The sequence below is a fragment of the Corynebacterium sp. HMSC077D03 genome (assembly GCF_001808545.1).
In the GTDB taxonomy this organism is placed as follows: Bacteria; Actinomycetota; Actinomycetes; order Mycobacteriales; family Mycobacteriaceae; genus Corynebacterium; species Corynebacterium simulans.
Map to the genome: position 1 here is coordinate 84,288 of NZ_KV793657.1, position 56,092 is coordinate 140,379.

Here is a 56,092-nt window from a genome sequence, read left to right on the forward strand (position 1 = left end):
GTCGCCGCCGGTCCGGGGGGAATTTTCAGTGAACTGCAGGAAAGCGCAGTGCTTGAGAAATCGATTAGGAAATCTTTTTCAGCGCTGCAAGGCATTCGCTGACGATTTGCTTCTTTTCTTCAATGCTCAAAGCATGGCCTTCCTTTTCTGCGGCATTGATTTCCATCAGGGCAAGGCGTGCGGCCGCGCCATGGGCAGTCAAAATGACGCGCATTTCTCTTTCGGAAAAGTCGGCCATTCGCGTGCTGAAGGACTTCAGGATGTCTTCGGCACAAGACTCGTAGCGTTGACGCTCTTCGGCAGTGTGGCTAAGCCCTTCGAGACTCTCGCCGATGGCCACCAAGGTAGCAATCGAATGCAGGTTTTCGTCCTCGGATTCCAGAATATCCGAGACTAGGTGCTCAAAGAACTCGTTGATGTCAGCCTCGGGATAGAGCTCGTCGATATTTTCCGAGAAGGACTCAAGGACGCTTGCGGTGAAAAACAAAAGCGCATCGGAAGCAGAGGTGAAGTAGTTGTGGAAGGTACGTGGGGAGACCCCGGCGACCTCCGCAATGCGCGCCACGGTGAGTTTTTCCGCTCCTTCAGCGAGCACCAGGCGTGCGGCAGAATCTGCGATGGCGTGGCGCGTGGCCCGTTTTTTTGCTTCCCGCAAGCTCGCCATTTTTATGCTCCTTTTCCGGTGGACTTTGCTTCTACCTTATCGCGCTGGAATTGTTGGAGTTCTTCACGCTGTGCGCTCAGGGCTTCTCCTTCTACATCGAGGTTGGGCAGAATCTTCTCCAGCCACTTCGGCATCCACCACGCCTTGTCATCGAGCAGGAACATGGTGGCCGGAATCAGCATCATGCGCACGACGAAGGCATCCATGAAGACGCCGACTGCCAGCGCGAAGCCCATGGTCTTAATGAAGGGGAGGTCGATGAGCATGAAGGCCGCGAACACGGAGATCATGATCAACGCCGCCGCGGTCACGGTGCGAGCGCCATGCTTGAATCCGTTGGAGGTGGCGTTGCCGGCCGTCTTGCCGTGGACAAATCCCTCACGCATGCGGGTAACCAGGAAGACCTGGTAGTCCATCGCCAAGCCAAAGGTCAGGCCGATGAGCATGATCGGCAGGAAGGAAAGAAGTGGCTGTGGGTCATCGATGATGCCGAACATGCCTTCCTGGAAGATAGCGACGGTGATGCCGAACGTGGCGGCCATTGATAGGCCGAAGCCGGCCGCGGCAATCAGCGGTACCCAGATGGAGCGGAATACCAATAGCAGCACCAGGAAGGCGAGGCCCAGGACGATGGCGATGTAGGGGACCAGGACGTCGGAAAGCTTCTGCGAAATGTCATCGAAGATTGGGGTAATGCCGGTGATGCCGTAGCTACCGCCGGTGTTTTCGCTGAACTCGCCCTGGTAATCACGCAGACGCTCCAAGGTCTGGGTGGTTTCCTCATCGGTCGCGCCGGTGGACGGGGTGATCATGATCTGCGCGGCATCTTGGGAGTCGGTGGTTGCCACGATCTGGGCATTGACGACGCCTTCGGTGTCATTGAATTCCTGCAGAATCTGCTGGAATGCAGGCAGGCGGTCTTGCTCGGCGACGTTCGCGACGTCGACGAAAGCGATCATCGGAGCATTGCGTCCCGGGCCGAATGCCTCCTCGGTCATCTCGTAGGCATCGCGCTGGGGGGTGCCTAGCTTGGAGGTGCCATCTGTCGGCATCGCAAGGCGCAAGTTGGCAGCCGGAAGTGCGAGGATGCCCAGCAGCACAACGCCGGCAACCAGGTGCAGGAATGGATGCGCACGCACGCGGCGTACCCACTTTAGGCCCATCGTTGGCTTTTCATCTTCTGGATCCGGAACCTTAGGGCCGGGAACGCGGCCTGCGAAGATCTTGGTGCCCAACAGGCCGAGGAGGGCCGGTAGGAAGGAAAGTGCTACGCAGACCGCGATGACCACGGTGGCTGCGGCTGCGATGGCCATGGTGGAAAGGAACGGAATGCCGATGATAGTCAGCGTGGTGAGGGCGATGACCACGGTGATGCCGGCGAAAATGACGGAGGAACCGGCAGTTCCCAGCGCCATGCCCATTGCATGCGCGCGGGTAGCCTTGTCCATCTTCTTAAGTTCTGCGGCCAGCTCCTTGGGGTTCAAGTCATTGAGACCAGAGGAGGTAATCAGCTCGTTGCGGAAGCGAGCGACGATGAACAGGGCATAGTCGATGCCCACTGCGAGACCAATCATGGACGCCAGCATCGGGGTCTGATCGGAGACAGAGTCCGTGAAGATGGTGGCGAGCTGGACGCCTAGCAGGCCGACGCCCACGCCAATGACGGCGGAGATAAGCGGCATGCCTGCGGCTACGAACGAGCCGAAGGTAATAAGCAGCACGACGGCCGCGACGATGAGGCCGATGACCTCGGAGACCATGTTCATCTCGGTGGCGCCGTTGAAGGCGTTGCCGCCGTATTTCACGGTGAGGTCGCCCTCGTCGTAGTCGCGCAGAATATCCGTGACCGCAGTCATCTCTTCTTGCGGGATGTCGGTGACGGTATCTGCATCGAATTCGATGGAGATGGTGCCGGTGCGCTTATCCTCGCTGAGCGGGGATAGGGCGGCCAGGTTTTCTTGGATCTGCTCTTCGGGCATGCCCTGCGCGGACATCTTTTCGGTCAGCTGCTTTTCCATGCCCATCGCAGCCACGACGGGATTGACAATCTTGTCGGAATCGCGCAGCGCGTCCGTGCCTTGCAACTCCTCGATCATGGAATCGACCTCGCCCATGACCTCTTTGTCACTGAGCTTTTCGCCTTCTGGAGCTTGAACGGTGATGGTGGCGCTAGGCGCGCTCATGGCATCGGTTTCATTACCGAAGCGCTCCATCATCTTTTCCTGAGTGACGGTGGAATCCATGTCAGGCATGGAAAAGGTTGGGCTAGGGGACTTGGCAAAAGCGCCCGCGAGGCCACCGAAGCCCATGAGGACTACGAGCCAGAACGCTAGAAATGGCCACACTTTTCGGTATGACCAACTACCGAGCCGGTAGAGGAATTTCGACATGTACAGACTTCCTTTGATTAAATTTGCGTTACTTCTGCAATATTGCACACCTTACGCAAACTTGCAGTTGCTATGCAAGTTTGCGATTTGGGATCGGTTTGGGGAGGCGCTGCATAAGCGCTGTAGACTTGCGCGCATGCTCCATGCCGTCCTTTATGCTCTCCTTGACTCCGTGAATGCGCTGCTCATCGGCATCCTCGTCGCGATTGGCATCATGCTGCCGCGCGGGATGTATCGCAAGATCGCTACGCTCGTGGTTGTGGGAGACTGGCTGGGCGTGCTTGCCGCGACGGCGCTCGTGTTCTCTATCTTCCTTGGCATCAAGGACCAGATCATCTCGGTGCTCGACTCGCCCATCGCGGGCATCGTGCTCATCGTGGTCGGCGTCCTCCTTGCACTCGGCGCGTGGCGCTCCAAAGGCGAGTCGAACCCTCTCGTGGAGAAACTCTTGGGCCCGCTGCGCACCCCGTCGTTGCTTACGGGGCTTGTCGGCTTCGCGATGGGCATTATCCAATCGCTCACCTCGGTGCCGTTCTACTACGGCCTCATGCACTTGGCCGCAGGCGATCTTTCGGTGAGCTCGCGGGTGAGCGCAGGCCTGCTCTACGCTTGCCTGGCGTTGAGCCTGCCCACGCTCTGTGGCCTGGGGATCGCGATGGTGCGCCACTACCCGGACAGCCCAGCCGGGCGCATCTTCGCGGCTGCGCGCCGCAACTCGACCCAGGTCGCGCTGTACTCGGGCTACGCGGTTGCGGTTTTTCTAATCATCATGGGGGTGGTCTCGCTCTAGAACCAGACGTCCTCGAGACGCAGGGACTCGGACTCGGGCGCCTGGCCGCGGGCGGTCTCGACGTAGCGCGCGGCATGCGGGATAAACGCGGCGGATTCCTCGGGGTTCAGCTCGCGGCGGACCTTGGCGGGCACGCCAGCGGCGAGCGAGCGCGCCGGGATTTGCTGGCCTTCGAGGACCACGGCGCCGCCGGCGATGAGCGAGCCAGTACCGACATGCGAGCGCGAGAGCACGGTGGCCTGCATACCCACGAGCGTTCCGGACTCGACGTGTGCGCCGTGGACCATCGCCATGTGGCCCACAGTCACGTCGTCTTCGAGGACGCAGTCTGCGTCGCAGTCGACGTGGAGTACGCAATTGTCCTGGATATTCGTGCGTGCGCCAATGCGGATGGCGCCGACGTCGGCGCGCAGGACCGTGCCATAAAAGACGGACGCGTCGGGGCCGATTTCCACGTCGCCGATAATCGTGGCGTTCGGCGCGATAAACGCGCTGCGGTGGATGCGGGGACGGACGCCGTTGAAGGGAAGAATGAGCATGATTACTCCACGGAGATGGCAAGGGTTTTGGACAGCTCGTAGTCGCCCGGCTCGGCGCGCAGGGTCTCCAGCAGTGCGGCGCGTGTGTCCGGGTCGAGCGGGATGGCCCAGCCTTTCTTCGGGTCGCGGACGGGGACCTCGGGGCGTGGGGCCGGGGAGAAGAAGACGCGGGTGGGGGCATCGGCAAGCCAAGCGGGCTCGGCGGCGAGGGCGACCTCACGGAGGGCTGCGGCGCCGGAAGAGTCGGTGACGACGATGAGCAAGGTTCCGGCGGTGTGGACCTCCAAATGGCCGACCTCGACGACGGGCGCGCCAGCCTCGGGCGTGGCGAGGCGCGGGGCCTTGGGGCCGGTGAGCGAGCGGAGCGCGTCAAGTAATCCCATGTGAACATCGTAAGCAGCCGCGTGCGGTAAAACAACGTGATTGATGCAAGAACTTCCGCCCTAATTTTTGAAGGCGGCGTGTCCGCGGGGGCCTCGCACACCGTGAATTATCTTTCGCGCGACGCTTGGCGGGCAAAGGATTCCTTCGTGGACTTCGCCCATAACCCGAGCTTTGGCGGGGGTGTCCTCGTTGCTGCGCGGCACGGGGTATTTCAAAGCGGAGTATATCTACGAGCGCTCCTCGGACAATGATCTGCCCTTCGACTGCGAAGCATTTCAGGCGAACTCGGAGGAGATGAACCTGGCGACGACGCGCGCGGATACCGGCGAGTCCATCTACATCACGCGCGACGATATCCACGAGCAGACCGACATAAACATGTACGTGCGCGCCCTCGACGTTGCCGCTCATTATGACGCTGCGCTTTATCGACGGCGCGTGACCGCCATGGCCTCCGTGAGCTTCGACTCGCTGCCGCAGAACGGCGCGGTGCTCACCAAGCTCATGGTCTGCGGTATGACCCACCGACTGTCCTACAAGGACGTTGCTGTCGTGACGATCATCATCCCGCTCGTGACTTTGGCCATCATGCGGGGGCGAAGCCGTTAAGGCGATAGCCCAAGCCCGGCTCGGTGAGGAAATAGCGCGGACGTGACGGATCCGGCTCGAGCTTGTGGCGCAATTGCGACATGTAGACGCGCAGATAATTGGTCTCTTGCTCATAGTTTTTGCCCCACACTGCCTGTAGCAAATCGGTGCTTTTGACGAGAGACTCGTAGTTGCGGGCCATGTATTCGACGATTTTCCATTGAATGGGTGTGAGGTGGATGCGTGAGTCATCCACGTAGACACTTGATTGGGCAAGGTCGAGGCGTAACCGGTTATCCGAGGAGACGAGTACGGGGTTCACTCGTTCGGTGGCGAAGGCGGTGGCGGCGCGGCGTAGGGCGGATCGGAGCCGGGCGAGCAGCTCACCAGTGGAAAACGGTTTGGTGACGTAGTCGTCGGCGCCCTCGTCGAGGGCGTTGATCTTGCCCTCTTGTTCATGGCGGGCGGAGACCACGATGACGGGCACAGTCGACCATGTGCGCAGCGAGCGCAGGACTTCTAGACCAGACGTGTCCGGAAGGCCGAGGTCCAACAGAACTGCCTGGGGTTGCCACTGCCCAGAGATTTTCAGGGCGGAGGCTGCTGTCTTTGCAACGCGAACTTGATAACCCCGCGCCTTGAGGTTGATTGAAACCGCAAGGGCTAGCGTATGGTCGTCTTCAACGATGAGGATGCGGGGCCCTTGGTCGGCTTCGGGTGCCGCAGAGGATGAATGGAGTTGGGACACTACTGCTTTCCACCTTCGGGTGTAGAGGTACAAGGCATTTCGATGACGATGGTCGCGCCGCCACCGGGGGTCTCGGCGGGGTAGATGTGTCCGCCCATGGCTTCAGTGAAACCACGGGCCACGGCCAGACCCAGGCCGAGCCCCAAGGCGTCATCTGATAGCCGTTGGAAAGGCAGAAACAAGCTATCCCACTGGTCTCGAGGAATGCCAGGGCCGTGATCAGCAATCCTAATCTGTACGATGTTATGGTCGTCGCGAAGGCCAGAAGGCCCGATTGAAGCGGCATCGTCGGCCACGCTGGCCAGGTGTGCCTCGCGCGCCGTGATATCGATGTGGGTGCCCGCGCCGTGGTTGACCGCGTTGGCGATGACGTTTGCTAGTACGCGCTGGACGAGGCCGTAATCCGCGAGGATCGGGGGCAGCGTGACAGGGATGTCCACACGCACGCCTCCTGCAGAGACGCTGTGCTCATCGAGCGCAGCGTCGACGATGTCCGCGACATCAATAGCCTGCGAGTTTGGTCGAAGCACCCCCGTATTGAGGCGAGACATGTCAAGCAGATGATTGATAACTATCTCGAGACGGTGCGCCGAGGACTCGATGGTGTTGATGAGGGCCTGGCGGTCGGCCTCAGAGATTTCGACGTCGCCGAGCGTGAGACCGGAGACTGCCGTGGTGATGCCGGCTAGCGGCGTTCGTAGGTCGTGCGAGACCGCGGTGAGCAGCGTGGAACCGACTCGGTTGGAGGACTCCAGGGCTGAGGTCGCCCGTCGCATCGCTTCCATTTCCTGCCGGTCGAGAATGGCGGTAATGCGAGCACCGTGGGCTTCGATCATATCGATCTCAGACGGGCTGAGTTCCCGGTTGCCGATGACTAGGCGCAGTGAGTCACCGATCCCCACGTGGTTGGCGGATTCACCGGCACGACTTTTTTGCTGTGCCACAACTACATCCGAGGACTCCGCGTTGGACTCGATGGTCCACCACTTCTTGTCTTCACTGGAATAGCGCTGAAGGAGGACCTTGTCCAACGAAAAAGTCTCGCCAAGTCGCCGCAATAGTGATTTGAGATCCGCCCCCTCGTAAATGACGCCGCGCGCAAGGTCTGCCATGATGACGGCCTGTGTTTGACGTCGTTTCGCTTCGTCTGCGCGCCGTTCAGCGTAGTCCACGATATACGCCACGGTCAGAGCGATGATGATGAAGAAGCCCACCGAGGTTATCGACTCCGGCTCGGTAATACTCAACGTGTGGGTGGGAGCGGTAAAGAACCAGTTGGCCAACAGCGAACCACTGATGACCGCGAGCAGCGCCGGCCACACGCCGGCCGCGATGGCGCTAAAGACCACGATGGTGAGAAATCCCAGCAGGATGGGGCTCAAGAACTTTTCCTCCGGATTAAAGAGCAACATGAGCACCGTAAACCCCGGGGGGAAGAGCAACGCCGCAAACCAACCGGTCAGTAGGCGGACTCGGCCGAAAATCGTGCCTCGCCGCGGCCGTTTTGGCTGGGGGTCATCTGACGAGGACAGGGAGACGATGTGGACATCAATCGTGCCCGAGCCATCGATCACACGCTCGGCAACTCCATTGGCAAGAGTGTGCCCCCAGCGTGGCCGGCGGCCGATAACCAATTGCGACGCGTTGATAGAGCGTGCGTATTCCAACAGCGTGCCGGCGACGTCGTCGCCGATGAGCACGCGCCACTGGCCATTGAGATCTTCCACCAGCTCTTGCAGACGGCGCAGCGCGGAAGGGGTTTGGTTGGAGGTCAAACCCTCGTTGCTGGCGACGTAGACCGCCACCATTTCTCTGCCCGAAACTCTTCCTGCGATACGGGCGGCGCGCCGAATGAGTGCTTCGGACCCGTCGCTGCCCGACACCGCTACGATGAGGCGCTCGCGGGTCGGCCATGTCGAGTCGATCTCGTGGTTCTCGCGGTAGGCCGCGAGACCTTCTTCGACCTTGTCAGCCAACCACAGCAGCGCCAATTCGCGCAGGGCAGTCAGGTTTCCCAAGCGGAAGTAGTTCTCCAGGGCCTTGGCCGCCATGGCTCCGTGGTAGATCTCGCCCCGCGCGAGCCTGATACGCAGCGAGTCGGGGGATAAGTCGACCAGCTCGATGTGGTCGGTATCGCGGAGCACCTGATCGGGGATGGTTTCACGCTGCCGGGTGTTTGTGACCGCCGCTACGACGTCGTTGAGCGATTCGAGGTGCTGGATGTTGAGCGTTGAGATGACGTCGATCCCGGCGTCAAGCAGCGTGTAGACGTCCTGCCAACGCTTTTGCGAGACTTCTGTGGCTGCGAACTCGGCATCACCGGTGACGACGGTGTGCGCGAGCTCGTCGACGAGAAGCACGTCTGGAGCAAGTGCCAAGCAGGCGTCGACATCTAGCTCTTCGAAGACCCGCCCGCGATAGGTGGTTTTCTTTCGCGGGATGACGGTTAAACCCTCGACCAGTTCCGCGGTGCGTTTCCGGCCGTGCGTTTCTACGACGCCGACCATGACGTTAAGCCCCTGCCGCTGCAATTCATGTGCTTCGTTGAGCATGGCGCAGGTCTTGCCCACGCCGGGGGCAAAGCCAAGGTAGACTTTGAGTTTTCCACGGTGGCTGTGGGATGGCTCGAAGGGCGCAGAGTCGGTAGTCGCTCGAGGAGACTCAGAGGCAGACATAGTTACCAATTATATCCTTGGGAGTGTTTATTCTGGGCGGCGTGTGTCGAGGGGAGAAAGACGGAGACAGACCCCGCGCGGGCGGGCACGGGGCGAAAAGAGGATTACTCGGCGACAAGCTTAGCGAGGTCGTAGTTGAGTGTGACTACGTTGACGGCCACACCATTCGGGCTTCCAGTAAAGGAGTTCATGAACCCTACCTGGTTGTCCTTGATAAGCTGACGGAGATCGTCCTCGCCTAGGCCGGTGGCCTTGGCTATGCGTGGCACCTGGATCTCGGCGTACGCGGTGGAGATGTGCGGGTCAAGACCGGAGCCGGAAGCCGTGACGGCATCGACAGGCACGCGGTCTTCACTCACGCCCTCGCGGGCAGCGACCTCTGCGCGGCGCTTTGCAATCTCGTCCTGATATTCCTGCGAGACCACGGCGGCGTTGGATGCGGACGAAGACATAGCGTCCCAGCCATTGTCGCCTGCGGCGGACGGCCGCGGCTGGAACCACTGGTCTCCCTCGACGGGGTTGGCGATGAGGCGGGAGCCGACGATCTCGTTGTTGGCGTCGCGTAGGAGGCCACCGTTGGACTTATCCGGGGATAGCTTGCCCACGCCGATGAGGACCATGGGATAGATGAAGCCCAGTATGAGCATCATCACCAACAGTGTTCGCAACGCAGTCCATTGCGCGCGGACGTTGAATCCCGTGCTAAAAGGACTTGCGCCGGCAGCGTGGTACAGATCCGGGTTGTTCCCGAATTCATCCGAGCGCGTCAGGTCGTGGCTGATGGGCTCATCCGTTGCTGTTGAGTGTGCCCTCGCGGATTGTGGAGTCTGAGGAGTGTGCATGGTTTAAATTCCTAACCCATTACCAATGATGAGGTCGATGATCTTGATGCCAATGAACGGGGCTACGAAGCCACCGAGGCCGAAAATGAGTAGGTTGCGGCGCAGCAGTGCGGAAGCACTGGCCGGGCGGTAGGACACGCCCTTGAGCGCCAACGGAATGAGCGCCACGATAATGAGCGCGTTGAAGATGACAGCGGACAAGATGGCCGAGGTCGGAGAATGCAGGTGCATGATGTTGAGGGCTTGCAGCCCCGGGAATGCGGTGATAAACATCGCCGGTAAGATGGCGAAGTATTTTGCTACGTCGTTCGCGATGGAAAAGGTCGTCAGGGAGCCACGCGTGATGAGCAGCTGCTTGCCGATTCCCACGATGTCGATGAGCTTCGTCGGGTCTGAGTCCAAGTCGACCATGTTGCCGGCTTCCTTGGCGGCGGTCGTACCGGTGTTCATCGCCACTCCCACGTCAGCCTGCGCCAACGCCGGAGCATCGTTGGTGCCGTCACCGGTCATGGCCACCATGTGACCACCGGCCTGCTCTTTTTTTATGAGCGCGAGTTTTTGGTCCGGAGTAGCCTCGGCGAGAACGTCGTCGACGCCGGCTTCCTTGGCGATGGCTTGAGCGGTCAGCTCGTTGTCACCGGTGATCATGACGGTACGAATGCCCATCTCGCGCAGCGTCTTGAAGCGCTCGACCATGCCGTCTTTCACAATGTCCTTGAGATGGATAACACCGAGGACGCGTGACAAGGAGGAATTGGCGGTCGCTTCACGAGGATCGGATCCGGGCTCCGGGGCGTTAATGAGCTCGGCGACCACGAGTGCGGTGCCGCCGTCTTGACTAATTGAGTTGACCACGTCCTCGGTCTCTGCCGGAACAGTGCCGCCGAGCTCGCGGACAGTTGTCATGATCTGCTTGGCCGCGCCCTTGACGATCATTTCGGAATCGCTGAGTTTCACCCCCGACATGCGGGTCTGCGCAGTAAATGCGATGAATTCGAGGTTGCGAAAGTGTTCCTCTGGCATTTCACCTCGGGCGGCTTCCGCCAGCTTGACAATGGAACGTCCCTCCGGGGTCTCGTCGGCCATGGAGGAAAGCTGCACCTTGTATATAAGCTCGTCTTGGTCGTACCCGCCCACAGGAATTACGTTCACGGCCTGGCGGTCGCCGACCGTAATCGTGCCCGTCTTGTCAAGCAACAGAGTGGAGACGTCACCGGCAGCCTCGACGGCACGCCCGGACATGGCCAGCACATTGTGCTGCACCAGACGGTCCATGCCGGCGATGCCGATGGCGGATAACAGCGCGCCGATGGTGGTTGGGATCAGGCAGACCAACAAGGCGACAAGAACCAGGGGATCCTGCGCCGCACCATTAAATGCCGCGGTCGGGGCTAGCGCCATGACAACGAGCAGGAATATCAGGGTCAATACGTTGAGGAGCGTGGACAAGGCAAGCTCGTTCGGGGTCTTCTGGCGATTGGCGCCTTCGACTAAACCGATCATACGGTCCATGAAGGACTGACCGGGCTCGTTGGTGACCTTGATTACGACCCAGTCAGACAACACGCGGGTACCACCGGTGACGGCGCACCGGTCGCCTCCAGATTCTCGGATGACCGGGGCGGATTCGCCGGTGACGGCTGACTCGTCCACGGAGGCCGCCCCAACGATGACGTCGCCGTCGGCTGGAATGGTCTGACCGGCTTCTACGAGGACGACATCCTCTTTGGCCAGCTCGGTTGAGGGGACTTCTTCGGTCTCGTAGTTGGCCGGGCTGAGCTCAACGTTGGTGCGGCCGGAGCCGGACCCGGCGGTGACGAGGACCGTGGAGGTGATGCGACGGGCAGTGGTGGTCGTCCGTGATCGACGTAGGGCGTCCGCCTGAGCCTTGCCACGACCTTCTGCGAAGGCTTCAGCAAAGGTTGCGAAGAACACCGTGGCCCAGAGCCAGAGAGAAATGGAGAAACTAAACAAAGTCGGTTGGGTACAGGCGATGATGAAGGTGAACACAGCGCCCACCTCTACTAAGAACATCACCGGCGTTTTAACGAGCTCTTTCGGGCTCATCTTGCGCAGAGCCAAAGGCACCGTGGCCTTGAGCTGCTCTGCGGAAAAAGTAGATGTGGTCGAGCTCATAGAGTCGCCTCCAAAATCGGTCCTAGGACGAGAGTGGGAAGGAATGTTAGTGCACCGACGATGAGAACGACGCCTATCAGCAGGCCGACGAATAGCCCGCTGTGCGTCGGCAGAGTGCCCGAAGTCGTCGGGATGATGCGTTGCTTGGCCATGGCGCCGGCAATTGCCAGGACCATAACGATGGGCAGAAAACGCCCCAACAGCATGCACATACCGAGGGAGATGTTGAACCACCAGGTGTCTGCTCCGAATCCGGCGAATGCCGAACCGTTGTTGTTGGATGCGGAGGTGAATGCGTAGACCAGGTCGCTAAAACCGTGCGGTCCCGCCGCGGATAGAGAGTCTGGGGTGCTTGGCAGAAGGACGGATAGTGCCACTCCGCCCAGCACGAGGGTTGGCATCACGAGGACGTACAGGCAGACCTTGATCATTTCGCCGACGCCAATGCGCTTTCCCAGGTATTCCGGTGTGCGCCCGACAATAAGGCCGGCGATGAACACCGACAGAATGGCCATGACCAGCATGCCGTACAACCCAGTGCCGACACCGCCTGGAGAGACTTCGCCGAGCAGCATATTTAAGATGAGAAGGCCGCCGCCGAGAGGAGTGTAACTCGAGTGGAATGAATCAACTGCGCCGGTCGACGTCATTGTCGTTGTCACCGCGAACAGCGCAGACGGGATGGTACCAAGCCGCATTTCGCGACCTTCCATGCCGCCGCCGATAGCGCCGGAAGCAGTGGCCTCGAGGGCGGTGACGGAAGCGAGTGACAGGAAGTACAACACCGCCATGGCGGAAAGAATGGCGTAGCCCTGGCGGGTATCGCGGACCATGAGACCGAATGTGCGAGTGAGAGACACCGGAATGACAAGGATGAGGAAGATTTCCAGGGCGTTGGACCACACGGTCGGGTTCTCGAACGGGTGGGCCGAGTTCGCATTGAAGTATCCGCCACCGTTGGTACCCAGTTCCTTGATGACTTCTTGGGAGGCCACAGCGCCGCCGGGGATGGTCTGGGTAGCGCCGGTAACTGTGGTAAAAGTCTCCGGGGGTTGCAGGTTTTGGATGACTCCCTGGGTCATGAGAAACAGCGCGCCCAAGGTTGCCATGGGCAGGAGGATGCGCAGACAGACGCGGGTAAGATCCACCCAAAAGTTACCGATGCGCCCGTCGCCGTTACGGGCCGCGAACCCTCGGATAAGCGCAGCAGCGACGGAAATGCCTACGGCACCGGAGACGAAGTTTTGGACCGTCATGCCGAGCATCTGCGTCAGCTGCGACATCGCAGTTTCACCGGAGTAGGACTGCCAGTTGGTATTGGTTGTAAACGAGACCGCAGTATTCCACGCTTGGTCCGGATCTACTGGGCCCATGCCGTGCGCCCACGGCAAGTACTGCTGGAGGCGTTGCAGTAGGTACAAGACAATGATCGAAAACATGGAGAAGGCCAAGAGGCTACCGGCGTAGCGGCGCCAAGTTTGCCGGGCGGAAGAATCTACCCCCAACACCTTGTAGATGGCCTTCTCTATCTTGAGATCGTTGGCTCCTGTGAAAACCTTTGCCATGTACCCGCCCAGTGGGACGTACAGCACGGCGAGGAGCGTGAATACCGCGACGAACGGGATATACCCGCCGATAACCCCGGTCATGAGAAGTCCTCAGGGTGCAACAGAGCGATGAGCAAATAGATGACGGCCGCGATCCCTAGAATCGCGCCTACAGTAAGTTCCCAGGTCATAGCTTATCCACCACCTGAGCTATCCATTGAATGATAACGAACAGCACAATGGTGGCAAGCGTCAAAATAATGTCGAATGCCATGGATGTATAAAAGCACCCATCGGCACCGCTACATCTGGGTCTTAACGAGATTTTGACATCTACGCTGAGGGAAGAGCTAGTCTGCGACGAGTGGCTCCATGGTCAGCTCCGGGTGCTCCTTCTCAATGAAAGCTAGCTTCCACTTATCGCCGAAGAGGGCGATTAGTTCGCCGTCAGTGCGGGTAAAGATTTCCACGCCACGCTGGCGGCCGAGCTCAGAGGCGGACTCGGCGTCGGTGCGACGGGCAACGGAATACGGGATGGGCTCCGTGACGGTTTCCACGTTGTATTCCACTTCCATGCGCGCCTGCATGACCTCGAACTGCATGGGACCCACCGCAGCCATCACCGGAGCTGCGTCGCCACGGGCCTCATTGCGCAGGATCTGGACGACGCCCTCAGCAGCCAACTGATCCAAGCCCTTACGGAAGGCCTTGTAATCGCCCAAAGACTTCGCACGTAGAATGCGGAATGCCTCCGGTGCGAACTGCGGCATCGGCTTGAACTGCACCTTCTTGCCAGAGTAGATGGTATCGCCAGGTGCCAGGGAACCGGCGTTGACGAGGCCCACGATGTCGCCCGGGTAGGCGGTGTCGATGGTGTCGCGCGTGCGGCCGAAGACAGTCAGCGCGTACTTCGTGGAGAAGCTGCGGCCGGATTGGGCGTGGGTGACCTGCATGCCGCGGTCGAACTCGCCGGAGACCACGCGCATGAATGCCAAGTTATCGCGGTGCTTGCGGTCCATGCCCGCCTGCACTTTGAAGATGACGCCGGAGAAGTCATCGGTGACCTCGCGGACCTCGTCGATGGCTGCGTTGGCGCCGCCGGACGCCTCGATTGCCTTCGGATCGGAATCGCGCGAGCGCGGGGCCGGGGCGATGGCGCAGAGGGTATCGAGAATCTGGTGCACGCCGAAGTTCAACATTGCGGAGGCAAAGATCAGCGGGGAAGTAACGCACTGCTCGAATAGCTCCTGGTCATGCAGCGCGCCGTCGGCAGCCAGTAGCTCTGCTTCCTCGACGGCGGTCTCCCAGGCATCACCTTCCTTGGCCTCAGCGCCGCTCGGATCGTAATGCTCCTCCGGTGCGATGGTCGAGCCACCCGCAGTACGGATGAAGTGGATGTAGTTATCCGCTTCGCCGTCTTCATTGATGTGCGCCAAGCCACGGAAGTCACCAGCGATGCCGACCGGCCAGTACAGCGGGGTGGGCTGTAGCTGAATCTCGTTGACGATCTCGTCCACGAGCTCCAGCGGTTCGCGGCCGACACGGTCCCACTTATTGATAACCGTAACAATCGGCAAACCGCGGGCCTTGCACACACGGAAGAGCTTGAGGGTCTGTGGCTCCAGGCCCTTCGCGGCGTCGATAAGCATGACTGCGGCATCAACCGCAGTAAGAACGCGATAGGTATCCTCCGAGAAGTCCGCGTGGCCCGGGGTATCGACCAGGTTGATCATGTAAGGCTCACCCGTATGGCCCTCCGGGGCGTACTCGAACTGGAGGGCAGAAGAAGCTACGGAGATACCGCGGTCCTTTTCCATCTCCATCCAGTCAGAGACCGTGGCTTTACGGTTTCCCTTGCCGTGCACGGCACCTGCTTCATTAATGATGTGCGCATGCAACGCCAGCGCCTCCGTAAGGGTGGATTTACCGGCGTCCGGGTGGGCGATGACGGCAAATGTACGACGGCGGGTGGCTTCGGAGGCAATACTCATGCGCGTAAGTTTAGCGGTCTTGACCTAAAGTGCTGGAATCGCGCCGCAGCAATTAATTCCAGTCCACGCCAAGTTGCTCGCCCAAGTCATCGAAGATGCGGCGAGCAACGCTTGCCTTCTTGGCCATCGGTCGACGCATGCCCGGCTTGCGCTTGCTGTTGAAATACTGGCCAGACTCAAAGTGCACGCCCGGCGTGCCAGTGAGGTAATATGCAAGGCTCTCGCCGCCGGCCTGGGCTTTTCCAAAGTACTTGGAGATGGCGCCGGTGTAGAACTTGCTCGTGCGGGTCTGCGATGACCGTGCAAAGTTGGTTGCCAAGACGCCGGGGTGGAAGGCCACGGAAGTCATCCCATGAGCGTGGAGATACTGCGTAAGCAAAATATCGCCCAGCTTGGCGTTGCCGTAGGCACGCTCTGCGGTGAACTTCTGGAAGGTATTTGGATCGCCCGGATCGAATGCAGACATCAAGAAGTTAGCCACCGAAGCGGTTTGCACGATGGTGGCATCCGTTTTGCGCAGCTTCTCCCGCAGCAAGGAAGTCAGCAGGAAAGGCGCCACCACGTTAACCTGCCACGTGCGTTCAAATCCATCTGCCGTGGTGAAGGGGCCATCGAAGATCCCGCCTGCATTGTTTCCCAACGCGTGAATCTCCTCGAGCTCACCTAATTCTTCTGCCAAGCGGCGCACCTGGCCCAAAGACTCAAAGTCCGCCAGGTGGAAGGAAGCCCCCACGCTTTCTGCCACAGCCTTGGTCTTTTCGGGATTACGGCCAACCAGCACCAGGTGATCCTGCGGGCGTTGAGCGCGGAGCACGCGGGCTGCTGCAGCGCCGATGCCGTCAGAGGCACCAGTGATGACGATGGTTTGTGGGTCGTGGCTCATGAATTAAAGCTTAGGGGTTATGAGCTTTCTCTGGTGGGTTACTTGCGGGAATGAATCTCATTCTGCGCGAATTGAATGCCGCGGGAAACGATGAGCCCCACGGCGTCGGCAGCCGTGGCGATTGCGGCGTCGAAACCAGTACCGGAATCCACCGGCCCCAGGACATAATCCGGAATGGATGTGCCCTTCGGCGGGCGGGCAATACCGATGCGAATGCGAGGGTACTCGCGGGTTCCCAAGCGTTCGCTCAAGGACTTCAACCCGTTGTGGCCGTTTTCATTGCCGCCTACCTTGATGCGAATCTTATGCGCTGGCAAATCGAGCTCATCATGAATTACGATGATGCGCTCCGCTGGAATCTGTAATTCCTCTGCGAAGGGAGCGATCGGGTCACCAGACAAGTTCATAAAAGTTGCGCAACGGGCAACGACTACGGCAATATCACCCACCATTACCTGCGCCGCGGACAATTTATGGCCCTTAACCGGCTGCAGGATATCTCCGGAATCGGCTAAAAGGTCATCGACTGCCATGTAGCCCACGTTGTGGCGCGTCGCGGCGTACTGCGCGCCAGGGTTGCCAAGGCCCACCACGAGCCATTGGCCAGAAAGGTCAGAAACTTCCAGCAGGGGAGCCTGCTTCTGGCGTGCTGTGTTCCGGTGAAGCCCCTCCTTCACAGTACTTGCTTTAGAACCCGCCGAAGAGCGAAGCTGCTGCAAAAATTCCTTGATGGTTGCGCCGAGGGAAGACATAGAACACACCTTAATGTGGGGAGTAAAGAATAGCTTGCGCGCATCCTTTGCCTAGTCTGGGCGAGATGAGCACACTACTTGAAAGCTTAAAGACCAGAGTACTTCCCGCCCCCATGGCCGGGGGACCCACGACCCCGCGCAGCGTTCTGGCGGCATCGGCAGCCGGCTCCTTTGGTGCTTTGGCATTGGGCACTGCTTCCCTCGAAGCGGCGCGGGAACAGATTGAGGCCTGCGAGGGTGAGCATTTCGGGGTCAACCTTTTCTGTCCGCAGAAGCCGCTGGGTGAAGACTCGATGGCGGCGGTGCGCGCTATGGCGGAATCAGAAGGCGTGGAGGTTCCTAGCGTCGACTATTCCAACGGATGGGAGGACAAGCTCCAGCTAGCGCTAGATGGCGGCGCGGCGGTGCTGTGGTCCATGTTCGGTACCTTTAGTCTTGGCGAGATTAGCCGTATCCACGCTGCGGGAGCGGAGGCTTGGACCACGGTTACTTCGCCGGAAGAAGCTATCGCTGCTGCAAAAGCTGGGGTAGATGCGTTGTGTGTGCAGGGTCCTGAGGCTGGCGGGCACCGCGGGGTCTGGGATGCCGAAGCGGAGCCGGATTGGCGCCCGCTGCCGGAGCTGGTGGCGGCAGTTTACGCCGCGCTTAGCGACGCCCCTCTTCCGCTGATTGTCGCAGGTGGGCTGCGTACATCCGAAGACGTTGCACAAGCCCTTTCATGGCCAGGCGTTGAAGCAGCCAGCTGTGGTTCGGCCTTCTTGCTGGCCGAGGAGGCTGGAACCAGCACCTTTAATCGCGAGCTTCTCGCAGGCGGCGGCAAGAGCGTATCCACTCGCGCGTTTTCCGGCCGCTTTGCCCGTGGGCTGGAAACTGAGTTCACTCGGGCCCACCCAAAAATGCCCCCGATGTACCCCTTCTTGAATCCGATCTTGAAACCACGCCGCCAAGAAAAGGATGCTGCAGTGGCCTATTGCCTGGTGGGGGAGCAGGTGGAGAAAATAAACGGGGGTAGTGTGGCGGAAATCCTGCGGTGTCTATGCCAAAACGGGCAACACTAGGCGTTAATATTTACGGTTGAATGTTGGTTTACCCCCATGACGAGTAAAGGAAAAGAACACGTGACTGCGAACGCACAGGTTGGACACGCTGACTGGAACGAGCGCCTTGAGCTTGCTCAGGAAATGATCCCGCTGATCCACCAACTGCACCGCACCAACAACGTTGTTGCCACCATCTACGGCCGCAACTTGAATGGCGTAACGGACATCGACATCATGAAGGCGCACCGCTACGCACGCCGTATTGCAAAGCGCGAACTTTCCACCGCAGAGACCCTTCCTATCCTGAAGGAACTGTGCGACATGAACCTGGGCTCTGCCTCCATCGACCTGGGCCGCCTGGCTTCTGGCTACTCTGAGTCTGACGCCAACAACCTGCGCGACTACCTGGAGCAGGAACTCTGCGACCTGGTTGGCGCTGCTGTTGATAAGGAATGCACCGACGTTGTGCTCTACGGCTTTGGCCGCATCGGCCGACTGCTGGCCCGCATCCTGATCGCTCGTGAGGCTGCATACGGCGGCGTCCGTCTGCGTGCCATCGTTGCCCGCAAGAAGGGCGACGGCGATATCTTCAAGCGTGCCTCCTTGCTGCGCCGCGACTCCGTTCATGGTGCTTTCAACGGCACCATCGCTGTGGATGAAGAAAACGACGTTATCTGGGCAAACGGCACCAAGATTCAGATGATCTACGCCAACGACCCGGCTGATATCGACTACACCGCTTACGGCATCAACAATGCCATCCTGGTTGATAACACCGGCGTATGGCGTGACCGCGCTGGCCTGGAGCAGCACCTGCAGTCCAAGGGCATCGACCGCGTGCTGCTGACCGCACCGGGCAAGGGCGATCTGAAGAACATCGTCTACGGCATCAACGATGACACCATCGAGGATTCTGACAAGATCCTGTCTGCCGCATCCTGCACCACCAACGGCATCACCCCTGTTCTTAAGGTCATCAATGATCGTTACGGCGTTGTCCACGGCCACGTGGAGACCGCTCACTCCTTTACCAATGACCAGAACCTGATTGATAACTTCCACAAGGGTGACCGTCGTGGCCGCGCAGCTGGTCTCAACATGGTTCTCACCGAGACCGGTGCTGCGAAGGCAGTCTCCAAGGCTGTTCCGGAGTTTGAGGGCAAGCTGACCGGTAACGCTATCCGCGTTCCTACCCCGGACGTTTCCATGGCAGTGCTGAACCTGGAGCTGGAGAAGGAAGTCGAGCGCGACGAGGTCAACAACTTCCTGCGCAACGTTTCCCTGCACTCTGACCTGCGCCAGCAGATTTCTTACATTGCTTCTCCGGAGGTTGTCTCCTCTGACTTCGTCGGCTCCACCCACGCCGGCATTGTCGACGGCCTGGCAACCATCGCTTCCGGCAAGCACCTGGTTCTCTATGTCTGGTACGACAACGAGTTCGGCTACTCCAACCAGGTAATTCGCATCGTCGAGGACATCGCAGGCGCACGTCCTCGCGTATTCCCGGCTCGCGTTGAGGCACACGAGCTCTAAGCCTTTTCGCGCAGATTAAGCGCTACCCACCCCTGGGGCCACATTTTCGGTGTGGCTCCAGGGGTCTTTGTTTAGGCAGGCATGGGATCGGGTTGTAGTGCTAGGGCGCACGTACCCCTGAGTGGGTTGTTCGACTACGTGTATCCACGGCTGAGTTTTAGGATGTTTCGATGTGAAATCTAAACCCAGGCATTCGCAACCACACCGTGCCCAAAGCGCTGAAATAGCTGAAAATGCTGGTAGCAATCAATCTCCTGCGTCTCGGTGGATAAACGCCGGGCAATGGCTGATCGGTACGCCTTGGGGAAGGCTTGTCATTATTATTGCGTTGTGCGCGGCGCTGGCACCATCAGTATTACGAGGTTTTCACCTCCGGTATTACATCGATCTTGATGTCTACGCTGCAGGCGGTCGCGCGGTGCTGACAGGCCAGTCGCTCTACGACGACGGCTTCGATGTGCGTGGGGCGCATTTGCCTTTTACATATCCGCCGTTGGCCGCAATGCTTTTTGCCCCGTTGTCGCTTCTGCCGCACTCGGTCGCAGCGGTTATCATGCTCGCAGTATCAACCGCGGCGCTCTGGTGGTGCATTCACCGTATCGTGGACATGCTGGGGCTTGCTGAGTATCTCGGTGGCAGCAAAGGGTGGCTGAGCACCGGGCTGCTTGCGTTGGCCTTGGTGACAGAACCCGTGCGGCAGACCCTCATGTTTGGCCAGATCAACATCGTGCTGATGTTTCTCGTGCTCGCCGATGTCTTTGGTCGCCGCAGTCTCCGTGGGTGGGGCGTGGGACTTGCGGCGGCCATCAAGCTTACTCCTGCGGTCTTTGGCCTGTATTTCCTTATCACCCGGCAATTTAAGGCTGCGGCGATGTCCGTAGCGACCGGAATTGCAGCGACGCTGTTGGCGGCACTCGTCTTGCCGGCCGACTCCCGCGAATACTGGACGCATACCTTGGGCGATCCGACCCGGATCGGTGGAATCGATTACGTGGGCAATCAATCTCTCCGCGGCGTCGTTGAGCGTGCCCTCGGGCCAGGGGAGGGCCACGGCCTGTGGGTTGGCGCGTCGCTGGTGGCCTTCTGCGTCATCGCGGTGACCATGTGGCGACACCGCGGTGACATGGTGGTGCTGCTAGGACTCAACTCGCTTGTAGCACTTCTTATCTCCCCGGTGAGCTGGTCGCATCACTGGGTTTGGTTGCCGGTGCTGCTTCTCCCGCAGCTCGTGCGTTGGACCCGTGGTGGGGTGCCGGGCGCTACGCCCGTGGCGATCGCGACGATGCTGCTTACCTTCATTGGACCACACTGGTTCGTTGACGGTTTGGATACCACGCAGTGGTGGGCGGCGATATGCGCAGCAGACTTCGTCCTCATCGCAGTGGCATACCTTGTGCTTGCCGTGCGCGCCCCGCGGCCGCAGGTTAATCCTTAGCGGGCGGGGCGGCAAGGCTCAGCAGTTGGTGGGATGACTACTTGTCTGACTTGTGCTTCCCGGTCTTCTTTTTCTTCTTGCCCTTGTGCTTTTTGCCTTCGGACTTGTGTGCAGCAACCTTGTCGCGCTCAAGTTCGGCGGCCACATCGGGGACGTAGGCGAACTCATCGCGCGGCGGGCGCTGGTATTCCTCGCCGCTTTCAGCTGGGCGCTCCGGAATCTCCGGAACCACCTGCTCGACGTGCTGATACGGAACCGTCTTTAGGATGTGGTTGATGACGTTGATACGAGAGCGTTTTTTGTCTTCAGATTCAACGGTGTACCACGGAGCGTTCGGGGTATCGGTGTGGACGAACATCTCGTCCTTTGCACGGGAGTAGTCCTCCCAGCGGGTGATGGACTGCAGATCCATGGGAGAGAGCTTCCAGCGACGCAGCGGATCGTTGCGGCGGGACTTAAAGCGCGCGATCTGCTCTTCGTCAGAGACGGAGAACCAGTACTTCAGCAGAATAATGCCGTCTTCAACGAGCATGTTTTCGAGCTGGGGCGCCTGGTGCAAGAAGCGGACGTATTCCTGTTGGGAGCAAAAGCCCATGACTCGCTCGACGCCGGCGCGGTTATACCAGGAGCGGTCAAAAATGACTATTTCGCCCGCGGTCGGAAGCTTTTCGATGTAGCGCTGGAAGTACCACTGGCCGGCCTCACGGTCGTTGGGCTTAGGCAGAGCTTCGATGCGGCAGGTGCGGGGGTTGAGGTACTGGGTGATGCGCTTGATAGCAGAGCCCTTACCTGCAGCGTCGCGACCTTCCATGATAATGACGATGCGGGCACCGGTTTCTACAACCCACTGCTGCATCTCGACGAGTTCGGCCTGCAGGCGCTTGAGTTCTTCCTCGTAAGCTTCCTTATCGAGCTTGGCAGGGGCGGTTTTGGATTTCTTGCTCATGCATTTAACTTTAGCCCGCTAGCTGCGAAGATAGGTAATAAATCCAGGACAATTATGCACAAGCATAGTAATTAACCACACGTGCACTCCGGCCCGCATCCAGAAGGCGCTTCGCCGTAGTGCGTGGTGTTTTCGATAGCGCCCAAGCCTTCGACCTCAATGCGGACGGTTTGGCCGTCCTGAATAAAGGCCTGTGGCTGACGCGCAAATCCCACGCCCTCGGGCGTGCCGGTCACGATGACATCGCCGGGGTTAAGCGGGTACAGCTTTGAGCAGAACGCGATGAGCTCCGCGACGGAGAAAATCAGGTCATCGGTGTTATCCGCTTGGCGCACCTCGCCATCAACGGTGGTGGTAATGCGCGCGTTGCCGCCAGGCGCCCACTCATCAGAAGTGGTTAGCCATGGACCGAATCCAGCAGTGCGGTAGAAAGATTTGCCGGCATGGAATTGAGTGGTACGCCGCTGGAAATCCCGCAGCGTGTAGTCATTACGGCCGCGTCTGCCATCGCAACATTGTGCGCACGAGAGCCGATAACCACGGCGAGTTCGCCCTCATAGTCGAGCTTGCTCGTGGCCCAGTCGGGGACATAGATATCGTCGTAGGGGCCGGTGAGCGCCTCCGGAAACTTAACGAACAAGGTAGGCTGCTCAGGCAGTTCACGCCCCATCTCACGCGCATGTTTGGCGTAATTGACGCCCACGCAGATAATCTTCGACGGCGTCGGGATGACGGGCGCTAAGTCCTGCTCGCGAAAAGCAATCGGCTCGCCAGAAAGTTGCGCGGACTTGCACCAATCCTCGGCCTGCAGGAGCTGGCCGACGTCGTCAAAGTCGAGCTCCACGCCCACGCCGGGGCCGTCGATGCGGATCGCAGTGGTGCCAAACTGAGTTCGCAAGGTGGCAAGTTTCATGTCGGAAATTTTACGCGGAGTTGCAGGCAGCTTGGCGCACAAGCCAGGGAGAAGTTTTAAGGCATGCGAATCTGGCCCGTGGGCGGGCTAGACAACTTGCTTCGCGAGCTAAGTAGCGTGTTCTGAGAAATTGCTCAGCTCTTCGTCGAGGTAGTTGCGTTCTTCTTCCAACCAATCTGGCAGCGGCGAGTTAAGCGGCGGCGGAGATTTATCCGTCCAAGGTGGGATGTACCAGCCGCTGGGCGGAACCCAATAGACTGTGCCATGCCGCTCTAGCCATCCGCGTCCACCGGCGGTCTCGTCGTCATTGACGGCATTGTGATACTGGCAGGCCATGGTGAGGTTTTCCGCGGATGTTTCGCCGCCATGGCGCCAGGCCTTTAGATGGTGGACTTGGCAATCGTTCGCGCCCTTTTTGCAGCCGAGCCAGGCACAGCGCGGGTTTTCCGCAGTAGCCATAAGCCGCTGCTTGGTGGAGGCAAAACGCGAGACGCGGTGCAGGTTCACAGGCCCATGCACAGGATGCATGAGTACGTGGAAGCCGTGATCAAGGATGTTCCGGGTAGCCAGTTCAGTCGAGGAGATGAGCGCGCCATTGCTCAATTGGAACCAGACTTCGTGGCCTTCCAAGGCCCGCGCGTAGTTTTCCATTTTTGTCACCAACATGACAGAAATTGCTGGCTGACTAGGGTTTCCTTCGCCGAACCAGCGTTGCTTTAGCCCTGCGAGTGCAGATTCAGCGCTGCTGCAGTCAAGGCTGTCGCGCATATCGGTGAGGTCGGCGGAGGGGCCGCAAATAGTCAGGGTAGCTTGGCCATCGGGATGCTGGGCAAGCCGTATTCCAGGCTTGCGTTCGCGGCGAGGTGAGCGCGCAGCAACCAACTCGCGGGCCTTCTTCTCGACGTCCCTCGTATCACCGGCCGTGGCCAAAGCCGTATGGCGCACGCGCCACCGTTCGGCCTCCGTGCGCAACTTGCGGGCCTGCTTTTCCACGGCAAGGAGCGTAGTAAGGGAGTGAGCACGCCCGCGTTCCATGGTTTCACGACGCAAGCGCTGAAAAGAGTTACCGGGCGCGAAGGGCTCAGCGAGGGCTGCAAGGTCTATTGCCAGAGCATCGGGCACCCCGAGACTAGCGATTTCACTCGCTGTCTTGCCCACGGCTTCTTCGACAATATCCATGCCCCGACTTAACGTGCTGGCCAGTTCCCCCAAAACTGTCATAGCCCAGACCCTAAAGCAGCTTATGCCACGCCGCAACTGGAGCGGCGTCGGCAAGCGCAGCTAACTCGCGGACGCGATGCGGGTGATTTCTTGCGCTGCGTCTGCGCAGATGATGGGGATGTCCGCTTGCTCTTTCTTTGCCCACGGTTTAAGCACGAAGCTTGCGGGATCCATTCGACCAGGTGGGCGTCCGATGCCTATGGAAAGCCGCTGATAATCCTTGGTACCCAGAGACTTGGTGGTGGAGCGCAGGCCATTGTGCCCGTGGTCGCCACCACCGACGCGGTGCTTGACGACGCCGAATTCCAGCTCCAGCGCATCATGGACCACGATGAGGTTTGTAGGGGATAGCGAAAAGTACTGGAGGAGTGCCTTGATAGGGCCACCAGAGAGGTTCATGAAAGAACGCGGCTTGGCAAGGAATAACTTGGTCGAGCCAAAGCGAACTTCGGCAACTTCGGTGTTGGTCTTCTTATGCACTGAAAAGCTGGTGAAGTTGTCGTTAGCTAATTCATCGACAACATCGAAACCGATGTTGTGGCGGGTTCCGGCATATTTGGGGCCCGGGTTGCCCAGGCCGACGACGAGATAATCAGTCACTAAGCCATTGTCTCATGCCGGTGCGAAAGAGCGGCTCTTGGCGTGAAAACGGGCAAACGCCCGCGCCAGCCACGATGGCCAGTGCGGGCGAATGCGCGTAAAAGAGCGAGAAACTCTGAATTACTCTGCGGATTCTTCCTCTGCGGATTCAGCGCCAGCCTCAGCGCCGCCTTCCTCAGCAGCCTCAGCGGCTGCCTCGAGCTCTTCGTCAACCTCAGGCAGGGAGATGGAAGCGATGACGGTCTCTGCATCTGCAACCAGGGTGGTGTTTTCTGGCAGGGTGATGTCGCCAGCGGTGACGACAGCGCCGTCCTCGAGGCCCTCGATGGAAACGGAGATCTCCTCTGGGATGTTCAGAACGTCTGCCTCAACGAGGAGGACGTCAGCATCCTGAACGGACATGGTGCCCGGTGCGCTCTCGCCCTCGAGAACAACCGGAACCTCAACCTCAACCTTCTCGCCGCGCTTGATGGAAAGCAGGTCGACGTGGTCGATGTCCAGGGTCAGAACGTTCTGGTCAACGTGCTTGACCATGACGAGGTGCTGCTCACCCTCGAGCTCGAGTTCGAAAACAGCGTTGACGCCGTGTGAGCGAACCAGTGCGGTCAGCTCGAGACGGTCAACAGCGAAGTGCAGAACGTCAACGCCGTGGCCGTAGACAACGCCTGGGACCTTGCCTGCAACGCGCAGGCGGCGAGCGAAGCCCTTGCCGAACTCGTTACGTACTTCTGCCTTCAATACTGGGCGGGTGTTTGCCATAGTAAAACTCCTAGTGTCAAAGATTGGTGCGGCGAGACTTTAGCGAGTTCGAAAACGGCGAAAGCCTGCCGATGGTCGTCTTGGTCGAGTCATCGCAGGCTTAAAACGTGTGAAATAACTTCTAATCGCGTCGATAACGGCTTTCCAATTCTGGGCAGCCCTCGCCGAGACAGCGAGAATCCTAACACGCAGCGCCGAGAGCAGGCAAGTTACTTCTGCTCTTCTTCGCCGACAACTCCCCAGCATTCGTCAACTTCGTAGTCCTCGGCCGAAAAGTCATTGGAATCATCGGCCTCGCTAAGCGCGCTGCCTGCCACCTTAGCGAGGCTATCGACGCTATTCCACCAGCTCTTCATGGAGATAAGCTCATGCAGGCTGTCCAATTGTGCAGGCGGAATTACCTTAAGATGTAACAAGCAGAACAACAACACAAGGAACCTCCACCTGGATCAATTCAGGTGGAGGTTCCTTGTGTTCTGTTTAGGAGAGTAGCTTGTATCCGCTCTTGTCTTTGAATTCCCCTGAGGCGATCATAATGAGATCCACGATGGTTCCCACTAAGAAGAGTCCTCCTGTGAAGAGCCAGAGCAGACCAGTTCCGATCTTTCCCACATATATGCGGTGAAGACCAGCCACAAGGAAGAGACCAAGGACGCACAGCACAGCTGCGACACCTTTGCTGTATTTGCTTTCCCCGGAGAAATAGTTCGCATTGTAGGTCATATCATTATGTCCTTTCATTGTGGTGCGGTATCCGTTGCCAACGTGCAAGTCGTAGCACAGGTTCATGATGGCTGCATCTTATGTGGCGTCTAGCGCAAGGCAGGGAAAACCCAAGGAAAGTGCCTCGTCAAGCCTCCGAGTAAATATTAGTCAAGTTCATTTCTGTTTTTGGGGGGAAATGAAAAGACCGCCCAGCCGTGTGCTGGACGGTCCTTTTACGTGCTGCTTTTTAAGCGCTTAGTTTGACTCGAAGAGCGTGGTTACGGAGCCGTTTTCGAAAATCTCGTGGATGGTACGAGCCAGCAGCGGAGCAATCGAAAGAACGGTCAGGTTGGACCAGCCCTCGGTGGACTGCGGAAGGGTATCGGTGGTGATGACTTCCTCAGCGCCGCACTCGGACAGGCGCTCACGTGCCGGATCGGAGAAGACGCCGTGGGTACAAGCGATGACGACGGACTTCGCGCCTGCTTCCTTCAGCACACGAACTGCGCCAGCGATGGTTCCGCCGGTATCGATCATGTCATCCAGAAGGATGCAGTCCTTGCCCTCGACCTCACCGACAACGCGGTTGGAGACGGTCTCGTTTGCAACCTCGGTGGAACGAGTCTTGTGAACGAAGGACAGTGGGGCGTCGCCTAGCTCATGTGCCCATTTCTCAGCGACCTTGACGCGGCCAGCATCCGGGGAGACCACTGCGAGGTTGTCCAAGGGATACTTGGACTTGATGTAGTCAACCAGAATCGGCATTGCGTGCATGTGATCGACCGGGCCGTCGAAGAAGCCCTGGATCTGGTCAGTGTGCAGGTCAACAGAAACGATGCGGTCAGCGCCAGCAGCCTGTAGTAGATCTGCAACCAGGCGAGCGGAGATCGGCTCGCGGCCGCGGTGCTTCTTATCCTGACGTGCGTATGGGTAGAACGGCAGGATAGCGGTGATGCGCTTGGCAGAGCCGCGCTTGAGCGCATCGATCATGATGAGCTGCTCCATCAGCCACTTGTTCAGCGGCTGGCTGTGGGACTGCATAACGAAGCAGTCGGCACCACGGACAGACTCTTCGAAGCGGATGAAGATCTCACCGTTTGCAAAGTCACGAGCGGTGGTTGGAACGAGGTCCGTCTTCAGTTCCTTGGCAACAGCTTCAGCCAATTCTGGGTGTGCACGCCCAGAAAAGAGCTTCATATTCTTGCTGCTGCCGGTTACCTTGCCAGTCATGGGCGGTAATTCCCCTTACTTGTTGTTGTCCTGTGCGCGGGCGGCAGCTTCTGCTGCCGGAGTGCCCGGACGCTTCTTTTGAACCCAGCCTTCGATGTTGCGCTGCTTGCCACCGGAGACTACGAGTGCTCCCGCAGGAACATCTTCCTTGATAACTGTACCCGCCCCGGAATAAGCGCCGTCACCGACATTGACTGGTGCGATAAACATCGTGTCAGATCCGGTGCGCACATGGCTGCCGATTACGGTGTGATGCTTGTTAACACCGTCGTAGTTGACGAATACGGAAGAAGCGCCGATGTTGGATTCCTCGCCCACGGTGGCGTCGCCGATGTAGGTCAGGTGCGGCACCTTGGAACCGCGCCCGATCTGGGCATTCTTCGCCTCGACGAAGCCGCCGAGCTTGCCGCCTTCGCCGAGCTCGGTCTTCGGGCGGATGAAGGTAAACGGGCCGACGTTGGCGTTAGCGCCAATCACAGACTCGGAACCGTGGGTGCGGATGACCTTGGCGCCCTCGCCGACCTGCATATCGGTCAGGGTGGTGTCCGGGCCGATTTCCGTGCCATCAGCGATGTGAGTCTTGCCCCACAGCTGGGTGCCCGGGTGGATGAGAACGTCGCAGCCAATGGTGACGTCAACGCCAATCCAGGTGGTGGCAGGGTCGACGATGGTGGCACCGCCGCGCATGGCGGCTTCCACCGTGCGGCGGTTGAGCTCGCGTCCAGCTGCGGCGAGCTGGACGCGGTCATTGACGCCTGCCAGCTCGCCGGCGTCGGCAGCAATGTGCGCGCCGACGTTGTGGCCTGCGGTGCGGGCGATCTCCAAAACGTCAGTGATGTAGAGCTCGCCCTGGGCGTTGTTGGAATCGAGCTTGGTTAGGGCGTCGCGCAGAATTGCGCCGTCGAAAGCGAATACGCCGGAGTTGACCTCGTTGATGGAAAGCTGCTCGCTTGCTGCATCCTTCTGCTCAACGATGGCTTCGACATTGCCGTCTGCGCCGCGGACGATGCGGCCATAACCGGTTGGGTCAGCAAGCTGCATCGACAGAACTGTCACGGCGTTGCCGGCGGTAACGTGGGCGTCGAAAAGCCCGCGGATGGTCTCAGTGCGAAGAAGGGGGACGTCACCGTTGGTGACGATGACGGTGCCATCGAAGTCGGGGAGTGGCTCGAGACCGCACTGCACTGCGTGGCCGGTGCCGTTTTGTTCTTCCTGCACTGCCTGGGAGACCTCGGTTCCCAGTTCTGCGGCGATGGCCTCAATGGCAGGAGAGACCTGCTCGCGCTGGTGGCCGACGACGGCGACGAGGTGCTCCGGGTGCATACCAGCCGCAGCATGCAGCGCGTGCCCGATGAGCGGGCGGCCGCCGATTTCGTGCAAAGTCTTTTGCTTTGCGGATTTCATTCGGGTGCCAGCGCCCGCTGCTAGAACAACAATGGCGCACTTAGTTGTATCAGCCACGAGTTTCTTCGTTCTCCTGTCGTCGAGTCTTATTTAGGGAGTAATGTCCCACATCTTAACGCCCCACGTAATTATTGGGGGATAAAGCGCACCCCAGTTCGGCGCTGGTTTGCTACGAACTAGGCAGAGACCTCACGCAGCATCCTGGCGCGCCAAGCTCCGATGAAGCCGAGTGCAGCCAAGAAAAGCAGGGCAGCGGTAGGCCCGGCAAGGGAAATGACTGCGGAGATTGCGCCTACAACAAGCAAGATTGCGCCCATCATCGTGTTGGCCGCACCGACATAAAAGGTGCGTTTATCGCCACCTGCCATGTCCACGATGTAAGTCTTACGCGCGACGCGGATGCCCGTGTGCGCGAGGTTGACCAAAAAGAACCCCAGCGGCAAAGCCCAAGCACAAACCCAGGTTGGCGCCCAATGAGCACAAGCGACCACGAGCATTAGGGTCAGCGATGCCGCAACCGACGCCCACGACATCACCAATCGGGAAGAGCGATCCGACCAGATGCCGGAAATTTTTCCACCCACCAGGTTGGCAAGGCCAGAAGCAAGCACGAAGCCCGCGAGTCCGCTGAGCACCGTGGTGCCGCTTTGATGGGAAAGCGTGACGATGAAGGTGGTTGATAGCGCAGTCACTAGCAAAAGGGCGCGCACGTTAACAAAGCGGCGGAAATCTTCGTCGGAGGTATATAGCTTCCAGGTATCGCTCCACCAGTGAGGGCCCTCGGATGCATTCTTTTTGGCGGCCGCGGTTTCTGCTTCATCCGGAACGGGCTCATCGATGGAGGAGAATATCGCTGCCGCAACGAACCAACTCAGCGCACCACCACCGAGAACTGCGGCAAGCCCCAGCGGCGGAAGCTGGCCCAAGAACGCGAGCACAAGGCCAACGAGTAGGGTTACCGCGCCCGATGCTTGAGCAGCAAGCCCCGTCACCTCACCGCGGCTGCCTTTAGAAATGGTCCGGCCTTGGACGTCTTTTCCCGTCAGCGAGCACAAAGCGCGGAAAACAGAAAGCACGGCAAGCGCAGCGATGGTTATCGTGCCGAGAACCCAACCTTCAAATACCGCTGCGGCACCTGCAATCACGAGGGCGCTAATGCCTTGAACGACCGAGCCCCACACCCATAGCTTCTTGCGGGTCGGACGGGAAGTTACCCACGGGGTCAGTGCGGCCTGCGGGAGCATGGAGCCAGACTCTCGGATAGGCACCAGTAGTGCGGTAAAAAAGTGCGGGACGCCCAGCTGTGCAAAGAGCCAGGGCAGGACGGTCTTTCCGGAGACTAATTGGTCACCGATGCCTTGTAGGGCGTTTGAGGATGCGAAAAGGCGGGCGGGACGAGCTTCTTGGTCTGGGATCGGCATAAATCAAGCGTATGTGATAAATACCTGAATTGGCCGAAATAGGTTTGGCTTAGTAGCCAACTAAAATACTCTGGTATTTATGGGTTTTACGCGTCGTGTCTTTTTCAAAGGTGCTCTGTTTACTGCTTCTGCCGCTGCGGCGGGTGCGGCCATCACGGCTTGTGCCAATACGAAAAATAAGGATCAGCCGGCCCCGGTGGGCTATGACGCGGCGCCGCGGCCCCTTCCTATTCCGCCACTTTTAGAAGGTGAGATGGATGGCGGTACAAGGGTCTTCAAGCTCACCGCCCAAGACGGCCATTCGGAGGTTATCTCGGGCAATAACAACACCCGCACTTGGGGATTCAACGGCGCCTTCTTAGGGCCCACGCTGCGGGCGCACAAAGGTGAAAAGGTCCGCGCGGAAATCACCAATAACCTGGTCGAAATGACCACCGTGCACTGGCATGGAATGAAGCTTCCGGCCTATTCCGATGGTGGACCACACTCGCCGATTGAAGTGGGCAAGACCTGGAAGCCACAGTGGGAGATTTCCCAGCCCGCCGCCACCGTCTGGTATCACCCGCACCCGCATATGGCCACGGCAACCCATGCCTACCGCGGACTTGCTGGCATGTTTATCTTGGACGACGACGTATCGGATAAGCTCGACATTCCTTCTGAGTACGGCGTGGATGACATTCCGGTGGTCATTATGGATGCGAAGTTCACTGAGGACGGCCAGTTCGATCATCAGGTTGACGGCACGCTCGGTCTTATGGGTACTACACCTGTGATTAACGGCATCACGAATGCAGCTTTTACCGCCACCACGCGCCGGGTTCGCCTGCGCTTGCTCAACGGCGCTTCGATGCGTTTCTACACGCTGGCCCTGGATAATGGGACGCCGTTTAACGTCATCGCTACTGACTCTGGGCTTCTCGACGCCCCCGTTGAGGTCGACGAACTCCTCATCGGACCAGGCGAGCGCATCGAGGTCCTCGTGGACTTGGAGCCCGGCAAGGACGTGGTGTTGCAGTCGGTGCCGCGCAAGGACAACTTCAGCATCCCCGAAGATGAGTACTCTGCGGACTTTGGCTTCAAGGACAGCTTTGACATCCTGCATATCACCGCGCCAGGGGAGGATGCGCCTGCAGCGCCAGCTCTGCCGCAAACCTTGGATCCCGCGGCTGCCGACGTCCCGCCTGCTGAGGGGCTGACTGAGCGCGAGTTCGTGCTCAATACCTTCATGATTAACGGTGAGTCCATGGACATGGCCCGCGTGGACACCGTGATCGAGGAAGACAAGCCTGAGGTATGGACTGTGACCAACGAAAATAGCGATTGGCCGCACAACTTTCACATCCATAATTCGCGTTTCAAGGTCTTGTCTTATGACTATGGCGATGGCAAGGACATCGCGGTTCCGACGATGGGCTGGAAGGACATCGTCAATCTTCCGCCCAAGGCAACTGCCAAGCTGCTCGTGGAGTTGGGCTACTTCCCGGATAAGACCATTCCGTACATGTACCACTGTCACATGCTCCTGCACGAGGACAAGGGCATGATGGGCCAGATGGTTGTGGTGAACAAGGGCGAAAAACCTGACGTTCGCGTCAAGCCGGCGGCGCTTGTATTCGAGAAGTCTGCTGGGGCGTCGCATAGCGCACATGCTGGGCAAGTAGTGGACTCATCCCGTAGCCCGTACGCTACCCCGTCTGCGACTTCCTAGGCTTTTCGAGGTCTCAAAATAAAAGAACTCCTGCTCCTTCGAAATGTGAAGTGAGCAGGAGTTTTCTTGGCTTCCCCACCAGGACTCGAACCTAGAATGACGGTACCAAAAACCGTAGTGTTGCCGATTACACCATGGGGAATAACCGCGCGCTCAAGGCGTGCGTTGCTAATAGTACCTGACGCATATGCCTTAATTACAAATGCCACCCACTAAGCTTGATCGCATGGTTCGACAGAGGATGACTGGACGCGAACGTCGCGAGCAATTGATCGTGATTGGCCGAGCGGCATTTGCCGAGCTGGGCTTCGACAGGGCCAGCGTGGAGGAGATTGCGGCGCGGGCTGGCGTGTCCAAGCCCGTGGTCTATGAGCACTTCGGGGGAAAAGAAGGCCTCTACGCGGTCATCGTGGACCGCGAGATGCTCGCCCTGGAGAAGGTGATCACGCATTCGCTTAGCGAAGGAACCTGGCGCGAGCGCATCGAGAAAGCCACTGTCGCACTTTTAAACTACGTGGAGCAAGAAACCGATGGATTCCTAATCCTCGTACGTGACTCCAAGCCCGGCGACGAACGCTCTTATTCCACTTTGCTTAATTCCTCCGTGGGGCAGGTTTCCTATATCCTGGGCGCCGCCTTCGAGCGCCGCGGCCTCGACGCGAAACTGGCAGGACTTTATGCCCAAGCGCTAGTCGGCATGGTCTCGATGACCGCCCAATGGTGGCTGGATACCCGCCAGCCGGCAAAGGAAGTGGTGGCTGCGCACATCGTAAACTTGTGCTGGAATGGGCTGTCTGGAATGGAAGCTAAGCCAAAATTGAGAGGAACTAACTAAGTGGCAACGCCGATGCTCGCCGGACTGCTCAAGGTCGCGGCTTCCGACCCGAAACTCAAAGGGCTTGCCACCCAGGTAGGCGAGCCACAGCTGCACATCACCGGCATCGACCAAGCGCGCCCGTGGGCTATCGGCACGCTGGCGAATCAGGCGCCCGTTCTCGTCGTTACCGCCACCGGCCGTGAGGCCGAGGACCTCACCGCGGAGCTTACCGCGATGATGGGGGACAAGGTTGCCCAGTTCCCGGCGTGGGAAACCCTTCCGCACGAACGCCTTTCGCCCGGCGCGGATATCGTGGGCCGCCGCGCGCAGGTGCTGCACCGCATAGCAGAAGGCAAGCTGCGCGTCGTCGTTACGGCAGCGCGTGGATATAGCCAACCGATCTTGAAAAACGTGGAAGGCCGCAGTCCGATCAGCCTAGCCGAGGACATGGAGATCGAGCTCGAGGCCATCGTCTCCCAGCTGGAGTTTCGTGCCTACAAGCACGTGGACATGGTGGCCAAGCGCGGCGAGTATGCCGTTCGCGGCGGCATCTTGGACGTCTTTCCCACGACGCTCGATTACCCGGTGCGTGTGGAGTTCTGGGGCGATGAAATCACCGATATCAGGCAATTTTCCGTCGCCGACCAGCGCGCGATTCCAGAGATTGAGGTCGGCGCGGTGGACATCTTCCCGGCGCGTGAGCTTCCGATTACTGACGACGTCGCCAAGCGTGCTCAAGACCTTGCCCTGCAGCACCCGGGCAATGCTGCCCTCGTGGAGCTTTTGACCAAGGTAGGTGAGCATATTCCGGCCGACGGCATGGAGGCGCTGCTGGCGGTGCTTAGCGACGCCCCGCTGGTCACCCTTCCCGAATTCATGCCTGAGGGTACCCACGTGCTGCTGGTCGCGCCGGAAAAGATTCGCACCCGTATTGCGGATCTAGAGTCCACGGACGCGGAATTCTTGGCTGCCGGTTGGGAAGCCGCTGCCATGGGGGCGGATGGTCCTTTGACCGCTGAAGGCCTGGATACCGAGGCGGCTAGCTACCGTTCCTACGAGTCTTTGGAAGCAACGTGTGCTAACACGAGTTTGCCGCTGTGGACCTTTGCGCCTCCTGGAATGTTCATGGCGGATGAGGCGCAGACCCTGCCGCTCGAGTATGAACCGGGCCCGACGCCGCGTGGTGACATTAAGGAAATCGACGCCATGATGGCGCAGCTGCTCGCCCATACCCGCGATGGTGGCCGTGCGGCGTTTATCGCGCCGGCTCAGGGTGCTATCAAGCGCATGGTGGAACGCTTTGCCGAGAAGGGGATTCGCACCAAGGTCGCGACTCCTGGCTGGGAGCCGACGCCTGGCGAGGTCACTTTGTATCAGGCGCTTTCACATGCGGGCTTGGTATTCCCGAAGGCCCGCAGTGCCGGCGGATCGCAGAAGGAACAGCTCCCGTTGGTTGTCATTACGGAGACCGACCTGACGGGTAATCGCGTGGGCGATATCGCCGGCGCAAAGCGACGCCCAGCTAAGCGCCGCAACCGCGTCGATCCGCTGGCGCTCAAACAGGGCGACCACGTGGTGCACGAAACCCACGGCATCGGCCGCTTCCTCAAGATGGCCGAGCGCACGATTCAGTCGGGTGATGAAACCTCCCGACGTGAGTACATCGTGCTGGAGTACGCCTCCTCGAAGCGCGGTCAGCCGGCCGATCAGCTCTGGGTCCCGATGGACTCGCTGGATCTGCTCTCCAAGTACACCGGCGGCGAGAAGCCGACGCTGTCCAAGATGGGCGGCTCGGACTGGAAGAACACCAAGAAGAAAGCCCGCGCCGCAGTCCGCGAAATCGCGGGCGAGCTGGTGGAGCTTTATGCCAAGCGCCAAGCCGCGCCGGGACACCAGTTTGCGCCGGATAACCCGTGGCAGGCGGAGATGGAAGATAACTTCCCGTACGTCGAGACTGAAGATCAGATGATGGCCATCGACTCTGTGAAGCAGGATATGGAATCCAGCGTGCCGATGGACCGCGTCGTCGTCGGCGATGTGGGCTATGGCAAGACCGAGGTAGCGGTGCGCGCAGCCTTCAAGGCAGTGCAGGACGGAATGCAGGTGGCGGTTCTGGTGCCGACCACCTTGCTGGCGCAACAGCATGCCGATACCTTCCGCGAGCGCATGACCGGTTTCCCGGTCAATATTCAGGTGCTTTCGCGCTTTACTTCTACCAAGGAAGCCAAGGAGATTGTCTCCGGCTTGGCAGACGGTTCCGTCGATATCGTCATCGGAACGCATCGCCTGCTGCAAACAGGTGTGCATTGGAAGAACCTAGGGCTAATCGTTGTAGACGAGGAGCAGCGCTTTGGCGTGGAGCATAAGGAACATATCAAGGCGCTTAAAGCCTCCGTTGACGTGCTGACGATGTCTGCGACCCCAATTCCGCGCACCCTCGAGATGTCCATGGCGGGCATCCGCGAGATGTCTACCATCCTGACCCCGCCGGAAGACCGCCATCCGGTCCTGACTTACGTGGGTGCTTATGAGGACAAGCAGATTGCTGCGGCGATCCGCCGCGAGCTGCTGCGAGACGGCCAGACCTTCTTCATCCACAACAAGGTCTCTGACATTGAAAAGAAGGCCCGCGAGCTCCGCGATCTCGTGCCGGAGGCGCGCATCGTCGTGGCGCACGGCCAGATGAACGAGGAAGCCCTCGAACGGACCGTGCAGGGCTTCTGGGACCGTGAGTACGACGTCCTGGTTTGTACCACGATCGTGGAAACCGGCCTGGACATCGCTAATGCGAATACGCTCATCGTGGAAAACGCGCACCACATGGGCCTGTCTCAGCTCCACCAGCTGCGCGGGCGCGTGGGGCGTTCCCGTGAGCGCGGCTATGCTTACTTCCTGTATCCGAAGGGCGCCACGCTGACCGAGACCTCCTATGACCGCCTGGCTACCATCGCCCAGAACAATGATCTGGGCGCCGGCATGGCCGTGGCGATGAAGGACTTGGAGATGCGCGGTGCCGGCAACGTCTTGGGCGCGCAGCAGTCCGGCCACATCGCGGGTGTCGGCTTCGACCTTTATGTCCGCTTGGTCGGGGAGGCAGTGGAGACTTTCAAGGCCCTTGCCCGTGGCGAGGTTCCGAAGGCCACCGACGAGGGACCGAAGGAGATCCGCATCGACCTGCCAGTCGACGCCCACATCCCTGAGGATTACATCAACTCCGAGCGCCTGCGCCTGGAGGTTTACCGCAAGCTCGCGGCCTCGAAGGACAATAACGATCTGCAGTTAGCTGTAGAAGAAATGGAGGACCGCTACGGCCCACTGCCGGAGCCAGTGACCCGTTTGCTGGCCGTCGCTCGACTGCGTCACCAGGCGCGCCGGGCAGGCGTGGGCGATATTGCGGTGCAGGGAACCCGCATTAAGGTCCACCCAGTGGATTTGGCGGATTCGAAGCAGGTGCGTTTGAAGCGCCTTTACCCGGGCTCCAATTACCGCGCCGCGGCGAAGGCTATTCAGCTGGGGTTCCCCAAGGCGGGCCGCAACGTCACCTCCCCGAAGTTGCGGGATATCGAGCTGCTGCAGTGGATGGCGGATTTCTTTTCCGCCATGTTCGAACTGGACAAGATCGATGTCACCGGCGCAAAGGTCGGCGGGAAGAATGTGATCTCTGTAAGCCAGTAAGACCCTATTTCACCTGCAGAGCACTGTCCTAGCAGAAAAGTACTCCCTACGGGCCCAGCGTGAAGCCGAGCCGGTAGGGAGTCTTTATCTATGCAGTTATCCTTAAAGAGAGAGCTTGCCGCTTGCTAGTCCCCACAGAGCGGCGATTGCGCCGATGAAGACGATGGCCACGACACACCACTCGAAGGAGTTGAAGACTCGCTCCTTCTTGTACAGGCGCGTTCCCACGTAAGGGATAAGACCTGGAATAACAGCGAGCGCACCGAGCAAGACATAAACCAGGTCGGCGGCGTAGATAAGCCACAGCGAGTAAACGAATGCGATGGCGCCAATGACGATGTGACGGCGGTTTTCCCGCTTCGAGATTTCCGGGCCCGAAAGATCGAACTTCACACCTGCGTGCGGGTGCGAAAGGCCCGTGCCGCGGATACCCAGTAAAAGTAGGTAGAGCGAGGTGAAGATATAAGGCAGTAGGTACATGATGGTGGCCAGCTGCACCATGGCGTTATATGAAGTCTCATTGAAGAAGAAGACGATGATGAAGACCTGGATAACAGAGGTGGAGATAAGCTGCGCTACCCATGGGGCGCCGGCCACGTTGATGGTGCCGATCTTGCGAGGCAGCAGGCCGTCGGTAGCCATCATTACGATGGGCTCAGCACACAGCATCTGCCAAGACACGTAAGCGCCGAGCACCGAAAGGCAGAGACCTATGGAGATAAAAGCCGCGCCCCATGGGCCTACGACAGCTTCTAATACGGAAGCCATGGAGTTATCCGGCAATGCTGCCAGTTCAGCTTGGGAGAGCACTCCGAATGACAAGGTGGAGACCGAAACCAAAAGCGCCAGCACGGAGAAGAAACCGATGACGGTGGCACGGCCGACGTCGCTGCGGGAGCGGGCCTGCTTGGAGTAGACGGAGGCGCCCTCCACACCGATGAATACCCACACGGTGTAGAGCATGATGCCCTGAATCTGCTCAAAGACGGTTGAGCCGGAGTCTTTGCCCCAGAAATCAAAGGTGAACTTATCCCAGCTAAAACCGAGGAACGCGATGAAGACTACGAAAGCCAAAATAGGGACGATCTTGGCAATCGAGGTCACCATGTTCATCACAGCGGCCTGCTTAATGCCGCGCGCCAAAACTGCAAAAATGGCCCAGGACATTACCGACACTGCGATGGCGGAGGCCCAGCGATGATCGGCGTCGAAAAGCGGCACATAGTGGCCCGCGGTGTTAAAGAAGAGCGTGGCATACCCCACCTGCGCGATTACGGAGCCAATCCAGTAGCCCCAGCCTGCGGTAAAGCCGATGAAATCACCCAGGCCCGCGCGGGCGTAGGAATACACGCCGGAGTCGAGGTGCGGCTTGCGGTGCGCCAAGTACTGGAACACGAACGCGACAGAGAGCATGCCCACGCCGGCGATGAGCCAACCGATGAGCATTGCGCCGGGACCTGCAACCGAGGCGATGTTTTGAGGAAGCGAGAATATTCCACTGCCCACGGTGGAGCCGATAATCAAGGCGACGAGAGTCCACAGAGTCACCTTGTGAGTACTCGATGACTCGGCGTTCGCCGGGGAGGAAGTAGTGGAAGTCATGCGACTAAAATACCCCGCAAAAGCCACGGAGCGAAGTCAGCATTTAAAACCTGATTACTAAACTGCCCTATACTTTGTGGCCATGACTGTTCTGTTGCTCGATGAACGCTGGCCCACGCTGATTCCGATGGAGGCACATGGGGCGCTTTTGGGCCCTGTTAGCTTCACCGGTGAGGTTCCAGTGCGCGTGCGATGGAACTTTAGCGATCTCCTAAAAGGAGAGGACCCATTGGGCGTTGGCCTGCTGGTTTCCACTGATGCGCACGAGCCGGAAGTCGTTGAAAGGCTGGAAGCTGGCGAGCGTCTCATCGAAGCAGAGTCGCGCAAAGATCCGATGTTTCAAGCGCGTACTGCAATGACCCAAGCGGTGCGGATTGGCGAGTGGGAACGTGCCCAAACTCACGAAAGTCTGTTGCCTTATCTCGCCGAAGAATCCGCCGAATTTGCCGAATCGGTGCGCTCCCAGGCCGGCGATGAGCATATGCGCGGCGAGCTTGGCGACGTCCTGCTACAAGTTCTCTTCCACGCCGAGCTAGCCTCGCGGCGCGGAGCATTCACGCTTGACGACGTCGCGGATTCCTTCGTGGCGAAGCTGCGCTCCCGCGCGCCCTATCTCTTTGATGGAACGAATGAGCTTGTTGCGATTGAGCGGCAGGAGCAGCTGTGGGCAGAAGGAAAGGCCCGCGAAAAGTCGCAGGCCTTGGACTAGCCGGAAATTCTTCTGAAGTTCCTTAGAGCTTCGGTAGGTTCAGCATGGAAGAGAGCATCGGAGCGTAGTCCGAGATCTTGGAGGACAAGCCAGTACCGCCAGTGAGGATGTTGTCCTGCTTGACGATGCCGCAGGCTAGGGCGCGGTCTGCGGTTAGCCCGGAGTACTTCACGGCAGCGATGGTCAGCGGGGAGACCTGTGCGTTCGCGTTGCCGCCAAGGTTCTGCAGGTTGTGAGCGAGCTGGTTGCGGGTGGTGTTCTCGTTAAAGAGCACGCCTTCGGTGTTTTGATCGATGACAGTCAGCGTGGTGCGAACGGTGCCGCAGTCGGCGCCGCTAATGAGTTGCGTGGCGACATTGTTAAGGTCGCCCAAGAAGCTGAGGTCTTGAGCCTGTGCGGCAGCTGGGGCGGCGAGGGAAAGGCTAAGCGCTGCGGCGGCGGCAGCGGCGTAACGGCGAAGGGACATGGAAAGGCTCCTTTTAAGGTGTGCGGTGCAGAAACAGGCGTGAAACCTGACCTTGTTACTGTAGCGCAAAATGTTAAAGATGGTGTAGTGGTGAAAAGTCTGACATAACTTCTTGTTGCTTACTGTTAAATCTCTGAAAGGGAAGTGGGGGCCGCAGTGTCAGTTCGGGAAGTGGCAAGGGGAGTCATTATGATTGACATTCATGACTAAGCGGCTGCGGAAACTCGGGGGCTGCGGCCTGGCCGCAGTCCTCGCTGTCGTCGTTGTGGTTTCTCTCGTGGGCTGGGTGCTTTCTGCCTTAGGCAAGCCTGCAACCTTGAAACCACTGCAGCCGGTTCCGCAGGCGATGCCGCCGATTGCTGGCATGGAAGTTCCTAACATTGACGTTCATTCGGAAGGGCGCACCGCGGACAAGCTTTCTTATTGGTCCTCGCAGCTGGAATCACAGACAGGAATCTCCGGCCAAGCATTACGTGCGTACGGAAACGCCGAGCTCATCGCCCGCGATGCGTGGCCCGAATGCAACCTGCGATGGAATACTCTGGCCGGTCTGGGTTGGGTAGAAACCCGCCATGGCACCTACAACGGCAATTGGCTACGCCCCTCCAAGCTGGATGAAAATGGGTACCCAGATCCGCCGATTACCGGCATTGCTCTCGACGGCTCGAATGGTACCGCACATACCCCTGACACGGATGGCGGCCAAATCGATGGCGACGCTGAGTTTGATCGCGCCGTCGGGCCGTTGCAGTTCATTCCTTCCTCGTGGTCCCACGTGGGCCGCGATGCCAACGGTGATGGAGTGGCAGATCCCAACCAGATCGATGATGCCGCCCTCGGCGCGGCGGCTTTGCTTTGCTTCGGCGGGCGCAACATGGACAAGTCTGAAGACTGGGAGGCTGGCATCCTTAATTACAACCAGTCCAGGGACTATCTGGAACGCGTTGCCGCTGCTGCCAACTCATATTCGATTCCGCAGCCTTCTTCTTCTTAGAAAAGCCAACTTTTTAGGCAAGTATGTGACATAGTGCCCGACGCAGCCCGAAGTTTTCTGGAACAATTGTCTTCAGGTGATTTGGGGCAAGGAACCCGAATCTCATATCAAATCAATTTGGCTCAATAGGAGTGAAAGCAGCATGGCTGACATCATCCACGTATTTGCTCGAGAGATTCTTGATTCTCGCGGTAACCCGACCGTCGAGGCCGAGGTTTTCCTTGATGACGGAGCACGCGGCGTAGCCGGCGTTCCTTCCGGTGCTTCCACCGGTGTGCACGAGGCTCATGAGCTTCGAGATGGTGGTGACCGCTACCTGGGCAAGGGCGTTCTCAAGGCTGTTGAAAACATTAATGAGGAAATCGTCGATGAGATCGCCGGCTTCGAGGCAGACGATCAGCGCCTGCTCGACCAGGCGCTTATCGCGCTCGATGGAACCGAAAACAAGTCCCGCCTTGGTGCAAACGCAATCCTCGGTGTTTCCATCGCTACCGCGAAGGCAGCTGCAGAGTCCGCCGGCCTGCCGCTCTACCGTTACATCGGCGGCCCGAACGCACACGTCCTGCCGGTTCCGATGATGAACATCGTCAACGGCGGCGCACACGCTGACTCCGGTGTTGACGTACAGGAGTTCATGATTGCTCCTATCGGCGCCGAGTCCTTCGCTGAGGCACTGCGCATGGGTGCTGAGGTTTACCACTCCCTGAAGTCCGTTATTAAGTCCAAGGGCCTATCCACCGGCCTGGGCGACGAGGGCGGCTTCGCTCCGGAGGCTGAGTCCACCAAGGCTGCACTCGATCTCATTGTCGAGGCAATCAAGAAGGCTGGCTTCGAGCCAGGCAAGGATATCGCCCTGGCTCTTGACGTTGCTTCCTCTGAGTTCTTCAAGGATGGCAAGTACCACTTCGAAGGCGGCGAGCACACCGCCGAGGAAATGGCCAAGGTCTACGAGGAACTCATCTCCGAATACCCAATCGTCTCCATCGAGGATCCGCTGCAGGAAGATGACTGGGAGGGCTACACCAAGCTCACCGAGACCATCGGTGACAAGGTCCAGATTGTTGGCGACGACTTCTTCGTCACCAACCCGGCACGCCTGGCTGAGGGCATCGAGAAGAAGGCTGCTAACGCACTGCTCGTCAAGGTCAACCAGATCGGTACCCTGACCGAGACCTTCGACGCAGTCGAGCTTGCGCATCGCAACGGCTACCGCACCATGATGTCCCACCGCTCCGGCGAGACCGAGGATACCACCATCGCTGACCTCGCAGTTGCTCTGAACTGTGGCCAGATCAAGACCGGTGCTCCGGCGCGTTCCGAGCGCGTTGCTAAGTACAACCAGCTGCTGCGCATCGAGCAGGAGCTGGGCTCCGGCGCGGTCTACGCAGGCCGCTCCGCTTTCCCGCGTTTCCAGAGCTAAACCCCCGCGCTGGTTTTAGTTAGGTCGCCTCTTCAAGGCCCCTCGCTACCTACCCTTGGTTTTCAAAGGCAGGCAGCAGGGCTTTGAGAAGGCGGCCTTTTAATTTGTGAGAATTTACTTCATTCACACGCGCGTCACCCGTTTCAATAAGCTCGCGCCGCTAGGATAGAAACCCTATGGCACGCGAGAACCACACTTCAAAGAAATCCCGGACCACCGTCCCCGTGGTCTCGCGCGCTGCTACCCAGCGAGAGGCTGCAGCCAAAGCCAAGAAAACGCAGAAGGCACGCGGCGAACGCATGGGCCGCATGGACATTGTTGGTCTCAGCGTCATCCTCGTGGTGGTCCTCATCGTGTTGCTGACCATCGCGGTGCCGCTGCGCAATTACTACCACGTGCGCTCTGAAACTGCGCGCCTGCAACATTCCATCGCTGCTAAGCAGGCCCAAAAAGAAGAGCTCCTCAACGAGATCGATAAATACAAGTCGGAGGATTACCTCGAGCAGGAAGCGCGCCGCCGTTTCGGCGTCATCGCGGAGGGCGAGACCGCTTATCGCATCATGGATCGCCGAATGAATCCGGACAGCACGGTCACCACGAACAAGCTTGACGACGTCGATGAGCGTCCGTGGTACGAAATCCTGTGGGGCTCCATCGCAGAAGATGAAGACGTCAGCGCCACGGGCTCGACCAACGCAAACCCGGGCAGCCTGCCGGTAACCCCGGCGTCGCCAAGCGCGGGCCCTGAAAACCCGCCGGCTGCCCAGTAACGCGTACCGTAATTAGCTCGGCTAATAGCCTTTATGAAGGCGCGGTGAATCCTATGCACCGCAAATGCGCTGCGGCATGAGACAATAGCTGCCATGACCGTCAATGATGCAGACCTAGAAATCGTTAAAGAGCAACTCGGCCGCGCGCCCCGCGGCGTGCTCGACATCGCTTACCGCACTCCAGATGGCCAGCCGGCTGTGGTGAAGACGGCGCCGAAGCTACCGGATGGAACTCCATTTCCTACGTTGTACTACCTGACCGACCCACGTCTTACCGCTGAGGCTTCCCGCCTTGAGGTCGCGCACGTGATGAAGTGGATGGAAGCCCGCCTCGCTGAAGATAAAGAGCTGGCAGAAGATTACGAGCGTGCCCATGAGTACTTCTTGGAAAAGCGCAACGCTATTGAAGACCTAGGTACCACTTTCTCAGGTGGTGGTATGCCAGATCGCGTGAAGTGCCTGCACGTGCTGATTGCTTATGCGCTGGCTGAAGGGCCACAGCATTTCCGTCTAGGCACCGAAGCGGTGGCGATGGCTGCGGACCATGGGCGCTTGCGCGGTACCGCAATTCCGGAGGATTGGCCGAGCGTCAACGACCTGGGCATTGATCTGAGCCAATTCGATTTCTCTAACGCTGAATAGTATTTCCAGGTAAGGCTGAGACCAAGAAGGCAGGTATTACATGACTCGCGTCGCTGCGGTGGATTGCGGCACCAACTCGATTCGTTTGCTCATTAGTGAAGTACAAGCTGACGGCAAGATTCGCGATATCGTCCGCACCATGGAAATCGTGCGTCTGGGGCAGGGCGTAGATGCCACGGGCGAGTTTGCACCAGAGGCCCTTGAGCGCACCCGCGTGGCGCTGGAGGGCTACGTAAAGCAGATGAAGTTTGAGAAGGTTCAGCACGTGCGCATGGTGGCAACGTCTGCTACCCGCGATGCGAAGAACCAGGACGAGTTCTTCGAAATGACGGCACAGCTGCTGGGCCAAATCGAATCCGGTGCCAAGGCTGAGGTCATCACCGGTGAAGAAGAAGCTCTGCTGTCCTTCAAGGGGGCAGTGGCGGACCTGCGTTCTGAGCGTGGGCCATACTGCGTTATCGACTTGGGCGGCGGCTCGACGGAATTCGTCGTCGGAACTATCGACGGTGACATTCTCGGCGCGCATTCCGCGCAGATGGGCTGCGTGCGCCTGACAGAGCGCATCATGCGCACAGATCCTCCAACGGATTCTGAGGTCGAAATCGCGGAAGATTACGTGGAAGAGCGCATGCAGGAAGTTGAAAAGATTGTGCCGATTTCCTCGGCCAAGACTTTCGTTGGCTGCGCGGGTACCTTCACCACGCTGTCTGCTTTGGCACAAGGCCTGGAAAGCTATGACCCCGATGCAATCCATGGCTCGGAGCTGCGTTTTGATGCGCTGCGAGTGCTCACACGCCAGCTGATGGGGCAGCCTTCGGCTACCCGTGCGCTCAACCCAGTCATCCACCCAGGCCGCGCTGACGTAATCGGCGGTGGCTCGGTGGCTGTCGAGGGCATCATCAAGATGATTGAGCGCAACAGCGACGCCTCTTCATTCTTTATCAGCGAGAAGGATATCCTCGACGGAATCGTCGCGGGCATCGCCGCTGACCTCTAGCGATTCGCATTGAAGCCACCCCATTGCGCAGCAGTGCTGACGGGGTGGCTTAAAATAGAACCGCACCAAGCCCCCATAGCCCAATCGGCAGAGGCAGTTGACTTAAAATCAATTCAGTCTGGGTTCGAGTCCCAGTGGGGGCACCGTGTGAAGTCTCGAGGCATCATTCCTTTTGGATGGTGGCTTGAGGCTTTTATTTATGCCTTGGTCGTGGGCTTGCGGCAGCTGCAGGCACACGCTCAAGGGCCGCTGACGGCACATACCCAGACGGTAAAACTAGATGGCAAACTCCATTCCTCAGCTGGCAGCGACGTTTACAGCTGTCACAGTTCATAACAAGCGGATTTGCCATCTGGAATCCCAGAAAGAACGCGAAAGGCCCGGCCTTGAAAGGCCGAGCCTAAAGCTAGGGTTCACTCAACCCCGTGACGGTATGGGCGCTACTGCAGTGCGATGAATTTCTTGCCTGCGAGCATGTCCGGGCGAACTGCGAGAACGCCCTGGTCTGCCGTGTCAGCCGGAACAGCGAATACAAGATCGCCGGTAGCGGTGCCACCTTGGTACAGGGGGCTGGTGTTGTCGAAGCGGCTTCCCAAAACAGCCATGGTGTTTAATGCGTTGACGGTGCGGCCATCTGCGGACTCGCCATCCGCATTGTTGGAGACAGTGGTGTCGCCGCCGGTTGCCTCATTGATGCTGGAGCCAATCACTGCGATGAACATGATTACCGCGATGATGCCGAGTGTTGCGGCCTTTGGGAGCCTCGGCAGGCGTCGCCGCGCTTTGCGCTGGGTACGCCATCTGAGGGCTGTTCGGGAATCCAGTGCTTTCTGGACCAGTGGTTGGAGCAGTCATTGCAAGACTCCTTTGGAGAGAGCGGTGAGAAAGAATACCAAGGTCTCAAGTCCTTGAGTGAACCCGAATGAGACCGCGAGAAGCGGTCGCGATTAGTAGCCAAGAACGATTGAAAACTTTGGCGTCACGAAAGAGGAGTAGTGGCCAAAAATATATGGCGCATCATCTACTTTTGAGAAGATTTCGCATAACGCCTGGTTTGAAATTTCGATGTTCAGCCGCGGCATTGCTGGACTCGTTTATAGGCTTTTTGCTGTCTGACTGTCACCACCGGGACAAGTGTGCCGCTATGGAAACGAAATTGCGGTGGGTGAACTAGTTTTCTCGGAAAATGTCATGTAACCGCTATTAGAGTTAGACGAGGCGGTTACGTGACCTTTTATGGGGATAGCTCCGCCGATTCACAAATTATTGGTCCTTTCAAAAGCAAGGAAGAAAATGGAGACCGCTCCTATTACTGAGTGGACTTTCTTTGAAGAAGTCCCAATTCCAAACGATGTTACGGAATTGCTGATTGCGGGTGAACAGCCGCATGCTGCGTATAAGACTTTCCGCGACTCTGCGATTTTTACCTCAAAGCGCCTTATTATCCGCGATGCGCAGGGGTTGACCGGCAAGAAGGTAGAAATCTACTCAATTCCTTACTCCGCTATCAACATGTGGTCCACTGAAAATGCGGGAAGAATTGATTTCAATGCGGAAGTCGAGCTGTGGACGCGAGCGGGGCATCTCAAGATTAAGTTGGGCAAGAAGATTGATGTCCGACGTATCGATAATCTAATTGCGCATTGCGTTCTAAATAGCTCGCATTAAGCGGAGGAGCTCAAATTCCACCGCATCTGGAGAGATACCGCTGGGTACCGACAGCTGATTTTTGAATAGTTCAGCGAAAGGCTTTGCTTCGGGAACTTAATTCGAATCAAAAGCGTTGAACTTAGTGAAATCTTCAAATAATTCTCCAGCCCATCAGTTAGTTGATGCTGTTAGGCTGGGCCCGTTGCCCCCAGCGACTAATCCAGTGAAAGGAATCGGGAACTTAATGCGTTCTAGCAATCCGGTAATGAACACCTTGACTAAGAGTCAGGGTTCGACCTCGCAGTACGGCGGAAACAATCCGTATGCTGCCGACCAAAACGTAAACCCGTTTGATCAGCAGGGCCGTGGCCAGTCTGCCGAGCGTCCGATGACTGTTGACGACGTCGTTACGAAGACGGGCATCACGCTTGCTGTGCTGATCGTCATGGCCGTCGTCAACTTCTTCATCGGTGTTCAGGTGAGCTACGGTCTTTCGCTGATTCTGATCATCGTGGGCGGCATCGGCAGCTTCGTCGTAACCCTAATCGCAGCTTTCAGTAAGAAGTTTGGCTCTGCACCTCTGACCATCTCCTACGCGGTTCTCGACGGACTGTTCGTCGGCGGTTTCTCGCTGCTTTTCGCTGGTGTCAATGTTGCTGGCTCCGATGGCATGGCTCTGATCGGTCAGGCAATCATGGGTACCGTTGGCGTCTTTATCGGCATGCTCGTTGTTTATAAGACCGGCGCGGTTAAGGTCACTCCGAAGTTCAACAAGATTATGTTTGGTCTGATTGCAGGTGTGGCTGTTCTGGCACTGGGCAACTTCCTGACCGCAATCTTCTTCGACTTCAATCCGCTGCGCGATGGTGGCGTTATCTCCATTATCTTCTCCCTGGTCTGCATTGTCTTGGCTGCAATGTCCTTCTTGACGGACTTTGACCATGCAGATCGTCTGATCCGCATGGGTGCACCGAGCAAGACCGCTTGGGGTGTAGCCCTTGGCCTGACCGTGACCTTGGTCTGGCTCTACACCGAGATTCTGCGCCTGCTGTCCTACATCCAGAACCGCTAACGACGTTCTGGATTAAACAGCTTTACTTAGCCCCCAGCCTCCAAGGTGAGTCCTTGACGGCTGGGGGTTCTTTTATGCGCAACTGGAGGCTTAAGTTTGATAACTCACACTTTTGTAATTCGGGTGTAGAAATGGGGGAATCAATAAATGGTTGAGAGTTTATGGTTCTTCCAACTCTTTTACAGCCTTTTCATATGATTTGAGCAGGAAATATTTTCCCATTGTGAGGTTTAGGCAAGGCATCTTTATGCCGTAGAAGACGCCCCGAAGTTGACCCAATTCACATCTTGGCGCGACAGGTCGCGCAGATTCGTGCATCCTATTTGCGGGAGGCAGCCAGCGGCTAGCAGCCATAACAGCGGCCTTCGGCTCGTCATTGAAGTCTGATGAAGGGTAGTCATGAAGCAGCAGGGGATTGTTGTAGCGCTGATTGTCAGCATGGGGGTGCTGACGGCCTGCGCTATTGACCTTGCTCCATGGAGCGCGAAGGAAAACCAGCCAGATTCCGTTCAGGAGGCTGGGGATACCGTCGGCACAAGTATGGAAAAGGCGGCAGAAGACGCCGACAATCCGGGGGATGCTGTGGAGGCTACCGGGGATGGGGGCTTCAAGGATTCCAATGACACGAGCGGTAGCGGTGATGCTGGTGCGGATTCCAGCATCACCGCAGAAGGGGAGGGGAACGGCGTTCTGCCACCATTCGGCAATTTCTATCGCACCGACCCAGATTTTGACCTGTTCGACCCTTGCCTTGAAATTCCTCAGCAAAAACTCGAGGATGTGGGACTAGGGAAAAGAACCGCACGGACACTTAGGTTTACGGACATGACTAGCTGCAGTTTCCGGGGACAGAGCGTGTCCGGCAGTGAAGCCATGATTTCGTTGTCTTCGAGTTCGTCTTCTTACGACGAGGTTGAAGTTCCTCTAGGGCAATCGGAAATCTATCGTGGTCGTGAATTACCCGTTATCGCATTTGAAAACGAGTTCGGTAGTGATCTCTATTGCACCGTCAATGTCAACACGGTCAGGGGGATGGTTAGCGTCAGTTTTGGGGACACCAAATTGCAAGAAGACAATAGGGAAAATTGTAGACAAGCAGAATTAGTGCTTAAGAAACTTATCGATTAGCTCTGAACTAGGGGGACCAGTGCAAATTTCGATTGACGGCTTAATTACGACACAATATCGAATAGATGAACTATCTCGGCAAATGCGGCGGGCTGCGGAATCCGCGAAATCACCTATCGATGGAAGCTTCTCCAGCGTCAATGGGGTAGGTGATGTGGGGGCGATTCATCAGCGAGTAATTGCTACAGATCCTGGCTCAGCCAGTAACTCGCTTCGTAGCTTCAACGAACAAATTCAGTGGTTGGCTAAGACGCTTATGGCTGAAGCTCACGGCTTTGAATCACAAGACGCAGCTAACAGCCGAGGTCTAGACATTGCTGACGCGGGCGGTTCTGTAGCGGGTGAGGCGATGCCGGTGATGAACCAGCCTGATCCAGGTTACAGTCCTTTCGGCTTCGTGATGCCGGTGGTCAACGTTGGGCCTGACTTGTTGGGACTGGCGATGGACTTGTTGAATACCAAGATCTGGAGTGTTTCGGAGACGAACTCGCGGTGGCGGACGTTGTCTACTGAAGTCGCGGCGATTGTGGACGGATTGAATGAGGCGGCTTCTTCGCTGGAATCCGAAAATGATAGTGAAGCAACCGCGCGGGCAGCACAAAAGATCCGAACTGTGGCGGAATCGGGTAATCACTTCATCGCTAATGCTGAGGTGATGAGCCAGAAGCTTTTCGGCTTCCAAGCCAATCTGATGGCTTCCCAGCCGAAGGCGATGGCCTTGGCGATGTCGGCTATGGCGATTCCTGATCCAGCAGCACGAAAGGCAGCCGAGCAGGCAGGCCTGGCCTTCATGCAAAGCGCACTCCAAACGCAAGTGGTCGCCGCGATGCCGTTCCAGCATCCACTGATGACTACGATGCCGCCTTCAGGCGGCGGCGACGTGAGCACCAACTTTGGCGGAGTAAGCGGGAGCGGGCAGCGTTATAGCACCGCCAACGTAGCGTGGCCGAAGCATATCGCTGAAGCGATCTCACGGGGAGAATTGGGGCCGGGTTCTTTTGGAATCGTAAATGGCAAGGTAGAAGGCCTTGAGGGCTTAGGCATGAGCGATGCCGCCATCCAGCAATTCAATAATGACTTGGTCACCAATGGTCGGAATACACTTGCGGAACTAGGCGCGGGAGGCTTCAACCCGATCGCTGCCGGTGATGTCGGCACTAGGGGAGCAAGTGTCAATCTTGCTCCTGTTGCGCCAGGAGGTGCGGGCGCCGGTATGGGCATGGGCCCTGGTGTAGGAGCGGGTGCTCTTGGCGGGGCGCCATCGCTGGCTTCCGGTAGCGGTGCGACCTTAAGCCCAGCGACTATGACCGCAGGTGCGGGAGCTACCGGTGGTCTTGGTTCTGGTGCAGGTACTGGTCCGATGATGGGAGCCCTTGGCGGCGCACCGGCTCTTGCAGGTAATGCTTCAGCGAAGGGGCAAAGCCTTGGTCGTGGACAAGGGCTGGGCCTTGGAGCATCTAACGCCGGCGGCCGTGGAGCGGGACGTCTTGGCGCTGTTGGACCAGGTGGAGCTTTTAGCGCCGGTGGAGTTGGCGGCACGGGAGGCATTGGCGGCGCCGGGCTGGCAGGCTCGGCAGGGTCAACCGCGGCGCCGAGTGCACGCACAGGCGCATTGGGTGCTGGCGGAGTAGGCGGTCCGGGTAATACGGCAGGTACCGCCGCAGCGGGTGTCAATTCGGCCCGGGGTGCGGGCAATACACGCGGTGCGATGGGTGGCCGAATGATGCCGTTGATGGCAGGAGCCGGCCGGGGCGGCGGGCAAGATCGGCGTATCAAGTCGGTGACCAGCAAGGTCGAACGCGATCCCAACCGTCGTGATCTGCTCGGTGAGCCGCCGGCAGCATTGCCGGGTGTCATTGGTGCCTGGGCCCGTGAAGAAAGTTAAGTCGATTGTCGAAGGATGAGTAAAGCGCCCAAGCGGAATGCCTGGACGCTTTACTGCTAGTGATTGTTAGCTGCTGCTTGGTGTGCAGCATCAGCCGCGATGTTTACTGAGCCGGAACTACCTGGGTCTCAACAACTACGTTCGGGTCGCCAGCGGCAGGAGCCTCGGAGCTGGCGGCCTCAGCACCAGTAGCCTCAGCACCGGTTGCTTCTGCGCCGGTAGCCTCAGCCTCAGGAGCCTGGGTAGCGGAAGCCTCGGACTGGGAGCCGGACTCAGCTGGCTTTGGAGCCTTGCCGGTGTAGGTGGAGGCGTTATCGATCTTCTCGCTGGTGGAATCCTGCTGGTTCGGTGGGTGGCAAGCTGCCAGGGACAGGCCTGCAGCGAAAACCAAACCAGCAGTTGCGAAGCGGGAGAACTTCTTCATGGGTGCTCTTTCTCCAGAATGAATTGAAATAAAAGAAAAGAAATTAGGACTCGCGCGGAGTTGCGGCCTTAGCTGAATCATACGGCGCTGCGGATTCCACCGTGACCGAAATGGTCTTGCCATTAGGTGCGGTGTACTCGCGGGTCTCACCCTCCTGAGCACCAATCAGTGCAGCGCCCAGCGGGGACTGCTCAGAGTAGGTCTCCAGGTCCTTGTTATCGGAAGCGGCAGCGCGGGTACCGATAAGGAAGGTTTCCTTATCTTCCTTATCGCCGTTGTAGTAAACGTGAACAACGGAGCCGACGGTTGCAACGCCCTCCTGAACGGCAGTGCGCTCAGTGGTGGAGTTAGCCAGGACCTCAGAGATTTGCTTGATGCGGGCCTCTTCCTGGTCCTGCATCTCGCGGGCTGCGTCGTAGCCTGCGTTCTCCTTCAGGTCACCCTCTTCGCGGCGCTCGTTAATCTCGGCAGCAACGACCGGGCGGTGGTCGATGAGAGCCTGCAGCTCAGCTTCAAGCTTGGCCTTGGTCTCCGGGGTGATGTATTGCTTCTGCTGCTCAGCCATAGTGCAACCTTCCGTAAAGCGGGGGTGAAGAAATGAAAATTATATGGATAAGGTCAGCTCCAAAGCTGCGATTTGCAGCCGCGACCTGTCCTAAGCGCTACAAATCCTAGCACATGCGCTGCGTCTGCCACGGCGTCGACTAGCGCGTAGGGCTCCGCACTTAAGGGGTGAATTCGCAGGCGAATTGCGGGGCGGGCGGCTATCGCCAAGCTACTGAGTAAGAAGAAGACGGTGCCCACCTTGAGCAATATAGATTGATAAAGCTATTTAGTTGCTGGACTGCTCAACGTAGTCAGGGTGCTCCATATCCAAGTAGGAAGGAATATTTCCCGAGCAACCATAAACGCCACCGGCTACTGCGCGGTGGTTAGTGGGGACGTCGACAGCAATGCGCTGGGTTTTCGGGCCGCCGGCCGGGACCGCGAACTCGCGGCGTCCGACCTCTGCCTTGGAGTAATCGAAGGCCTGCACGATGCAGTATGCGTCTTCATCGATGTGGTTGCGGGTGACATCCGCCCACACACGGGTGGAATCGTCGGAAAGAACTTCGTGGGTGACGTAGGAGATGTCCGCGTTGACCTTCTCCTGCTTCTGGAAGTACTGCACGCCATAGATAATCGCGGCAATAAACATGGCGGCGAAGACCAAAACGATGGCTTTATTTGTGATGCTCGAGGTACTATTCGCAGAGCTGTCTGCCGTGGGGCGGGCACCGTAGCGAGCACCTGAACGAGGGGTACCGGCGGAAGTCATGAATCTTAGTCTAACCAACAGTCAAGATTTTCAAACTATCCACTAGGATGGACCTCTGTTCCGAAATTCAGCGCTAGAGGAGATGAACCCTACTATGAGCGACAAGCGCCTACTAGCCATTCACGCGCACCCAGATGACGAATCTTCCAAGGGTGCTGCAACCACTGCGAAATACGCGGCTGAAGGTGCCGAGGTTCTGGTGCTGACCTGTACCGGCGGCGAGCGCGGTGACGTCATCAACCCAGCGATGGATAAGCCGGGTGTGAAAGAAAACATGGGCGAGATTCGCCGCGAAGAGATGGCGAAGGCCGCCGCAGCCTTGGGCGTAGAGCACCGCTGGCTGGGGCATGTCGATTCCGGCCTGCCAGGCGGTGATCCATTCGATCCGGATCTAAAGAATCTGCTGCCGGAAGGTTGCTTCGCACTTATTCCAGATGATGAAGTAGCGCAAGAGTTCGTGAAAACCATTCGTGAGTTCCGTCCCCAGGTCATCGTCACTTATGACGAGATCGGCGGCTATCCGCATCCAGACCACCTGATGGTCCATCGAGCTTCCATCATCGCCTGGGAAAAGGCCGGAGATCCTTCCTACCACCCAGAACTGGGCGAACCTTATACGCCGCAAAAGCTCTATTACTCGCATGGCTTTGTCTACCAGCGCATGAAGCTCTTCCATGATCTTTTGGAAGAAGAGGGAAAGACCAGCCCCTATGGCCCGATGCTGGCACGCTGGGATACGGCCTTTGGGGACATCATGGCGCGCGTTACCACTCAGGTAGAGTGCGCAGACTACTTCCAAAATCGCGAGGATGCCCTGCGCGCGCATGCCACCCAGATTGATCCGGCAGGAGCATTCTTGGCGACGAGCGTCGATGTACAGCAGCGCCTATGGCCCACTGAGGAGTTCGAGCTCGCGCAGACCCGCGTTGCTACTGAGCTGCCGGAGTCGGATTTATTTGCAGGAATTGCCGAAGTAGGGGAGTCTTAGAAGCATGAGCGCATTTGATTCGCTGATTCTTGCAGCAGGTGACGTCCACGCACAAGTTAACTACCTAGCCCAGGGTGCCCAGGAAGGCCCGATGGGGCCTGAGTTTGGCAAGGCCTCGCCAATTGGCCTTCTCATCTTGGCGTTGATGGGTGCAGCCGTCTTGTTTGCGGGGTGGAATTTCCACCGTCGTTACTCGCGCTTTCGTCGTCGCACCATGTTCGCCCAAGACCACGGCATCGACCCTTTCGATGACCAGGCTGTCGACGCCGCGATGAAGGAAGCGGGCATCTTCGACCAGAGCAAGCGCTCCTTCTTGTAGGTCAATTGCGGCCTGTCCCTCGTCTTGGATTGTGTTTTAAGGACTAACCGTGAACTTCCTCAGCCAGTTGCTTTATCCCCTGTATGAGGCTCGCCTCACGCGCGCTATCAAGGGAACCCCGCAGCCCCGGCACGTCGCCATCATGGCGGACGGAAACCGCCGCTGGGCGCGGGAGGCTGGATTCACTGATATCAGCCACGGTCACCGCCAAGGTGCGAAGAAGATCAGCGAGATGATCTCATGGTGCAAAGACACCGATATTGAGGTCGTCACCATTTATCTTTTGTCCACGGAGAACTTGAAGCGCAGCCCCCAAGAGGTGCAGCTTCTCTTCGATATCATCTCGGACGTTGTCACCCATCTTTCCAAGGGCGACTTGGGCTGCCAGATTCGCTTGGTGGGCCATCTGGATCTCCTACCGGCTAAGGTCACCGAGCGCATGCGCCTTGCAGCGCAGGCAACTGAGGGTAATAAGGGCGTCATCGTTAACATCGCCGTCGGCTATGGCGGGCGTCAGGAGATCGTCGACGCCGTGCAAAACCTTATCCGTGACGAGGCCGGGAAAGGCCATAGCGCGGAGGAAATCGCGGGCAATGTTACCGCCGAGGCCATCACGAGCCACCTGTATACCAAGGGCCTTCCGGACCCAGATCTTGTCATCCGTACCTCCGGTGAGCAGCGCCTTTCCGGCTTCTTGCTGTGGCAGGCGGCGTATTCCGAAATCTGGTTCACCGATACCTATTGGCCGGCTTTCCGCCGCGTGGATTTCCTGCGCGCGCTGCGGGATTACTCTCAGCGTTCGCGTCGCTTCGGCAAATAGGGCCTCATCTGCGCGCCAAGAAACCCCGTTTACTAGAGCTTGCGCATGCGTACCTTTTCCACCAAGTGGTGGGAACCCTTGCGCAAAACCAGGGAAGCGCGCGGCTTGGTGGGCAAAATGTTTTCCACCAAGTTGGGCAGGTTGATGGACTGCCAAATCTCGCGAGCCTGCGCGCGGGCCTCCGTATCGTTCATCTCTGCATAGGCAGCAAAGTGCGCGCCCGGCTCACGGAAAGCGGTATGCCGCAGTTGCAGGAAGCGCTCGATGTACCAATGCTCAATGTCATCGACGCGCGCATCGACGTAGACCGAGAAGTCGAAAAGGTCAGAGACCATTAGGGTAGGCCCAGTCTGGAGGACGTTGAGGCCCTCTAGGATAAGGATGTCGGGCCTTTGCACCACCTGATGTTCGTCAGGCAGGATGTCGTAGGAAATATGCGAATAGACCGGCGCTTTGACTTCCGCTTTGCCTGACTTCACGTCGGTGACAAAACGCATGAGCTTGCGTCGGTCGTAGGATTCCGGAAAACCTTTGCGCTGCATCAATCCGCGCTCATGGAGCACCTTTGCCGGATACAAGAATCCGTCAGTGGTCACTAGATCTACTTTTGGGTGGGTCTCCCAGCGCTGCAGAAGCAGCTGTAGAACGCGGGCAGTGGTGGACTTACCCACCGCAACGGAGCCTGCGACACCGATGACGAAGGGCACGTGGTTTGCGCTGTTTCCCAGGAATTCCTCCGTAGCAGCCGTGAGCTCCTGGCGGGCTGCTACCTGCAGATGGATAAGACGCGATAATGGCAAGTAAACGTCAGCGACCTCGTCTAGGTCGATGCGATCACCGATACCACGAAGCGCCTCGACTTCTGCAGCGGTGAGAACCTGGGGCATCGACAAGCGCCTTTGGCGCCAGGTTTCACGGTCGAAATCAAGGTATGGACTGGAATCGGTTGCACGCGCCATGGCCACATTGTCGCACCTTATTTCTTTCTGGGGAAAACCTTGGGGGATGAAATGGTACTTTCGTCCCCCGCGTGGGGGCGTGGCAGTTAATATGTAGGGCAGGTTTGAAACGACCAGTTAAGCAACCGAGAAGGGAATCAACGCTTCCATGACTGCCAATAATTCCGCAGACGTGCGCTATCAGGAGATGCGCGAGCTGGACCCGGACGTATTTAACGCCATTAACGGCGAAATCGCCCGTCAGCGCGAGACTCTCGAGATGATCGCCTCTGAGAACTTTGTTCCGCGTGCCGTTCTGCAGGCACAGGGCTCCGTTCTGACTAACAAGTACGCAGAGGGCTACCCGGGCCGCCGTTACTACGGTGGTTGCGAGCACGTTGATGTCATCGAAGATCTGGCACGTGAGCGTGCCAAGAGCCTCTTCGGTGCTGACTTCGCCAACGTGCAGCCACACTCCGGCGCTCAGGCTAACGCTGCGGTACTGTCCAGCCTCGCCGAGCCGGGCGACAAAATTCTGGGCCTGTCCCTGGCGCACGGCGGTCACCTCACCCACGGCATGAAGCTGAACTTCTCCGGCAAGCTTTACGACGTCGCAGCTTACGAGGTCGACCCAGAGACCATGCGTATCGACATGGATAAGCTGCGTGAGCAGGCTATCAAGGAGCAGCCGAAGGTCATCATCGCCGGTTGGTCCGCGTACCCACGTACTCTCGATTTCGCTGCTTTCCGCTCCATCGCGGACGAGGTCGGCGCAAAGCTGTGGGTCGATATGGCTCACTTTGCAGGTCTGGTTGCTGCTGGTCTGCATCCTTCTCCGGTACCGCACGCTGACGTCGTTTCCACCACGGTTCACAAGACCCTGGGCGGCCCACGCTCCGGCCTCATCCTGGCGAAGCAGGACTACGCTAAGAAGCTCAACTCCAGCGTCTTCCCAGGTCAGCAGGGTGGCCCTCTGATGCACGTCATCGCTGCAAAGGCAATCGCTTTGAAGATCGCAGCTTCGGAGGAGTTCAAGAACCGTCAGGAGCGCACCCTCGAGGGCGCACGCATCCTTGCTGAGCGCCTGACCGCATCCGATGCCAAGGCAGCCGGCGTTGACGTGCTGACCGGCGGCACCGATGTTCACCTGGTTCTGGCAGACCTGCGCAACTCTGAGCTCGATGGCCAGCAGGCTGAGGATCTGCTGCACGAGGTTGGCATCACCGTCAACCGCAACGCTGTGCCGAACGATCCACGCCCACCAATGGTCACCTCCGGCCTGCGTATCGGAACCCCTGCGCTGGCCACCCGTGGCCTCGATGCAGCAGCCTTCGAAGAGGTCGCTGACATCATCGGTACCGCACTCGCACAGGGCAAGAACGCTGATGTTGAGTCCCTGCGCGGTCGCGTTTCCAAGATCGCTGAGCAGTACCCGCTCTACGACGGTCTTGAGGATTGGAAGATGGTCTAAGGCAGCCAAGCGCTACCCCGCGCATCTGCTGCCTATAAAATTCCGGTTATGAACCTGCTGATCGTAGATAACCACGATTCTTTTACCTTCAACCTCGTGGACTACGTTCGGCGGGTAACCGGGTGTGAGCCCACGGTTGT

General features: G+C 58.5%; 51 protein-coding genes, 2 tRNA genes and 2 pseudogenes (1 of these 55 running past the window's edge). 24 read left to right on the top strand and 31 right to left on the bottom strand.

Annotated features, from left to right (window positions below; genetic code table 11):
- Positions 1 to 64: 64 nt before the first annotated feature.
- The gene (locus HMPREF2888_RS01350; RefSeq protein WP_061921380.1) at positions 65 to 664 is read right to left on the bottom strand and encodes a TetR/AcrR family transcriptional regulator; all 600 of its coding nucleotides are present in this window, start codon (positions 662 to 664) and stop codon (positions 65 to 67) included.
- 2 nt (positions 665 to 666) lie between these two features.
- Positions 667 to 3,054: an MMPL family transporter gene (locus HMPREF2888_RS01355; RefSeq protein WP_070518081.1), complete on the bottom strand. Its 2,388-nt coding sequence runs from the start codon at positions 3,052 to 3,054 to the stop codon at positions 667 to 669.
- A gap of 136 nt (positions 3,055 to 3,190) precedes the next feature.
- On the opposite strand from HMPREF2888_RS01355, the gene HMPREF2888_RS01360 reads away from it, so the two are divergent.
- Positions 3,191 to 3,844 (top strand): hypothetical protein, encoded by a 654-nt coding sequence (locus HMPREF2888_RS01360; protein WP_061921385.1) that lies wholly within the window; start codon positions 3,191 to 3,193, stop codon positions 3,842 to 3,844.
- On the opposite strand, the gene HMPREF2888_RS01365 is transcribed toward HMPREF2888_RS01360, so the two are convergent.
- The gene (locus tag HMPREF2888_RS01365; protein WP_061921388.1) at positions 3,841 to 4,383 is read right to left on the bottom strand and encodes a gamma carbonic anhydrase family protein; all 543 of its coding nucleotides are present in this window, start codon (positions 4,381 to 4,383) and stop codon (positions 3,841 to 3,843) included. The genes HMPREF2888_RS01360 and HMPREF2888_RS01365 overlap by 4 nt on opposite strands.
- Positions 4,384 to 4,385: 2 nt before the next feature.
- Positions 4,386 to 4,766, bottom strand: a complete 381-nt coding sequence (locus HMPREF2888_RS01370) for a hypothetical protein (RefSeq protein ID WP_061921390.1) — start codon at positions 4,764 to 4,766, stop codon at positions 4,386 to 4,388.
- A gap of 436 nt (positions 4,767 to 5,202) precedes the next feature.
- Here HMPREF2888_RS01370 and HMPREF2888_RS12680 point away from each other — a divergent pair.
- Positions 5,203 to 5,376 (top strand): annotated as a pseudogene (locus HMPREF2888_RS12680) (GntP family permease); the annotation flags it as partial.
- Here HMPREF2888_RS12680 and HMPREF2888_RS01380 read toward each other — a convergent pair.
- From HMPREF2888_RS01380 to pth (HMPREF2888_RS01420), 9 genes are all read right to left on the bottom strand, one after another.
- Complete coding sequence (locus tag HMPREF2888_RS01380) at positions 5,354 to 6,103, bottom strand: response regulator (RefSeq protein ID WP_061921396.1); 750 nt, start codon at positions 6,101 to 6,103, stop codon at positions 5,354 to 5,356. The pseudogene HMPREF2888_RS12680 and the gene HMPREF2888_RS01380 sit on opposite strands and share 23 nt — an antisense overlap.
- Positions 6,103 to 8,778: a DUF4118 domain-containing protein gene (locus HMPREF2888_RS01385; RefSeq protein WP_061921398.1), complete on the bottom strand. Its 2,676-nt coding sequence runs from the start codon at positions 8,776 to 8,778 to the stop codon at positions 6,103 to 6,105. The genes HMPREF2888_RS01380 and HMPREF2888_RS01385 overlap by 1 nt, the downstream gene beginning before the upstream one ends.
- A 104-nt stretch (positions 8,779 to 8,882) precedes the next feature.
- Entirely contained in the window at positions 8,883 to 9,620 is a 738-nt protein-coding gene (locus HMPREF2888_RS01390) for a potassium-transporting ATPase subunit C (protein ID WP_082778573.1), read from the bottom strand.
- A 3-nt stretch (positions 9,621 to 9,623) separates the two neighbouring features.
- Entirely contained in the window at positions 9,624 to 11,756 is a 2,133-nt protein-coding gene (gene kdpB, locus HMPREF2888_RS01395; RefSeq protein ID WP_061921401.1) for a potassium-transporting ATPase subunit KdpB, read from the bottom strand.
- Positions 11,753 to 13,405: a potassium-transporting ATPase subunit KdpA gene (kdpA, locus tag HMPREF2888_RS01400; RefSeq protein ID WP_061921404.1), complete on the bottom strand. Its 1,653-nt coding sequence runs from the start codon at positions 13,403 to 13,405 to the stop codon at positions 11,753 to 11,755. Before kdpA ends, kdpB begins: the two co-directional genes overlap by 4 nt.
- Complete coding sequence (locus tag HMPREF2888_RS13240) at positions 13,402 to 13,494, bottom strand: potassium-transporting ATPase subunit F (RefSeq protein WP_061921406.1); 93 nt, start codon at positions 13,492 to 13,494, stop codon at positions 13,402 to 13,404. The genes kdpA and HMPREF2888_RS13240 overlap by 4 nt, the downstream gene beginning before the upstream one ends.
- Before the next feature lie 159 nt (positions 13,495 to 13,653).
- A complete protein-coding gene (locus tag HMPREF2888_RS01410) occupies positions 13,654 to 15,294 on the bottom strand; it encodes a peptide chain release factor 3 (RefSeq protein ID WP_061921410.1) in 1,641 nt (546 codons plus the stop codon).
- Between the two features lie 52 nt (positions 15,295 to 15,346).
- The gene (locus tag HMPREF2888_RS01415) at positions 15,347 to 16,177 is read right to left on the bottom strand and encodes an SDR family NAD(P)-dependent oxidoreductase (protein WP_061921412.1); all 831 of its coding nucleotides are present in this window, start codon (positions 16,175 to 16,177) and stop codon (positions 15,347 to 15,349) included.
- A 38-nt stretch (positions 16,178 to 16,215) separates the two neighbouring features.
- Positions 16,216 to 16,929, bottom strand: a complete 714-nt coding sequence (gene pth / locus HMPREF2888_RS01420; protein ID WP_082778574.1) for an aminoacyl-tRNA hydrolase — start codon at positions 16,927 to 16,929, stop codon at positions 16,216 to 16,218.
- A gap of 65 nt (positions 16,930 to 16,994) precedes the next feature.
- Between pth (HMPREF2888_RS01420) and HMPREF2888_RS01425 the strand changes: the two genes are divergently transcribed.
- From HMPREF2888_RS01425 to HMPREF2888_RS01435, 3 genes are all read left to right on the top strand, one after another.
- Positions 16,995 to 17,987, top strand: coding sequence for a nitronate monooxygenase (locus tag HMPREF2888_RS01425; RefSeq protein WP_061921414.1), 993 nt, complete (start codon positions 16,995 to 16,997; stop codon positions 17,985 to 17,987).
- Between the two features lie 36 nt (positions 17,988 to 18,023).
- Complete coding sequence (locus HMPREF2888_RS01430) at positions 18,024 to 19,502, top strand: glyceraldehyde-3-phosphate dehydrogenase (RefSeq protein ID WP_167599039.1); 1,479 nt, start codon at positions 18,024 to 18,026, stop codon at positions 19,500 to 19,502.
- Between the two features lie 418 nt (positions 19,503 to 19,920).
- Positions 19,921 to 20,937 (top strand): glycosyltransferase 87 family protein, encoded by a 1,017-nt coding sequence (locus HMPREF2888_RS01435; RefSeq protein ID WP_061921418.1) that lies wholly within the window; start codon positions 19,921 to 19,923, stop codon positions 20,935 to 20,937.
- A 37-nt stretch (positions 20,938 to 20,974) separates the two neighbouring features.
- Here HMPREF2888_RS01435 and ppk2 read toward each other — a convergent pair whose 3' ends face one another.
- From ppk2 to HMPREF2888_RS01485, 10 genes and pseudogenes are all read right to left on the bottom strand, one after another.
- Positions 20,975 to 21,883, bottom strand: a complete 909-nt coding sequence (ppk2, locus tag HMPREF2888_RS01440; protein ID WP_061921420.1) for a polyphosphate kinase 2 — start codon at positions 21,881 to 21,883, stop codon at positions 20,975 to 20,977.
- Positions 21,884 to 21,954: 71 nt separating this feature from the next.
- Positions 21,955 to 22,796, bottom strand: a pseudogene (locus HMPREF2888_RS01445) (fumarylacetoacetate hydrolase family protein).
- A gap of 108 nt (positions 22,797 to 22,904) precedes the next feature.
- Positions 22,905 to 23,975, bottom strand: coding sequence for an HNH endonuclease signature motif containing protein (locus HMPREF2888_RS01450; protein ID WP_061921423.1), 1,071 nt, complete (start codon positions 23,973 to 23,975; stop codon positions 22,905 to 22,907).
- A 102-nt stretch (positions 23,976 to 24,077) separates the two neighbouring features.
- Positions 24,078 to 24,617 (bottom strand): aminoacyl-tRNA hydrolase, encoded by a 540-nt coding sequence (gene pth, locus HMPREF2888_RS01455; RefSeq protein ID WP_061921426.1) that lies wholly within the window; start codon positions 24,615 to 24,617, stop codon positions 24,078 to 24,080.
- A 120-nt stretch (positions 24,618 to 24,737) separates the two neighbouring features.
- Positions 24,738 to 25,376: a 50S ribosomal protein L25/general stress protein Ctc gene (locus tag HMPREF2888_RS01460; RefSeq protein WP_061921429.1), complete on the bottom strand. Its 639-nt coding sequence runs from the start codon at positions 25,374 to 25,376 to the stop codon at positions 24,738 to 24,740.
- Positions 25,377 to 25,585: 209 nt separating this feature from the next.
- Positions 25,586 to 25,759, bottom strand: coding sequence for a hypothetical protein (locus HMPREF2888_RS12815; protein WP_210386794.1), 174 nt, complete (start codon positions 25,757 to 25,759; stop codon positions 25,586 to 25,588).
- Positions 25,760 to 25,856: 97 nt separating this feature from the next.
- Complete coding sequence (locus HMPREF2888_RS01470) at positions 25,857 to 26,099, bottom strand: TM2 domain-containing protein (RefSeq protein WP_061921517.1); 243 nt, start codon at positions 26,097 to 26,099, stop codon at positions 25,857 to 25,859.
- Positions 26,100 to 26,336: 237 nt separating this feature from the next.
- Positions 26,337 to 27,311 (bottom strand): ribose-phosphate diphosphokinase, encoded by a 975-nt coding sequence (locus HMPREF2888_RS01475; protein WP_061921434.1) that lies wholly within the window; start codon positions 27,309 to 27,311, stop codon positions 26,337 to 26,339.
- A 15-nt stretch (positions 27,312 to 27,326) separates the two neighbouring features.
- Positions 27,327 to 28,772, bottom strand: coding sequence for a bifunctional UDP-N-acetylglucosamine diphosphorylase/glucosamine-1-phosphate N-acetyltransferase GlmU (gene glmU / locus HMPREF2888_RS01480; RefSeq protein ID WP_061921437.1), 1,446 nt, complete (start codon positions 28,770 to 28,772; stop codon positions 27,327 to 27,329).
- A 119-nt stretch (positions 28,773 to 28,891) separates the two neighbouring features.
- Positions 28,892 to 30,136, bottom strand: a complete 1,245-nt coding sequence (locus tag HMPREF2888_RS01485) for an MFS transporter (protein WP_061921440.1) — start codon at positions 30,134 to 30,136, stop codon at positions 28,892 to 28,894.
- A gap of 79 nt (positions 30,137 to 30,215) precedes the next feature.
- On the opposite strand from HMPREF2888_RS01485, the gene HMPREF2888_RS01490 reads away from it, so the two are divergent.
- Positions 30,216 to 31,847 carry a multicopper oxidase family protein gene (locus HMPREF2888_RS01490; RefSeq protein ID WP_070518082.1) on the top strand — a complete coding sequence of 544 codons (1,632 nt, stop codon included), beginning with the start codon at positions 30,216 to 30,218 and terminating at the stop codon, positions 31,845 to 31,847.
- A 67-nt stretch (positions 31,848 to 31,914) separates the two neighbouring features.
- Here the strand turns inward: HMPREF2888_RS01490 and HMPREF2888_RS01495 are convergent.
- Positions 31,915 to 31,989, bottom strand: a tRNA-Gln gene (locus HMPREF2888_RS01495).
- An 84-nt stretch (positions 31,990 to 32,073) separates the two neighbouring features.
- Between HMPREF2888_RS01495 and HMPREF2888_RS01500 the strand changes: the two genes are divergently transcribed.
- The gene (locus HMPREF2888_RS01500) at positions 32,074 to 32,682 is read left to right on the top strand and encodes a TetR/AcrR family transcriptional regulator (protein WP_061921571.1); all 609 of its coding nucleotides are present in this window, start codon (positions 32,074 to 32,076) and stop codon (positions 32,680 to 32,682) included.
- Positions 32,683 to 32,694: 12 nt separating this feature from the next.
- Entirely contained in the window at positions 32,695 to 36,339 is a 3,645-nt protein-coding gene (mfd, locus tag HMPREF2888_RS01505; RefSeq protein ID WP_070518102.1) for a transcription-repair coupling factor, read from the top strand.
- A 102-nt stretch (positions 36,340 to 36,441) separates the two neighbouring features.
- Here the strand turns inward: mfd and HMPREF2888_RS01510 are convergent, their stop codons facing one another.
- Positions 36,442 to 37,941 carry an amino acid permease gene (locus tag HMPREF2888_RS01510; RefSeq protein WP_070518083.1) on the bottom strand — a complete coding sequence of 500 codons (1,500 nt, stop codon included), beginning with the start codon at positions 37,939 to 37,941 and terminating at the stop codon, positions 36,442 to 36,444.
- 82 nt (positions 37,942 to 38,023) lie between these two features.
- Between HMPREF2888_RS01510 and HMPREF2888_RS01515 the strand changes: the two genes are divergently transcribed.
- Complete coding sequence (locus tag HMPREF2888_RS01515) at positions 38,024 to 38,650, top strand: MazG nucleotide pyrophosphohydrolase domain-containing protein (protein WP_070518084.1); 627 nt, start codon at positions 38,024 to 38,026, stop codon at positions 38,648 to 38,650.
- A gap of 22 nt (positions 38,651 to 38,672) precedes the next feature.
- On the opposite strand, the gene HMPREF2888_RS01520 is transcribed toward HMPREF2888_RS01515, so the two are convergent.
- Entirely contained in the window at positions 38,673 to 39,116 is a 444-nt protein-coding gene (locus tag HMPREF2888_RS01520) for a hypothetical protein (protein ID WP_070518085.1), read from the bottom strand.
- A gap of 202 nt (positions 39,117 to 39,318) precedes the next feature.
- On the opposite strand from HMPREF2888_RS01520, the gene HMPREF2888_RS01525 reads away from it, so the two are divergent.
- The 6 genes from HMPREF2888_RS01525 (at position 39,319) to HMPREF2888_RS01550 (ending at position 44,082) form a co-directional block, all read left to right on the top strand.
- The gene (locus tag HMPREF2888_RS01525; RefSeq protein ID WP_070518086.1) at positions 39,319 to 40,110 is read left to right on the top strand and encodes a lysozyme family protein; all 792 of its coding nucleotides are present in this window, start codon (positions 39,319 to 39,321) and stop codon (positions 40,108 to 40,110) included.
- 142 nt (positions 40,111 to 40,252) lie between these two features.
- The gene (eno, locus tag HMPREF2888_RS01530) at positions 40,253 to 41,530 is read left to right on the top strand and encodes a phosphopyruvate hydratase (protein WP_070518087.1); all 1,278 of its coding nucleotides are present in this window, start codon (positions 40,253 to 40,255) and stop codon (positions 41,528 to 41,530) included.
- Positions 41,531 to 41,706: 176 nt separating this feature from the next.
- Positions 41,707 to 42,300, top strand: coding sequence for a septum formation initiator family protein (locus tag HMPREF2888_RS01535; RefSeq protein WP_070496865.1), 594 nt, complete (start codon positions 41,707 to 41,709; stop codon positions 42,298 to 42,300).
- Positions 42,301 to 42,393: 93 nt separating this feature from the next.
- Complete coding sequence (locus tag HMPREF2888_RS01540; RefSeq protein WP_062035532.1) at positions 42,394 to 42,942, top strand: DUF501 domain-containing protein; 549 nt, start codon at positions 42,394 to 42,396, stop codon at positions 42,940 to 42,942.
- A 40-nt stretch (positions 42,943 to 42,982) separates the two neighbouring features.
- Positions 42,983 to 43,939: a Ppx/GppA phosphatase family protein gene (locus tag HMPREF2888_RS01545; protein ID WP_070518088.1), complete on the top strand. Its 957-nt coding sequence runs from the start codon at positions 42,983 to 42,985 to the stop codon at positions 43,937 to 43,939.
- A gap of 69 nt (positions 43,940 to 44,008) precedes the next feature.
- Positions 44,009 to 44,082, top strand: a tRNA-Leu gene (locus HMPREF2888_RS01550).
- Between the two features lie 297 nt (positions 44,083 to 44,379).
- On the opposite strand, the gene HMPREF2888_RS01555 is transcribed toward HMPREF2888_RS01550, so the two are convergent.
- Positions 44,380 to 44,661: a hypothetical protein gene (locus HMPREF2888_RS01555; RefSeq protein WP_070518089.1), complete on the bottom strand. Its 282-nt coding sequence runs from the start codon at positions 44,659 to 44,661 to the stop codon at positions 44,380 to 44,382.
- A gap of 571 nt (positions 44,662 to 45,232) precedes the next feature.
- Between HMPREF2888_RS01555 and HMPREF2888_RS01560 the strand changes: the two genes are divergently transcribed.
- The 4 genes from HMPREF2888_RS01560 (at position 45,233) to HMPREF2888_RS01575 (ending at position 49,674) form a co-directional block, all read left to right on the top strand.
- Complete coding sequence (locus HMPREF2888_RS01560; RefSeq protein ID WP_061921563.1) at positions 45,233 to 45,607, top strand: PH domain-containing protein; 375 nt, start codon at positions 45,233 to 45,235, stop codon at positions 45,605 to 45,607.
- Between the two features lie 226 nt (positions 45,608 to 45,833).
- On the top strand, positions 45,834 to 46,661 hold the full coding sequence (locus HMPREF2888_RS01565) for a Bax inhibitor-1/YccA family protein (protein ID WP_070518090.1): 828 nt from the start codon (positions 45,834 to 45,836) through the stop codon (positions 46,659 to 46,661).
- Between the two features lie 399 nt (positions 46,662 to 47,060).
- Entirely contained in the window at positions 47,061 to 47,789 is a 729-nt protein-coding gene (locus HMPREF2888_RS01570) for a DUF3558 family protein (protein WP_070518091.1), read from the top strand.
- A 241-nt stretch (positions 47,790 to 48,030) separates the two neighbouring features.
- Positions 48,031 to 49,674 carry a hypothetical protein gene (locus HMPREF2888_RS01575; protein WP_246815017.1) on the top strand — a complete coding sequence of 548 codons (1,644 nt, stop codon included), beginning with the start codon at positions 48,031 to 48,033 and terminating at the stop codon, positions 49,672 to 49,674.
- 103 nt (positions 49,675 to 49,777) lie between these two features.
- Here the strand turns inward: HMPREF2888_RS01575 and HMPREF2888_RS01580 are convergent, their stop codons facing one another.
- The 3 genes from HMPREF2888_RS01580 to HMPREF2888_RS01590 form a co-directional block, all read right to left on the bottom strand.
- A complete protein-coding gene (locus HMPREF2888_RS01580; RefSeq protein WP_061921577.1) occupies positions 49,778 to 50,098 on the bottom strand; it encodes a hypothetical protein in 321 nt (106 codons plus the stop codon).
- A gap of 43 nt (positions 50,099 to 50,141) precedes the next feature.
- Complete coding sequence (greA, locus tag HMPREF2888_RS01585) at positions 50,142 to 50,663, bottom strand: transcription elongation factor GreA (protein WP_061921580.1); 522 nt, start codon at positions 50,661 to 50,663, stop codon at positions 50,142 to 50,144.
- Positions 50,664 to 50,930: 267 nt separating this feature from the next.
- A complete protein-coding gene (locus HMPREF2888_RS01590; RefSeq protein WP_061921584.1) occupies positions 50,931 to 51,416 on the bottom strand; it encodes a DUF4307 domain-containing protein in 486 nt (161 codons plus the stop codon).
- 94 nt (positions 51,417 to 51,510) lie between these two features.
- On the opposite strand from HMPREF2888_RS01590, the gene mca reads away from it, so the two are divergent.
- Genes mca through HMPREF2888_RS01605 form a run of 3 tightly spaced genes read left to right on the top strand, consistent with a single transcriptional unit; the run spans position 51,511 to position 53,543 of the window.
- A complete protein-coding gene (mca, locus tag HMPREF2888_RS01595) occupies positions 51,511 to 52,404 on the top strand; it encodes a mycothiol conjugate amidase Mca (protein ID WP_062041415.1) in 894 nt (297 codons plus the stop codon).
- A 4-nt stretch (positions 52,405 to 52,408) separates the two neighbouring features.
- On the top strand, positions 52,409 to 52,723 hold the full coding sequence (locus HMPREF2888_RS01600) for a hypothetical protein (protein WP_061921590.1): 315 nt from the start codon (positions 52,409 to 52,411) through the stop codon (positions 52,721 to 52,723).
- Between the two features lie 49 nt (positions 52,724 to 52,772).
- Positions 52,773 to 53,543, top strand: a complete 771-nt coding sequence (locus HMPREF2888_RS01605; RefSeq protein WP_070518092.1) for an isoprenyl transferase — start codon at positions 52,773 to 52,775, stop codon at positions 53,541 to 53,543.
- A 32-nt stretch (positions 53,544 to 53,575) separates the two neighbouring features.
- On the opposite strand, the gene coaA is transcribed toward HMPREF2888_RS01605, so the two are convergent.
- Positions 53,576 to 54,502: a type I pantothenate kinase gene (gene coaA, locus HMPREF2888_RS01610; protein WP_070518093.1), complete on the bottom strand. Its 927-nt coding sequence runs from the start codon at positions 54,500 to 54,502 to the stop codon at positions 53,576 to 53,578.
- A 148-nt stretch (positions 54,503 to 54,650) separates the two neighbouring features.
- Between coaA and glyA the strand changes: the two genes are divergently transcribed.
- Both glyA and HMPREF2888_RS01620 read left to right on the top strand, forming a co-directional pair.
- A complete protein-coding gene (gene glyA, locus HMPREF2888_RS01615; RefSeq protein ID WP_061921596.1) occupies positions 54,651 to 55,952 on the top strand; it encodes a serine hydroxymethyltransferase in 1,302 nt (433 codons plus the stop codon).
- Positions 55,953 to 56,000: 48 nt separating this feature from the next.
- A protein-coding gene (locus tag HMPREF2888_RS01620) for a chorismate-binding protein (RefSeq protein WP_070518094.1) crosses the window boundary here: on the top strand, positions 56,001 to 56,092 show its beginning. It continues 1,861 nt past the right edge of the window; the window shows 92 of its 1,953 coding nt (coding positions 1-92); it begins with the start codon at positions 56,001 to 56,003; the stop codon falls past the right edge of the window.

What these genes read in the sequence shown, in the direction of transcription:
- HMPREF2888_RS01350 (WP_061921380.1), bottom strand. Translation starts at nt 664, where the DNA reads ATGGCGAGCTTGCGGGAAGCAAAAAAACGGGCCACGCGCCACGCCATC.
- HMPREF2888_RS01355 (WP_070518081.1), bottom strand. Translation starts at nt 3,054, where the DNA reads ATGTCGAAATTCCTCTACCGGCTCGGTAGTTGGTCATACCGAAAAGTG.
- HMPREF2888_RS01360 (WP_061921385.1), top strand. Translation starts at nt 3,191, where the DNA reads ATGCTCCATGCCGTCCTTTATGCTCTCCTTGACTCCGTGAATGCGCTG.
- HMPREF2888_RS01365 (WP_061921388.1), bottom strand. Translation starts at nt 4,383, where the DNA reads ATGCTCATTCTTCCCTTCAACGGCGTCCGTCCCCGCATCCACCGCAGC.
- HMPREF2888_RS01370 (WP_061921390.1), bottom strand. Translation starts at nt 4,766, where the DNA reads ATGGGATTACTTGACGCGCTCCGCTCGCTCACCGGCCCCAAGGCCCCG.
- HMPREF2888_RS01385 (WP_061921398.1), bottom strand. Translation starts at nt 8,778, where the DNA reads ATGTCTGCCTCTGAGTCTCCTCGAGCGACTACCGACTCTGCGCCCTTC.
- HMPREF2888_RS01390 (WP_082778573.1), bottom strand. Translation starts at nt 9,620, where the DNA reads ATGCACACTCCTCAGACTCCACAATCCGCGAGGGCACACTCAACAGCA.
- kdpB (WP_061921401.1), bottom strand. Translation starts at nt 11,756, where the DNA reads ATGAGCTCGACCACATCTACTTTTTCCGCAGAGCAGCTCAAGGCCACG.
- kdpA (WP_061921404.1), bottom strand. Translation starts at nt 13,405, where the DNA reads ATGACCGGGGTTATCGGCGGGTATATCCCGTTCGTCGCGGTATTCACG.
- HMPREF2888_RS13240 (WP_061921406.1), bottom strand. Translation starts at nt 13,494, where the DNA reads ATGACCTGGGAACTTACTGTAGGCGCGATTCTAGGGATCGCGGCCGTC.
- HMPREF2888_RS01410 (WP_061921410.1), bottom strand. Translation starts at nt 15,294, where the DNA reads ATGAGTATTGCCTCCGAAGCCACCCGCCGTCGTACATTTGCCGTCATC.
- HMPREF2888_RS01415 (WP_061921412.1), bottom strand. Translation starts at nt 16,177, where the DNA reads ATGAGCCACGACCCACAAACCATCGTCATCACTGGTGCCTCTGACGGC.
- pth (WP_082778574.1), bottom strand. Translation starts at nt 16,929, where the DNA reads ATGTCTTCCCTCGGCGCAACCATCAAGGAATTTTTGCAGCAGCTTCGC.
- HMPREF2888_RS01425 (WP_061921414.1), top strand. Translation starts at nt 16,995, where the DNA reads ATGAGCACACTACTTGAAAGCTTAAAGACCAGAGTACTTCCCGCCCCC.
- HMPREF2888_RS01430 (WP_167599039.1), top strand. Translation starts at nt 18,024, where the DNA reads ATGACGAGTAAAGGAAAAGAACACGTGACTGCGAACGCACAGGTTGGA.
- ppk2 (WP_061921420.1), bottom strand. Translation starts at nt 21,883, where the DNA reads ATGAGCAAGAAATCCAAAACCGCCCCTGCCAAGCTCGATAAGGAAGCT.
- HMPREF2888_RS01450 (WP_061921423.1), bottom strand. Translation starts at nt 23,975, where the DNA reads ATGGATATTGTCGAAGAAGCCGTGGGCAAGACAGCGAGTGAAATCGCT.
- HMPREF2888_RS01460 (WP_061921429.1), bottom strand. Translation starts at nt 25,376, where the DNA reads ATGGCAAACACCCGCCCAGTATTGAAGGCAGAAGTACGTAACGAGTTC.
- HMPREF2888_RS01470 (WP_061921517.1), bottom strand. Translation starts at nt 26,099, where the DNA reads ATGACCTACAATGCGAACTATTTCTCCGGGGAAAGCAAATACAGCAAA.
- HMPREF2888_RS01475 (WP_061921434.1), bottom strand. Translation starts at nt 27,311, where the DNA reads ATGACTGGCAAGGTAACCGGCAGCAGCAAGAATATGAAGCTCTTTTCT.
- HMPREF2888_RS01485 (WP_061921440.1), bottom strand. Translation starts at nt 30,136, where the DNA reads ATGCCGATCCCAGACCAAGAAGCTCGTCCCGCCCGCCTTTTCGCATCC.
- HMPREF2888_RS01490 (WP_070518082.1), top strand. Translation starts at nt 30,216, where the DNA reads ATGGGTTTTACGCGTCGTGTCTTTTTCAAAGGTGCTCTGTTTACTGCT.
- HMPREF2888_RS01500 (WP_061921571.1), top strand. Translation starts at nt 32,074, where the DNA reads ATGGTTCGACAGAGGATGACTGGACGCGAACGTCGCGAGCAATTGATC.
- mfd (WP_070518102.1), top strand. Translation starts at nt 32,695, where the DNA reads ATGCTCGCCGGACTGCTCAAGGTCGCGGCTTCCGACCCGAAACTCAAA.
- HMPREF2888_RS01510 (WP_070518083.1), bottom strand. Translation starts at nt 37,941, where the DNA reads ATGACTTCCACTACTTCCTCCCCGGCGAACGCCGAGTCATCGAGTACT.
- HMPREF2888_RS01515 (WP_070518084.1), top strand. Translation starts at nt 38,024, where the DNA reads ATGACTGTTCTGTTGCTCGATGAACGCTGGCCCACGCTGATTCCGATG.
- HMPREF2888_RS01520 (WP_070518085.1), bottom strand. Translation starts at nt 39,116, where the DNA reads ATGTCCCTTCGCCGTTACGCCGCTGCCGCCGCCGCAGCGCTTAGCCTT.
- HMPREF2888_RS01525 (WP_070518086.1), top strand. Translation starts at nt 39,319, where the DNA reads ATGACTAAGCGGCTGCGGAAACTCGGGGGCTGCGGCCTGGCCGCAGTC.
- eno (WP_070518087.1), top strand. Translation starts at nt 40,253, where the DNA reads ATGGCTGACATCATCCACGTATTTGCTCGAGAGATTCTTGATTCTCGC.
- HMPREF2888_RS01535 (WP_070496865.1), top strand. Translation starts at nt 41,707, where the DNA reads ATGGCACGCGAGAACCACACTTCAAAGAAATCCCGGACCACCGTCCCC.
- HMPREF2888_RS01540 (WP_062035532.1), top strand. Translation starts at nt 42,394, where the DNA reads ATGACCGTCAATGATGCAGACCTAGAAATCGTTAAAGAGCAACTCGGC.
- HMPREF2888_RS01545 (WP_070518088.1), top strand. Translation starts at nt 42,983, where the DNA reads ATGACTCGCGTCGCTGCGGTGGATTGCGGCACCAACTCGATTCGTTTG.
- HMPREF2888_RS01555 (WP_070518089.1), bottom strand. Translation starts at nt 44,661, where the DNA reads ATGTTCATCGCAGTGATTGGCTCCAGCATCAATGAGGCAACCGGCGGC.
- HMPREF2888_RS01560 (WP_061921563.1), top strand. Translation starts at nt 45,233, where the DNA reads ATGGAGACCGCTCCTATTACTGAGTGGACTTTCTTTGAAGAAGTCCCA.
- HMPREF2888_RS01565 (WP_070518090.1), top strand. Translation starts at nt 45,834, where the DNA reads ATGCGTTCTAGCAATCCGGTAATGAACACCTTGACTAAGAGTCAGGGT.
- HMPREF2888_RS01570 (WP_070518091.1), top strand. Translation starts at nt 47,061, where the DNA reads ATGAAGCAGCAGGGGATTGTTGTAGCGCTGATTGTCAGCATGGGGGTG.
- HMPREF2888_RS01580 (WP_061921577.1), bottom strand. Translation starts at nt 50,098, where the DNA reads ATGAAGAAGTTCTCCCGCTTCGCAACTGCTGGTTTGGTTTTCGCTGCA.
- greA (WP_061921580.1), bottom strand. Translation starts at nt 50,663, where the DNA reads ATGGCTGAGCAGCAGAAGCAATACATCACCCCGGAGACCAAGGCCAAG.
- HMPREF2888_RS01590 (WP_061921584.1), bottom strand. Translation starts at nt 51,416, where the DNA reads ATGACTTCCGCCGGTACCCCTCGTTCAGGTGCTCGCTACGGTGCCCGC.
- mca (WP_062041415.1), top strand. Translation starts at nt 51,511, where the DNA reads ATGAGCGACAAGCGCCTACTAGCCATTCACGCGCACCCAGATGACGAA.
- HMPREF2888_RS01600 (WP_061921590.1), top strand. Translation starts at nt 52,409, where the DNA reads ATGAGCGCATTTGATTCGCTGATTCTTGCAGCAGGTGACGTCCACGCA.
- coaA (WP_070518093.1), bottom strand. Translation starts at nt 54,502, where the DNA reads ATGGCGCGTGCAACCGATTCCAGTCCATACCTTGATTTCGACCGTGAA.
- glyA (WP_061921596.1), top strand. Translation starts at nt 54,651, where the DNA reads ATGACTGCCAATAATTCCGCAGACGTGCGCTATCAGGAGATGCGCGAG.